Origin of the sequence: Sulfuricurvum sp. (assembly GCF_041651515.1) — a bacterium.
Taxonomy (GTDB): Bacteria; Campylobacterota; Campylobacteria; order Campylobacterales; family Sulfurimonadaceae; genus Sulfuricurvum.
In genome coordinates this window covers 1-55002 of record NZ_JBAZJF010000011.1, presented here as the reverse complement: position 1 = coordinate 55002, position 55002 = coordinate 1, and the positions used below count along the sequence as shown (strand labels likewise).

At 44.1% G+C, this 55002-nt stretch carries 54 protein-coding genes and 1 pseudogene; 46 read left to right on the top strand and 9 right to left on the bottom strand.

The genetic code is table 11. The features are described 5' to 3' along the window. Positions 1-25 precede the first annotated feature (25 nt). From WC407_RS13775 to WC407_RS13750, 6 genes are all read right to left on the bottom strand, one after another. Positions 26-3757: a hypothetical protein gene (locus WC407_RS13775; RefSeq protein ID WP_373023257.1), complete on the bottom strand. Its 3732-nt coding sequence runs from the start codon at positions 3755-3757 to the stop codon at positions 26-28. A 57-nt stretch (positions 3758-3814) separates the two neighbouring features. After that, positions 3815-4327 carry a hypothetical protein gene (locus WC407_RS13770; protein WP_373023256.1) on the bottom strand — a complete coding sequence of 171 codons (513 nt, stop codon included), beginning with the start codon at positions 4325-4327 and terminating at the stop codon, positions 3815-3817. 70 nt (positions 4328-4397) lie between these two features. Continuing rightward, a complete protein-coding gene (locus WC407_RS13765) occupies positions 4398-5270 on the bottom strand; it encodes a hypothetical protein (RefSeq protein WP_373023255.1) in 873 nt (290 codons plus the stop codon). Between the two features lie 26 nt (positions 5271-5296). Continuing rightward, positions 5297-5581, bottom strand: a complete 285-nt coding sequence (locus tag WC407_RS13760; RefSeq protein WP_373023254.1) for a hypothetical protein — start codon at positions 5579-5581, stop codon at positions 5297-5299. Then, positions 5574-7715 carry a hypothetical protein gene (locus tag WC407_RS13755; RefSeq protein ID WP_373023253.1) on the bottom strand — a complete coding sequence of 714 codons (2142 nt, stop codon included), beginning with the start codon at positions 7713-7715 and terminating at the stop codon, positions 5574-5576. The genes WC407_RS13760 and WC407_RS13755 overlap by 8 nt, the downstream gene beginning before the upstream one ends. Before the next feature lie 5 nt (positions 7716-7720). After that, a complete protein-coding gene (locus WC407_RS13750) occupies positions 7721-8065 on the bottom strand; it encodes a hypothetical protein (RefSeq protein WP_373023252.1) in 345 nt (114 codons plus the stop codon). 1002 nt (positions 8066-9067) lie between these two features. Here WC407_RS13750 and WC407_RS13745 point away from each other — a divergent pair. From WC407_RS13745 to WC407_RS13520, 46 genes and pseudogenes are all read left to right on the top strand, one after another. Next, complete coding sequence (locus tag WC407_RS13745) at positions 9068-9331, top strand: hypothetical protein (RefSeq protein WP_373023251.1); 264 nt, start codon at positions 9068-9070, stop codon at positions 9329-9331. Positions 9332-9627: 296 nt separating this feature from the next. Further along, entirely contained in the window at positions 9628-10071 is a 444-nt protein-coding gene (locus WC407_RS13740; protein WP_373023250.1) for a hypothetical protein, read from the top strand. Positions 10072-10073: 2 nt separating this feature from the next. Then, positions 10074-12230 (top strand): minichromosome maintenance protein MCM, encoded by a 2157-nt coding sequence (locus WC407_RS13735; protein WP_373023249.1) that lies wholly within the window; start codon positions 10074-10076, stop codon positions 12228-12230. After that, a complete protein-coding gene (locus tag WC407_RS13730) occupies positions 12227-12493 on the top strand; it encodes a hypothetical protein (protein ID WP_373023248.1) in 267 nt (88 codons plus the stop codon). Before WC407_RS13735 ends, WC407_RS13730 begins: the two co-directional genes overlap by 4 nt. Continuing rightward, positions 12486-13010, top strand: a complete 525-nt coding sequence (locus WC407_RS13725; RefSeq protein ID WP_373023247.1) for a hypothetical protein — start codon at positions 12486-12488, stop codon at positions 13008-13010. Before WC407_RS13730 ends, WC407_RS13725 begins: the two co-directional genes overlap by 8 nt. Positions 13011-13169: 159 nt before the next feature. After that, positions 13170-14246 (top strand): hypothetical protein, encoded by a 1077-nt coding sequence (locus tag WC407_RS13720; RefSeq protein ID WP_373023246.1) that lies wholly within the window; start codon positions 13170-13172, stop codon positions 14244-14246. 247 nt (positions 14247-14493) lie between these two features. Further along, complete coding sequence (locus tag WC407_RS13715) at positions 14494-15645, top strand: RNA-guided endonuclease InsQ/TnpB family protein (protein WP_373023245.1); 1152 nt, start codon at positions 14494-14496, stop codon at positions 15643-15645. A 370-nt stretch (positions 15646-16015) separates the two neighbouring features. Beyond that, positions 16016-16912, top strand: a complete 897-nt coding sequence (locus WC407_RS13710; RefSeq protein ID WP_373023244.1) for a glycosyltransferase family 2 protein — start codon at positions 16016-16018, stop codon at positions 16910-16912. 78 nt (positions 16913-16990) lie between these two features. After that, entirely contained in the window at positions 16991-18067 is a 1077-nt protein-coding gene (locus tag WC407_RS13705; RefSeq protein WP_373023243.1) for a hypothetical protein, read from the top strand. Positions 18068-18154: 87 nt separating this feature from the next. Beyond that, the gene (locus tag WC407_RS13700) at positions 18155-18844 is read left to right on the top strand and encodes a hypothetical protein (RefSeq protein ID WP_373023242.1); all 690 of its coding nucleotides are present in this window, start codon (positions 18155-18157) and stop codon (positions 18842-18844) included. Between the two features lie 114 nt (positions 18845-18958). Next, positions 18959-21157 (top strand): hypothetical protein, encoded by a 2199-nt coding sequence (locus WC407_RS13695; RefSeq protein WP_373023241.1) that lies wholly within the window; start codon positions 18959-18961, stop codon positions 21155-21157. A 4-nt stretch (positions 21158-21161) separates the two neighbouring features. Beyond that, positions 21162-21602: a hypothetical protein gene (locus WC407_RS13690; protein WP_373023240.1), complete on the top strand. Its 441-nt coding sequence runs from the start codon at positions 21162-21164 to the stop codon at positions 21600-21602. Positions 21603-21615: 13 nt separating this feature from the next. Then, positions 21616-21888, top strand: coding sequence for a hypothetical protein (locus WC407_RS13685; protein ID WP_373023239.1), 273 nt, complete (start codon positions 21616-21618; stop codon positions 21886-21888). Continuing rightward, positions 21889-22173 (top strand): hypothetical protein, encoded by a 285-nt coding sequence (locus WC407_RS13680; RefSeq protein ID WP_373023238.1) that lies wholly within the window; start codon positions 21889-21891, stop codon positions 22171-22173. Further along, on the top strand, positions 22173-22463 hold the full coding sequence (locus WC407_RS13675) for a hypothetical protein (protein WP_373023237.1): 291 nt from the start codon (positions 22173-22175) through the stop codon (positions 22461-22463). Before WC407_RS13680 ends, WC407_RS13675 begins: the two co-directional genes overlap by 1 nt. Positions 22464-22473: 10 nt before the next feature. Next, positions 22474-26592, top strand: coding sequence for a beta strand repeat-containing protein (locus WC407_RS13670; RefSeq protein ID WP_373023236.1), 4119 nt, complete (start codon positions 22474-22476; stop codon positions 26590-26592). Next, a complete protein-coding gene (locus tag WC407_RS13665; protein ID WP_373023235.1) occupies positions 26593-28578 on the top strand; it encodes a hypothetical protein in 1986 nt (661 codons plus the stop codon). A 39-nt stretch (positions 28579-28617) separates the two neighbouring features. Then, positions 28618-28914 (top strand): hypothetical protein, encoded by a 297-nt coding sequence (locus WC407_RS13660; RefSeq protein WP_373023234.1) that lies wholly within the window; start codon positions 28618-28620, stop codon positions 28912-28914. 12 nt (positions 28915-28926) lie between these two features. After that, complete coding sequence (locus WC407_RS13655; RefSeq protein ID WP_373023233.1) at positions 28927-29226, top strand: hypothetical protein; 300 nt, start codon at positions 28927-28929, stop codon at positions 29224-29226. 394 nt (positions 29227-29620) lie between these two features. Then, complete coding sequence (locus WC407_RS13650; protein WP_373023232.1) at positions 29621-29791, top strand: hypothetical protein; 171 nt, start codon at positions 29621-29623, stop codon at positions 29789-29791. Continuing rightward, positions 29791-31776, top strand: coding sequence for a glycosyltransferase (locus WC407_RS13645; RefSeq protein WP_373023231.1), 1986 nt, complete (start codon positions 29791-29793; stop codon positions 31774-31776). The genes WC407_RS13650 and WC407_RS13645 overlap by 1 nt, the downstream gene beginning before the upstream one ends. Then, a complete protein-coding gene (locus WC407_RS13640; protein WP_373023230.1) occupies positions 31763-33034 on the top strand; it encodes a radical SAM protein in 1272 nt (423 codons plus the stop codon). The genes WC407_RS13645 and WC407_RS13640 overlap by 14 nt, the downstream gene beginning before the upstream one ends. Further along, a complete protein-coding gene (locus WC407_RS13635; RefSeq protein WP_373023229.1) occupies positions 33031-33627 on the top strand; it encodes a class I SAM-dependent methyltransferase in 597 nt (198 codons plus the stop codon). The genes WC407_RS13640 and WC407_RS13635 overlap by 4 nt, the downstream gene beginning before the upstream one ends. Before the next feature lie 35 nt (positions 33628-33662). Further along, the gene (locus WC407_RS13630) at positions 33663-34271 is read left to right on the top strand and encodes a class I SAM-dependent methyltransferase (RefSeq protein ID WP_373023228.1); all 609 of its coding nucleotides are present in this window, start codon (positions 33663-33665) and stop codon (positions 34269-34271) included. 180 nt (positions 34272-34451) lie between these two features. Continuing rightward, a complete protein-coding gene (locus WC407_RS13625; RefSeq protein WP_373023227.1) occupies positions 34452-34919 on the top strand; it encodes an HNH endonuclease in 468 nt (155 codons plus the stop codon). Positions 34920-35096: 177 nt separating this feature from the next. Continuing rightward, positions 35097-35345 (top strand): hypothetical protein, encoded by a 249-nt coding sequence (locus WC407_RS13620; protein WP_373023226.1) that lies wholly within the window; start codon positions 35097-35099, stop codon positions 35343-35345. A gap of 2 nt (positions 35346-35347) precedes the next feature. Next, positions 35348-36055, top strand: coding sequence for a hypothetical protein (locus WC407_RS13615; RefSeq protein ID WP_373023225.1), 708 nt, complete (start codon positions 35348-35350; stop codon positions 36053-36055). 5 nt (positions 36056-36060) lie between these two features. Then, positions 36061-36873: a hypothetical protein gene (locus WC407_RS13610; RefSeq protein WP_373023224.1), complete on the top strand. Its 813-nt coding sequence runs from the start codon at positions 36061-36063 to the stop codon at positions 36871-36873. A gap of 3 nt (positions 36874-36876) precedes the next feature. After that, positions 36877-36999, top strand: a complete 123-nt coding sequence (locus tag WC407_RS13605) for a hypothetical protein (RefSeq protein ID WP_373023223.1) — start codon at positions 36877-36879, stop codon at positions 36997-36999. Between the two features lie 4 nt (positions 37000-37003). Next, entirely contained in the window at positions 37004-37315 is a 312-nt protein-coding gene (locus tag WC407_RS13600; protein WP_373023222.1) for a hypothetical protein, read from the top strand. Positions 37316-37468: 153 nt separating this feature from the next. Then, positions 37469-37936, top strand: a complete 468-nt coding sequence (locus WC407_RS13595) for a hypothetical protein (protein WP_373023221.1) — start codon at positions 37469-37471, stop codon at positions 37934-37936. A 5-nt stretch (positions 37937-37941) separates the two neighbouring features. Then, positions 37942-40113 carry a ParB/RepB/Spo0J family partition protein gene (locus WC407_RS13590; RefSeq protein ID WP_373023220.1) on the top strand — a complete coding sequence of 724 codons (2172 nt, stop codon included), beginning with the start codon at positions 37942-37944 and terminating at the stop codon, positions 40111-40113. Positions 40114-40119: 6 nt separating this feature from the next. Continuing rightward, positions 40120-40458, top strand: coding sequence for a hypothetical protein (locus tag WC407_RS13585; RefSeq protein ID WP_373023219.1), 339 nt, complete (start codon positions 40120-40122; stop codon positions 40456-40458). A 3-nt stretch (positions 40459-40461) separates the two neighbouring features. After that, entirely contained in the window at positions 40462-40695 is a 234-nt protein-coding gene (locus tag WC407_RS13580; protein ID WP_373023218.1) for a hypothetical protein, read from the top strand. After that, positions 40671-40901: pseudogene (locus WC407_RS13575) on the top strand (hypothetical protein); the annotation flags it as partial. The gene WC407_RS13580 and the pseudogene WC407_RS13575, both read left to right, overlap by 25 nt. Positions 40902-40905: 4 nt before the next feature. Then, on the top strand, positions 40906-41172 hold the full coding sequence (locus WC407_RS13570; RefSeq protein ID WP_373023217.1) for a DUF6527 family protein: 267 nt from the start codon (positions 40906-40908) through the stop codon (positions 41170-41172). A gap of 220 nt (positions 41173-41392) precedes the next feature. Further along, positions 41393-41845: a hypothetical protein gene (locus tag WC407_RS13565; protein ID WP_373023216.1), complete on the top strand. Its 453-nt coding sequence runs from the start codon at positions 41393-41395 to the stop codon at positions 41843-41845. A gap of 1085 nt (positions 41846-42930) precedes the next feature. Further along, the gene (locus tag WC407_RS13560) at positions 42931-43515 is read left to right on the top strand and encodes a tyrosine-type recombinase/integrase (RefSeq protein WP_373023215.1); all 585 of its coding nucleotides are present in this window, start codon (positions 42931-42933) and stop codon (positions 43513-43515) included. Continuing rightward, positions 43505-43675: a transposase gene (locus tag WC407_RS13555; protein ID WP_373023214.1), complete on the top strand. Its 171-nt coding sequence runs from the start codon at positions 43505-43507 to the stop codon at positions 43673-43675. The genes WC407_RS13560 and WC407_RS13555 overlap by 11 nt, the downstream gene beginning before the upstream one ends. Positions 43676-43808: 133 nt before the next feature. Next, positions 43809-44084, top strand: coding sequence for a hypothetical protein (locus WC407_RS13550; RefSeq protein WP_373023213.1), 276 nt, complete (start codon positions 43809-43811; stop codon positions 44082-44084). Positions 44085-44235: 151 nt separating this feature from the next. Then, positions 44236-44481, top strand: a complete 246-nt coding sequence (locus tag WC407_RS13545) for a hypothetical protein (protein WP_373023211.1) — start codon at positions 44236-44238, stop codon at positions 44479-44481. Further along, positions 44423-45481: a hypothetical protein gene (locus WC407_RS13540; protein ID WP_373023210.1), complete on the top strand. Its 1059-nt coding sequence runs from the start codon at positions 44423-44425 to the stop codon at positions 45479-45481. The genes WC407_RS13545 and WC407_RS13540 overlap by 59 nt, the downstream gene beginning before the upstream one ends. Continuing rightward, entirely contained in the window at positions 45478-45960 is a 483-nt protein-coding gene (locus tag WC407_RS13535) for a hypothetical protein (protein ID WP_373023209.1), read from the top strand. Before WC407_RS13540 ends, WC407_RS13535 begins: the two co-directional genes overlap by 4 nt. Positions 45961-46093: 133 nt before the next feature. Further along, positions 46094-46477, top strand: coding sequence for a hypothetical protein (locus WC407_RS13530; protein ID WP_373023208.1), 384 nt, complete (start codon positions 46094-46096; stop codon positions 46475-46477). A gap of 14 nt (positions 46478-46491) precedes the next feature. Beyond that, entirely contained in the window at positions 46492-47232 is a 741-nt protein-coding gene (locus WC407_RS13525) for an ATP-grasp domain-containing protein (protein WP_373023207.1), read from the top strand. Positions 47233-47823: 591 nt separating this feature from the next. Beyond that, a complete protein-coding gene (locus WC407_RS13520; protein ID WP_373023206.1) occupies positions 47824-48564 on the top strand; it encodes an HNH endonuclease in 741 nt (246 codons plus the stop codon). A 205-nt stretch (positions 48565-48769) separates the two neighbouring features. Here the strand turns inward: WC407_RS13520 and WC407_RS13515 are convergent, their stop codons facing one another. The 3 genes from WC407_RS13515 to WC407_RS13505 all read right to left on the bottom strand — a co-directional run. Further along, on the bottom strand, positions 48770-53320 hold the full coding sequence (locus WC407_RS13515) for a DUF2958 domain-containing protein (RefSeq protein WP_373023205.1): 4551 nt from the start codon (positions 53318-53320) through the stop codon (positions 48770-48772). Between the two features lie 30 nt (positions 53321-53350). Next, positions 53351-54805, bottom strand: coding sequence for a hypothetical protein (locus tag WC407_RS13510; RefSeq protein ID WP_373023204.1), 1455 nt, complete (start codon positions 54803-54805; stop codon positions 53351-53353). Between the two features lie 12 nt (positions 54806-54817). Then, on the bottom strand, positions 54818-55002 hold a 185-nt coding region (locus WC407_RS13505), incomplete at its 5' end, for a hypothetical protein (RefSeq protein ID WP_373023203.1).

Genomic DNA, 55002 nt, shown 5'->3' with positions numbered 1-55002 from the left:
ATAACTGGAAGAGTTTTCATATTTCTTACCTCCTACGCCTTGATGCTTGCCTTCTGGCTGGCCCTTTTCCAAAATCGAAATCATCTTCGAGGTCATATGGATAGTCTGCCTCTGTTGGCACAGTCTCTTCAGGTACTTGGGCTTGAGTCTGTCCCTGGCCTGTGATCTGATTGAATATGTTTGTGAATGATGCGGTAATTCCGCTTAAGAATCCACCAATATCAAATGGTGAGGAAATCTGCGGAATCATTGAGACTGGTTGGACTGAAGGTTGCTGAACCGTTGTCTCTGGCAGTGTAATAATCTGCTCGGGTTCTGGTTCTTGCTCGGTTTCTTCAGTTGGTTCCTGTTCTGTGGTTGTCCATGCTGGCATTTCCGGAAGTTCTGGAATTGCTGCGGGTTGATAGGGTTCGTATGTGGGTGTGGTTTCAGGTTGATAGGATGGTGTTTCAGGTTGCTGATACGTTGGGTATGTGGGATATGATGATTGGGCAGAGCTTGAGGGGGTCTCGTATGTCGGGATTAGAGATGTTGTTGGGGTCTGAGTAATCGTTGACATGTCTGGAAGTTGGAACATTTCCGGAATTGGAACGATTGGCTGTTCCTCTGGGGCTGCTTCTGGGACTGTAAGTGCAGGTTCTGTTGTTGGCGTTGTTGCCGGGACCACTGGAGACGGAGGCCTGAGTTGCTGAATACCCTGCTGTCGCTGTTCCGCTAGGAGTTTGGTTTGCCGGAGACGTTCTGCTTTGTCTGTGATCTGTTGCGCTGTGGCACCAGATTCAATGTATTTCAATTCCAGTGCGAGCCTTGCAGGATCGTTGGCATATTTGGTATTTGCAGAATCTATCAATTTAGTTTTTCGTTCCGCAACCATTGATAATCTCTTCTCTTCTGATTTCTTTTGGATCGCCTGCTTTAGCAGAGTAAAAGGACTAGCCTTATCTGAAGTGGAGGTTGTGCTACTTGGTTTGGCTATGATTCTTTCCTTGGCCTTTTTTCTGTCCTCTTCCATTTTCTTTTTTGCACTGGCTTTTTTCAATACGTCAAAAAAGTCAGTTTTCTTGTCTGTGGTGGTGGCTTTGGTCTTTTCTGTTTTCTTCTTTGAAGTGAGCTTAGGCAGTGATATTTTGGGAATAGATATTTTCGGAAGTGAAATTTTAGGGAATGTTGATTTCTTTTTCGCGGCTGGCTTCTTGGCTGGCTTTTGATTTACTTTGTCAATATCCGGCATTCCATGTGATCTGGTTCCGGGAGCCCATATCTTTCCGGCTTGCATGTAGGCATATGACGATTCCTGGACCGGCCTACTTGATGTCGATGTTGTAGTTGGCTTCTTTTTGAATAGTGTTGATAAAATGGATGGCTTTTTCGCTGTATCAGTGGCTACTCTTTGATTGAACGCCTGCTGTGCCTGCTGGCTAATTTGAGGTCTTACCTGTGCGCTTGATGCTGGCTTTTTCGCGGCTTGGGATGCCTTACGCCTTGCGATTTCAGCTTGGGCAGCTTGATACGCATTGACTGATTTCTTAGCTACTGGCTTTGGGGTGGTTTTCTTGGCTGCCGGTTTCGGTGCTGGCTTCTTTGCCGCAGGTTTTGAGGTTGATTTCTTGGCTGCCGGTTTTGGAGCTGGCTTTTTTGCAGCTTGGAATGCCTTCTTTTTGGCAATTGCTGCCTGGGCAGCTTGGTACGCGGTAATTCCCATCGGGCGATACCCATAATCTCCCTCCAGGTCAACCGGATAATCAGAACTGATCCTTACTCGATGAATTTGAGACTTTTTACCTCTCGGTGAGACACTTGGCCGTGACACCATTGGCTTTCTGTTCTTGCCAATGCCATAATCAAACCCTAATTCAAGGTCCATCGGATAATCTCCGCTAAACCCAGTGGTTTTTGTTCTGCGCTTGGACATATTGGAACGAGCATCTTGGATGCGTTTCTGCCTGGTTATTCTTGCCTGCCTCTTCGCTTCCCTGCGCTTCTTGATGTTCTCTGCCCTGACCTGTTTGGCTCTGCGAAATGCCTCTGGAGACGCGCCCATCGATGGGTAATCATCGCCAATCAATTCTCCAGTTCGAAAATCGGCTTTGTCCCTGTAGATCGGTTCATGCGGTCCCGAATCATCTTTGAATAGTGAGTCTCCAGTATTGTATGAGTCAGAATATAGGCCACCACTCATAGCGACAGTTCCTGTATTCCTTGGAACTGCTACTGTTCCTGAAGGGACCGAACGCCTCCCTGGTTGAGCAATGGGTGATCTCCTATTTGGCAAGACCCATACATCAACCATATTCTTTTGGCCTGGGATATTGAGTTGAATAACCTGCGCTCCAGCCTTGCGGTATTGCCGCACTTGGTTGATGACCTGGTTTTTTTGTCCCTGTCCTGCATGTTTCCATCCCTGGCGTTCCAATTGCTCTATTCTCTTGTTAAATCCAGTCATAGGATCCCTCTGAATGTTGGCATTCATATCCAGTGCGAAATTTACTTGTGGAATATATGTCCTCAGCGCACTGGGCAATGTTATCGCTGGCATGGTCATTTTTGGAATTGCAGGTATTTTTATGTTTGATGTCTGGATTGCGTTCGTGAATTGCTCGGGAAGCTTGAAAGATATGCTGTTGAGCATGGTCTTCGCCTGGTCATCAGATAGCCTGATACCTTGCTTGGCAAATATTTGTTTCATATGGTTCATGTGCTTTTTCATGTCCAGTACATCGGTTGCCCACAATGAACCTGCATCCCCACTCATGGATACTGGCAGTGCAATTGGTTTTCCATCAAGGCCAGTAATTTTCAGGTTTCCGAAACCCTTTTGCTTCAGGGTGTTGAATGTCTCATTGGCTACCAGTGTTGGAAGTGCCTTTATCATTTCTTTTTGCGTGGCCTTCATTTCCTCAATGAGGGTAGCTGTCTGAGATTTGGTTAAATCTAATTGTTGATTCATGATCTTGATGTTATCCTCTCTTGTGAAATTCTGGAGTTCAGGTGAGATTTTGCGAATTTCAGGTATGGCTACGTTGAATTGCTCTTGAACAAACTTGTTCACATCTACCGGAACCATGCTGATTTTGGAAGAAAGGCTATCGTTCAGGTATTTTGTGGCTTGCGTGGTGAGGTCCGACATCCCCGATCCTAGCGCGGTGATGCTCTTCTTGAATTCCTCATCTATTGTTTTCAAACCAGTATTGACGTTGAAATCAAGTCCCTTGATATTCTTCAGTTGATTAAGGTCCAGGGCTTTGAAGTTTCCACCAATGAAATCCCCGACCTGCTTTCCTTCTTTATCAATCTGTGCAATAATGTCATTGATGCCCTTCGGAATCGGTCCTAGTGCATCCTCTATCGCTTTTTCTATTTTCCCAGCTACTACGTTATCCCAAAATAAGGACATAATAGCTGACATTCCCTTCAATGGATTCAGAACGGTGGTCATTGTTAGCCACTTGGATGCATTTTTACGGTCTGAATCGGATTTGAATACTTTTGGAACAGTGATTTTGGGTACCGACATTTTTGGGAGGCTGCCGAGTTTTGGGAAGTCCTGAAATTTGGCAGTTGAAAATTCGAAAGGATTTGTAATTGCCGGGGTCGAGGTCGCGCCCATCCCTTCGAAGTCAGAATCATTTTCTGTATCCAGTTCAGAATCGATGATTGGTACTAGGCCCCATCTGTTATTATCTGTCGGTCTGGGCATTGTATCTAGTATGTTGTCTATATCGTCATCGTCACGCTTTCGCTGTTGTGAACTGGACATGTTCTCTATCTCCTTTCCTGCACGGATTTTTTAAGATGATTGTTTGAGACTCAGGTTCTATGTCCTGCGGATCCATTGACCGTTTTCACTGACCCAGTATTCGATGTCCTTGATCCTGCGATTCGGCATGGTTAGGAATTGTTCCTGGAAGATCTGCGATGCTGCCTGCATCGTCTTTGCTTCGTAAACATTCCCACTTACATCCCGGATGAGCAGTTTCGACTCGACTACCGGCTGCTTGACTTCGGGTTTTGCGATAGGCACTTGCTTCGCAACCTTCAGTTCGTTGACGAGCTGAATGTTTTTCTGCATCAGGACTTTTTCCCGATCTGCACTGGCCTTCATTTTGCTGTTCAGCTCTTCGGTCTTTCCGTCTAGAATAGATTGGAGTTCTGAGACCTTTTTATCCAGTTCCTGTGCTTTGTTGTCCTGGGCCTTGGTCGTAACGGCGGCTTTCTGTGCCTTTTTGGTCTGCAACTCTTTTACCTGGGCTTTCGTCTCTGCGAGTTCAGCCTGGGTTTCCTTGAGTGTCTCTTCAATCTCGGCTTTTGTAGGTACTTTCTTGGGCATTTTGTTGACCTCAGACCTTAAAATGTCTCAGGTCATATTTAATCCTTTTGCATATCGGGTTAAATATTACTTACTTTTTTGGGGGATTTGTTAGGCATGAATCCGGAATATCGGATAATTTCATTTCCTCTTCGTCAATGAATTTCTTCAATCTCTCCATTGCTTTGGGCATGACTCTAAAGAATTCTGCCATGTCTGCACTGGTTAAGCCAGATTCCTTGATTGAGTCTGATATTTTGGTGAGTTCCTCAATCGAATCAACCATGTCGGATAGGTCTATTTTGCTGATTTTCCTCTCCAATTTCTTTAGTTGATGCTTGTTCGCCTCAAACCAATCGTCAAATTGTTTGAATTTGGAATATATCATGCCAAGGGCTTCATCCAGGTTAGGTACATCGATGCCCTTTTCCTGGGCCTTTTTAATGGCTTCACGTTTGGATGTATCAACTAGGTAGTAAATGTACACTGAGTACCCCAGAGCCACTAAGTTACTGGTATTTGTCAATGCTGCAATTAACGCATATAGTGCTGGAGACGTTAAGCATATCCACCATGTTATAGGTGTAGTAATGGCGACATAAATGACAATAATAATAGCATGGACTTTCCAGCTACCATAGGAAAAGAGACCTGTTGATGCTGATGCTTTTTTAGGTTCTGGAGCTTCACATGCTGGGCATGTACCGTCTGGGAGATATGGCCCTCCACAGTAGTTACAGAATGTTCCATGTAGGTTAGGATCATACTCTGCATCTTCATCCATTGCTTCAGGTAGATCGGGGCGTATTTCCGATTCCCAGTTTGGACAGTAGCCTTCAGGGTCCAGTTCGTTCCCGCAGAAATTGCAGAATGTACCATCTATTTCTGCATCATAAGGTTCGTAGTCCTCATCTTCTTCATTCTCATCCTCTAGCAGGATTGGTTGAATCGGTTCTGGTGTCATATATCTCACTATTCCACTGGAATATCTTATTTCTTGATGGATTTGCATAGTTTGCATGTGCATCCAGGCGGATGCGGTTTCAGTTTGGGAGATTCCGGCAGTTTTCCCACCACATAACGTCCATCACTTCGCAAGAACAGACCCTTGCCCTCTTTCTTGAGGTTTTGTGCGGCATGTGGTATCAGGACATCTTCGACAGTAGTCATTAGATTGGCTACTACGATTTCGAGATTGGCTACTCTGCATTTTGTACATTTGCAGGTATCCTTATGCCCGAGGAATGGAACCTTTTTGCCAGCTCGTTTAGCCATCCGTGAACAACCTCAGTTCGTTGTCTATCCGAGCTATGTCCTCTTTTGTGAGCAATATTCCATCGTTTGAAGCCAGTTGGTATAGGGTATCCAGGGCTTTGTTGGACCAGTTAATTCCATTTTCACTGGTTAGAACCTTCACGACTTCTGGAGCTTCCTTTATCCGGGGATCGTGTGAATACATTTCTACATAATAGATTAGGTTTTGTATTCCACGTTTCCTGATGTACATCAGAGTCTTGATGAGATCGAGGTCTTTACCCTTTCTGTCTGCCAATCTGTACAGGCTAGATACCTTATCTACTGGGTCAATGCAATTCTTTTGATCTCCGTTCTGTCTAGCGTTTGCATCTATTTTAACCCACATGGCTACCCTATGCAGTTGGTTAAACATGTTGATTGCCTCCGGTGGAAGTTCTGGTAACGATTGTGCTGTTAATCCCATCCCTTCTGATTTGTGTATGATTTCTCCCGGTCCCTTTTCTTTTACTTGGTCTCCAACCGGAGGCGACGGTTGTGGTTGTATAAATCCCTGGTCAATTTGTTCTGGAACATCAATGTCTTCCTCAGTAGTACACCTTGGGCAGAACCCTTCATTATCAAGATGCCCCCCACAATATGAGCAGAATACGCCATGTACTTCAGGGTCATATGGCTCATCCTCTGTTTCTAAGTCCTCATACATGGGCTCTTCTGGGATCTCTTCCTCTTCGGGTTCTATTTGCTGTGCCGGTTGTGCAGGCGGTCGTGGTTGCTCTTGGTATGCAGGGTATTGTGGTCTTTGGGGTGCCTGTTGGATTCTTTGAGGCTGTTGTTGTGGCTGTGCTGGCTGCTGATTCATGTAATGCTGATCTGGAATGCCCATCTGGGCCTTGGCTTGTCTCCACATTTCAGGTGGGAATCTGTTTCCGCATTTTTGACATGCCGGAGAATCCAAGGGTACTGTGGCCTTGCAAGCATCGCACCTGAAGCCTATCTGCTGTTGCTGTTGCTGCTGTTGGTTGGGGTTCTGGTTCATAGGTTTATTGTCCCTCAATGACCCATGTCCAGCATATGACCCTATTGCATCTGTGATTTTGTCTACACTTTGGGGAATTACCTGGCCCATTGTGTACCACATCCAACTGTCCGGATCGTCTGGAGTTGGCATTCCATTGTTATTTCCACCCCGAATCTTATCTATCCGGTCCACAATGCTTAGGGCATCATCCAATGGGTCTTTCTTGCTTTTGGGATTTATCGCATTTGTTACAACGGTTTTGAATAAATCCTGCATAGTGTCCTCGTATGGATTCTTCTCTGGCTTTGCCACAACGGGTTCTGGATTGGTTTTTGCATTGTCCATTCTATCCAGTTCCTTCTTTATCGCAATAAGCATGAGCTGGGCGATGTGAACATCCCCTTCATCACGAGCGTCTTTGAATTCCGCAATATATTCATGGAGATTGGATTCTTTTTGAGATTTCTTGGTAAATCCATCCATTGCATTCTGAAACATGATGTCAATTGGATCTGTGAGTTGAGGAATAACTACTTTTGGTACACGTTTGGGTACTGGGGCCGGGGCTTCGGGTACATCTGCATTTGAGTTATCGACTGACTTTGAATTCCAAGATCTTTTGTGACTTGTAACCGCTTGTATTGTGAGTGGTTTTATGTCCCCATCTTTTACTCCTCTAAATGAGTATTCCGCCCATTCCTTGTGAATCTGCGGAAGAGATTGACCTTTATCTAATCCTTCATGCACTATTCGACGAAGGTCATCATTCTCCAAAAGGAAAGCTTCATCAATTTCATCATCCTCTGGATCATAGTTCTCTTGGTCCTCGTCACCCTGATCGTTTTCAGATTCATCATCTGCTGTCTCGTCATCGATTGGCTCTTTTTCTGGCATTTTTCGTTCCTCCTTCCTTTGGTCTTGCAATCTTTTATCTCGCACACCTATCAGATGCCTCGCCAACTCTGTATTGTCTGTAGGCATGGGCCGTGAAACTGTTGTTGGTGGATTTATTTTAGGGGGTTCCTGCGTTGGAACAGGTAATTGAACCTGTGGTAATTGTTGCTGCGTTTCCGGTGTTGTTTGAGAGGATGTTTCAGCCCCCTTTTTAGGTTTCTTTTTATCCCAAAATCCCATATTCTTTACCCCCTATCAGTTTGGTTCATTCCGAGGTTATTCGCTTCGGTGCATTCGTTTCCTGATTCGTTTCCATTTTTTCGCTTCACCAGTGGTTCCGTACTGTCTACGCTTCCGTTTCGCTTCGATTCGCCTCTAGTTGGGTTCTTACTGTGATGCGATTGCCTAGTTGCTGTATCCTGCAATCCTGCGATAAACTCTAGCGATGAATTGATTGCTACGTTTTTAGAAATATTCTTACCCGATTTAGTTTCAAAATACTCAATCGCTTTAGCAAGATTCTCTTGATCCTTTTTGGTTGTGCGGAAAGTGCATGTAGACCGTTTATCAAATATTTTTATGCGAGGCATCCCAATATCCCTCAAGCAACATGTAATAAATGAATGCTATTTAAATATTTGCGTTCATATTGTATTAGCATAATTATTTATTCTCTTTTATCTTATACTTTGAATGCACAATCATAGGAATGGGATGTTATTACGAATGCTGAACAATGTATTATCTGCGGAAAGCAATTGACATTAATGAAAGTAAACAATCCTGAGCATGGGGAATGTAGCAATTGCCGCACAACATACAGGATCGGTCGACAGATTATGGCACCCTGCAAGAAATTTATTATGCTTAAGGGAGAGCTGACCGAAGTTGATGGTTGGAAAGAAGTTGATTACAAACAATTCAAAAGACCATATCCAATAATTCCTAGACATTTGATTCCGGCATTGCGGAAGTTATTTAAAAATTCACAGTCGACAGAGATTTACATGCGAAGGTCTGAGCAATTATTGGATCTTGACAAGAATTCCGGAAGCAATAAGTCCCGAAAATGCATCGATATGCTAGTCATGCAAATCAGTTAATTATTAATTTTTGAAAACATTGAAAAGTACGCAAAGTTTATATATCAATTGCGGAAATTCACCAGGAGAGTCCTACTAAATCCGAATAGCACATTAATATGCTATTCATTATTATTAAGGTATTTATCTATCTATCTATCTATCATCGATTTTGCTATACATTTTCGCAATCCTGAAAAACGTGAATTTTAATCTATGATTAAAATTTTAGATATCATCTTTATAGGTGTTTTTTATTAATTTCGAATAGCACATCATCTTATTAAACCCAAAATTTACCTATCAAAAACGAATAGCACATTCCCTTATTAAAATATTTTAATAGCGCGAATAGCACATCAAATAGCACATCAATTAATAAAAAACGGGGATTTGAAACAATTAGAATTTGAACTACGTTCAAATTTTACCTGCAAAACTTTTATAAAAAACGAATAGCACATCATTTTATGAAAAGTATTTAATAATCCGTGCGATATATCCTCCGGTATGCAAGTAATAAAACAGACCAAAGATGTGTGGGATAAAATCGTCAATGCGGACAAAGGAGCACAGGTAGTATCTATCTCACTTACTGCTGAGCATGGAACGTTCATAGAGCATCTTCCGAAGAGTTTCCTGAAGGATGCGGTTCGGGACATGCTAACTAGAGAACTAGAGTCTCAACCAGGATACCTTGAGGCTCAGGAACGCAAGCTAGAACTAGAATTGAAGGCAGTGGAGAAGCAAAAGGCTAAACTCCATGAAAAATAATAAATAATCAACAGTCAATAGCCTTCGAATACCGGCACTTGCCGGGAGATACGTTACGATACGGGTGGAAGAATGGGAACCACAGACGACTCTACATCGCTAGTAGGCAAACAAGTTAAAATTGTATGCACTGAGAAGGACCATGCAGGTAATGAAAAGACGAAAGTCATTTATGGCCTTCTTACAGAAGAGGGAGAATTCACATTACATGTCCGGGATCAGTATGGACAAATTGTTGTTGTTGGGAAGCGTAATCTTGTAATCATGACGGAACGGACGGAACGGAGGGAATCTAGATGAGTCCTCCCGAGAATTTCCTTAGAGTTGAATTGACGGATGAAGAGCAGGAATACATTAACCTGTTACGAAAGAAGTTTGGCAAGGGCTATGTTTCTGGATGGGTACGCGGCCTCATTGATAAAGAAATGAGCGAGGACGAACAAACACTGACCATCAAGGAAAATCATTATCAGATGAAACTGGAAGAAATCAAGGCTAGGAAACAAAAACTGAGTGTTCAGAAGGAGAAGGTAGAGGAAATTGTGGCTGAGAAAGAAAACGATAAGCGCGAAATCGCTCTGAAACTTATTGACCAGGCAAAGGATGAGGTAGATCTGGAGAAAGCCAAGAGACTATGCATCCGTGCCTACCGTGCAGGAATCACATTGAAAGAAATGAAACAAATGATAAAGCCTGAACTTCATCAATTGGTACTGAAAACATTGACCAGGCAGGTGTGATGATGAAAAAACAAAATCAAAATGCAACACTTATTGCCCAAATTGTGAGTGTTATCGAGGACAATAAATATACTCCAGTTGCTCTGTCCATCGGTGACCAGTACCCAGAGAAGAAATCTATAAATGTTGAGTTCAAAGACCTTGAGAATGCTTCCAGTGACTTACCGGTAATATTAACTGAAGATCCTGAAGAATTTTTCAAAGGGGCGGAGGATGCAATAAAAGAGGTCATCGACAGTCACCGTTTTGGTATAGATGATGCGGTAATAACTGGTATGCGAGTCCATTTCAGGGTGACGAATGCCCCGATCACATGCAAAATCCGTGAAATAAGGTCGAATATGCTGAATACCTTGATTACAATCGAGGGAATAGCCAAACGTGTCACGGAAGTCCGGCCTACAATCTTGATAGGGTCATTCAAATGTATGCGCTGTGGACATATCACAGAAATCAACCAGGCCAAGCCAATACTGTATGGCCCATTAGAATGTTCAAAGGATGAACAGGGTGGTGGAGGTTGCGGCAGGTTTGAGAGTTCTACCCGGTTTGAGATCTATGAGAAAGGGACCGTCAGGATTGACAGTCAAAAAATTGAAGTCCAGGAATCTCCCGAAGGATTGAAAGGCGGGTCACAGCCTCAGACAATTGTATGCCAGATGGTTGATGATATCTGCGGGTACATCAATGCCGGAGACCGGGTTACTATCACTGGTACATTGAGGGCATTGCAGAAAATGCAGGGCAAACACAAGATGACTGCCGAGGATATTTATATTGAAGTTAATTACATTGATATAAAGAATATTGATACTGATGTAATCGAAATCTCGAAAGAAGAGCAGGAAATCATAGACGATTTGAGAAATTCGCCAGATGTCCGAGCGAAACTGGTTGAAAGCATTGCCCCGAGCATATACGGTTATGAGCATGTGAAACGTGCCATCATGCTATTACTGTTCGGTGGGGTGTCCAAGCTCCAGCCGGACGGGACTAGGATAAGGGGGGATTCTCACTGCCTGCTAATCGGTGATCCTGCAACAGCCAAAACTCAATTATTGAGATATGTAGCGACACTTGTTCCCAGAGGCGTGTATGCAAGTGGTAAATCATCATCAGGAGTGGGCCTAACTGCCTCAGCAACGAGAGATGATTTTGGGGAGGGCAGATGGACCCTGGAAGCCGGGGCATTGGTTCTAGCAGACAATGGCATGGCTTGTGTCGATGAACTGGATAAGATGAGTCCAGAGGACAGGTCCACGATGCACGAAGCCCTTGAAAGTCAGACTATTTCGGTAAACAAAGCCACCATTCACGCGACATTAAACTCTAGATGTTCGTTGCTGGCAGGTGCGAATCCCAAGCATGGCAGGTTTGATATTGACGAAGAATTGTACCCTCAAATTGAACTGGAACCGACTTTGATAAGCAGATTCGACCTAATCTTCCCAATTACTGATGTTCCTGAAAAGGTCAAAGACCAGAAAATAGCGCATCACATTCTCCAATCGCATCTGGCAGGCAGTGTCAAGAAGAGAATGGACAATGATATTGAAATTGCCATGGACCAGGGCATTCAGGACGCACTACTCGCAGTAAAACCAGTCATAAACGCCAGTGTAATGCGGAAATATGTGTTCCTTGCCAAGAAAATCATTCCGATAATGACCCAAGAAGCCATGGACCAACTGGAATTGTATTATGTTTCAGTCAGGAAAATGCGAGACAACCAAAGTAGAGCCTCTGTGCCGATAACAGCAAGGCAGCTTGAAGGGTTGATCAGGCTATCCGAATCCTCTGCAAGGGCGAGAATGTCCGATACCGTCACCATTGATGATGTAGACTACGCAATAGATGTCATGAAGGATTTCCTGGACAGGATGGCTCGTAACCATAACTCAGGGATCTACGATATAGATCGGTTTTCAGGGGCCGAATCCATGGACCAGAGAACAATCATGCACAACATGGTCAGCATAATTGAAGAATTGTCATTGCTTGGACCATTCACATATGACAAGTTCTTAGATGAAGCCAAGTCTGACGGAATGCCTGAAAAGAAGGTAGATGCCTATTGGGAGAACCTCCGCAGAGACGGCATTGTTTTCCAGACTGGCAGCGAAAACGGAAAAGCATTATGGAGGTCGATTAGGAAATGAGCGAAATCAAGCAGAAATCATTGTTTGAGGATGATAATCTGATTGTAACTGAGAAGGATCGGGAACCACAATCTTTAACAGAGCATCCGAAATTGGATTATTCTACTGGAATAACTCAAGAATCCTCAATCGTAACGGTAACAATCACGATACCAGTCAAGAACAAGCTTGACCTTGACGTATTGAAGGATGATATGAAGGTTGCAACAGGCCATGTCTGCATGTTGGTAAATATCAGGGACCGGGAGGCTTCCGATGGATAAAACACTTATTCCAGACAAGCTCATTCTCGATGCCTGCTGCGGAGGCAAGTTCTTCTGGCTTGACAAGCATCATCCGGACACGTTGTACATAGACATTCGGAAAGAAGATGCAGTATATGCCCCGGAACGCCCACATTTCAAGATCCAACCGGACATGCAACTGGATTACAGGGATCTACCATTTGCCGATAAGTCTTTCAAGTTGATAGTTTGGGATCCTCCGCACATGTTGAGGGAGAATGGTATGACTGGCCTTTCCGGGAACGTAATCCGGAAATACGGCGCGCTCCATGCTGATACCTGGAGAGATGACCTGAAGCGCGGATTCAACGAACTGTGGCGCGTTCTGGACGATAATGGCACGTTAATCTTTAAATTCTGCGACAGGGAAGCAAAATTTGAAGATGTTCTCAAGCTTTTCCATACCAAGCCTTTGTTTGGCACGGTCACCCACAAGGATCGGGGTGAAACTAAATGGTTCTGCTTCTTTAAATCTCCAGGAGGTAAGCCCAAGTAACCCTGGATAGCACAGCACGGTTAAGAGTCTGTCCTCCTTTCTTGCACGGAAACGGATTTTAATTACTCAGACTCTTTCCCCTGGTCAGCTATCCAGGTTTCTTTTATTTTTGAATGCACAAATATTTTATATTAGGATTTATATAATGTATAATTGAAAATGAACGAAAAACAAGAAGATTTCATGCTCAAGGCCGGAGCCTCATTTGGCGCAGGATTGATTATTGCAGAGGTTGGTAAAAACGTGGTATGGGGAAAAGGCGAGAATGGCAAGCTGAATGCCCAACTCACCAGACAGGATAAATATGTGCCTCACCATTACCAGGTAGGCATTCCATTGCTTGCAGGTGGCCTGATATTTGATGATAAAACTTGGTCTCCAATTGCGATAGGCTTAGGTGCAGGGATGATGATTCATGATGCTGCCGATCTAATAGATTTTCTGAGGGGAAGCCTTGGCGTAAATCGCCAAAATAAAAGCAATGTGAAGTATTTTCCGATTCAAGGAACATACAATCGAGACTGGCTGAATATCGCCAGGGTACATATTGCAGACAATTTACCAACTGAGAAGAAATATCAACAGATTGGCAGCCTACTTGTGGACCTGATAGCGAATGATACCTGGAACCAGAATAAGCAGGAATGGATCCCAGCAGGCCGGGAGCATCCCCTGGTCCTTGAGCAGACTCGAAAGATTATCCGAGCTGGCAACATTGACGGTCATGACCACATGGCAGTATTGAAAGGCATCCATGACTGGGCCAAGCAAGGTAAAGGGAACATGAATTATACTTATGACATCAGGAAATCCAACCACGATACCTTTGTTCACCCATACCGAATGCTAGAAATGGGATCGGGAGATTGCGATGATTCTCAAACGCTGATATCCTCAATGGGAGAATCTGTTGGAATTCCAATGGGCTACATAATGCTGGCACAAAAACCAATGTCACCAAATAATTATAATCACATCGTCGCAGTTGGCTTGCTGGATGAGAAATATAGGGACCAGTTACCAAAGAAGCTCAGGAACGATAAGCGATACTTTGATCCATTGACAAGGAAAGTTATAATCCCGATGGAAGTCACGCATGATGTACCGTTTTTGTATCATCCGCCATACATAAAGCGGAGGATCGTCCAGGTTCCTGTCCGAAATTCCACAAACAGATTATCGGACATGACACAGCCTAAGTTTATTGTCAGGGAACGGTACCCTGTTGAAGCATAGATAGATTTATACTCACTGAAACGAATATAGGTTTGCCTACAGAGTATTCTCCAATCACTAGGGCCGTTGTAGTTCTGTAGGTAGGTTGCGACACTCCCTTTCAACGCTACAACGGTCCGAATTCAACGTGCTATGTAGGAGCCGACATAGCACACTTCACTTCAATATTTATTAATAAATACTAACTTTAGTCGTGGGTCAAGCGAACATTTAAATAAGGTCGAGGACTAATAGCTGCTGTGCAGATATGGAACGAACATATAAGTTTCGGCTATACCCAAATAAGAAACAAGCAGAACTACTTGGCAACAACATAGACCTATGCCGATTGCTGTATAACAATGCTCTGGAACAACGAATAACTGCTCACAAAGAAGGAACGTCACTCAACAGTGCTGGACAGCAGAGGGATTTAGTCAAACTAAAGCAGAACAACCCAGAATATACAGTGATATACTCCCACGCATTGCAGGATGTAATCAAGCGACTGGACTTAACTTATTCTCACTTTTTCCGCAGGGTCAAGGATAAGGAGAAAGCGGGTTTTCCACGCTTTAAGAGTGCAGATAGGTATCGTAGCATCACATACGACAGGTATGGTTTTCGAGTGCGGGAAAGTGGGCGACTATATCTAACAAAAGTCGGAGAAGTCAGGATGTTCAAACACCGTGAGATAAAAGGCGATATGAAAACCTGCAATATCAAGATAGATAGGGTTGGCGATTGGTGGGCAACGATAATGGTTAGTATTCCAGATGCACTAATCAAGCAACCAAAGACAGAAATCGGTGTTGATGTCGGGTTGAAAACACTTGCCACAATATCCAACGGCGAAACCATAACAAGACACAGACATCTAAAAGCATCAGAAATAAAGTTGAAGATTATCCAGAGGGAAGTAGCGAGGAAACAGAAAGGTAGCAAAAATAGAAGAAAGTGCGTTAGGAAATTAGCGAAAGCACATCGTAAAGTAGAACGGCAAAGAGGCGACTATCTGCACAAGGCATCGAGGAAACTGGCAGATAGTGGGGATATTGTGGTGTTCGAGAATTTAGACATACGCAATATGCTCAAGAATCATCGCCTATCAAAGTCAATCAGCGATGCGAGTTGGGGTAAATTGATGCAATACACAGCCTACAAAGTGGAAGAAACTGGTGGGTCTGTGTATTATGCCAATCCCGATGGAACATCGCAGATATGCTCACGGTGTGGAACGGTGGTCAAGAAATCTCTATCGGATAGATTCCATGTCTGCACAAAGTGTGGTTTTTCAGCCGATAGGGACTTGAACGCATCGTTCAACATATTAAAGAGATTACCTACGGGCAGTGGGGAACTCTTTAAAACGCCTGTGGAGGCACTACCTCTACCATCTCTTTCGGGAGGTGGCAAGTAATGTCAATGAAGCAGGAAGCCAACGATATTCATTCGTTGGAGGATGTCACAACCGCTAGTCACACTCTGATGGCCCACAATATACTTCTGAACGAACATTATTTATATTTGAACGCACTTATCCTATCTTGAGGCAAGGGAAGGCATAAAACTACGCAAACTTCTGCCATAGATGTAAGGTGGAAATAACATCCATGCGCGGATCAAAGTTTGTTTCCGTCTGTCAATAACTTGCTTCATTCCATCTAAACTCTTCCCCACTCGAGGGGGGAATCTCTCTCCAACCTAGGCTTCGTGCCAAAACATCCCCCCTCCTTTTTTTCTATACATATATTATTATATCTTAATTATAATCTTGTGTCGGTAATATCATGTCACACCGCCGCCAATTTAAGGATTTCCTGAAGCAATCTCAAAAGACTTTGTTATTTTCTGCTCAGTATGAGGGCAACGCAGACATTCTTGACGATTGGGCAACCGGCATCAAGAAAATAAAAGGGCTATCCCCAAAAGATGTTTACATTGTTGTGAATAATTCCTCAGAAGAATTTTATCAGCGAGTCAAGGCCATTTTCCCCAAAGGCACAGTAATCAACGCCGGTCCGTTGAAGGACGATCAGAGTATGGCAATCGAAGGCCAGGGAAACCTCGCACTGACTACCAATCTATACTGGCTCATGTCTGTGTGTGGCAATATGGCGATTGACAAGGCCATGCATGACGGGTATGAGCAACTGCTGATACTCGGCGGAGACGATGTTCTAAGCCCAGATGGATTAATGAAAATGCGGAAAACACTGAACACGGATTTTATCAACACATCAAATCCCGATCCTGTTGGAGTAGTTGTGCCTGTAATCGTTGCCAGGGGAACAGAAAAAGATTTTGACGGAACGACAGCTCATGCGACACCGATAGAATTCCCCACTGAAGACCATGAAAAGCATTTTTTTGAAGTATATCGTAAAGCTGATGAAATCACCATGTACATTCCACATGCCAATAATCAGTATGGCAAGAAGATATTTTGGGCAATGGGTTCCAGTGGAATGCTAATCAGCCGAGACGTATTTTCAAAGGTGAGATTCGATCCTGAGAGATATAAATTTGAAAACCTATATGAAAAACGGATAGATTTAGATAATGAAAATAATATAGAAATCAACATGAAATACAAGGGCGAGGATTATGATTATTGTTATCGTGTTCAAGAAGCTGGCTATAAGATAATGATGCGGACATGCATATTCATTTTACCCCTCAGATAATAGTTTATTTTGAATGCAACAACTTTATATATTAAAATGTAAATTTAAGGACTCGTCAACACAAAGCTATCACGCATAGTGGCGACAACCGTGCAAGAAAAGAGGACAGATAACATGACCGACATAAGCATTGTAAACCCAAGAAAAAAGGCTTCGCGCAAGCGAAACCCCTCTTCCTACCAGAAAACTGTTGGGAAGTTCATGAAGCAGGGTAAAACGATGAAACAGGCACACGCGATGGCAAAGTCCATGATGAAAGCAAATCCTTCGAAGAAGCGAGGCCGGAAACCGAAGAGCAAGAAAAACCCGTTCTTCGGAAGGAAGAAAGCCAAAGCTCCGAAGAGGAAGAGCGCCAAAAAGAGGGCCGCGCCAAAAGCAAAGCCAAAGGCCAGAACTGTCACCACAAAGACCACAACAACAAGGACAACCAACCCGAAGAGAAGGGCATCAGCCAGGAGAAGCCCGAAGCGCAGGAACCCAAAGAGAAGGAGTTCCCCGCGCAGGCGGAACCCGGTTCAGATCTTCAAGTCCGGTTTACCGAACCTGAAGGCCAAACAGAAGCCCCTTCATGACATCGGCGGCGGACTCCTTGGGTTCTTTGGAGGCAGTGCTGTATCTGGAATCACCAAAGTCGTTACGGGCCAGGACTGGGCAGGAACAGTTCTACATGGAGTGTATTGGCTGGGAGGATCGTTCGCAATGAACAGATACTCAAAGTCCAAGCCGTACGCTCGTGGATTTTTCCTTGGAGCAGGAATATCGTTTGCCATCGATGTCGTGACATCGCTCATTCGCGTGAGTGGTGGCATGTCAGATGATGCCGTGAGACCCTTCGACCTGAAGGGCATCCCAACAATTGACTCGGTGAAAACCGTGATATTGAAGGGTATCGGCAATCCGCAGATGATGGTTCCGGCTCTGAAGGGACTCTCTGATGTGTGGGATCCGAGTTTGCTCAGTGGCAACCACCCTTACTCGGGATATGCCGAGGAGGACAGCCAGGAACTGGCAGAGTTACTCGCAGAAAACGCAAGTTTGAAGCGCGGACTCGGCTACGTTCCGGCAGACGATGTAGGTCTGATTCAGGATGACATGGGTGCGAACGATAACACCTATGCCGAATCGCCAATGGACATCAAAGGCCTGGTACAGTAGACTATTGTCACTCTTGCTTGTTGGAAAGTAAAGGTACACAACGGGGCAACCTGAAGTGTGCTAAACAAACGCATGAGAGGAATCTCAATGCCCACTGAGAAAGATAAGTCAAGGACCGCCTACCTAATTAGGCAGGCAAAAAGGAAGGGAAAAAACATGACAACACCCGCAACAGGACCGAGACAGTCCCGGATTGAGACAATCCGGGCAGAGAACGAGGCACTACGCGCCGAAATGATAGACCAGGCCAGGGCCAAGAAGCAGTTGATTGCCGACGAGAAAGGCAAACTTCTGTATACCGACCCGATAACCGGCATGGTCTACAAAGTGAGGCCCAGAGTGCTGACCAGTGGCAACGACTTCACTCTTACTGCCAACACTGCGAACGCGGAAACAGTAATTGCAGAAAGCAACGCCGTCCCAGATGGATTGGAGTACATGTTTGCACCTGTCCGAAGAGGATCAGATGCAGACAGGACCGCCCCGTACTTGTACGGGTCAATCCACAATGCAAGCAGCGCAGATGTGAATGGAACGCTCGTCATCAAGATAGTGTCCCCCTCCGGAGTGGAGTTGGACAGAATCCTGACGACAGATTCCTACATCCTGTCGAACTGCTCGGCAACAGACTGGAACAACAGGCTGTTCTTCAACTGCGAGGACACGAAGCGCGCGAAGAGTGGCAGCAAGATTCAGATAACCCTGAAGTCTGCCAGTACGATCAGCACAACCGTGACCAGCTTCACCCTGATCATCAACGAACTGGAAAAGCAGTAAGTTGTTGACATCGTGAGGACACGTTGTACCCGAACATGATCGGGGGATTTATTCCCCCCATCATTTTTAATTATGCGTGATAGAATCGTGTGGTCAGAATAGGAGATGAACAGAATGGCTGACAAATACGAGAGAGGCAGATTAACTGGTGAAAGGGCTAGAGACTTAATTGCAAATCGCTCACTGGTAGTATTGCGAAGGGTCTCCAAAACACAGGAGAATTTTGTCATTGACAATGAAATGCCAACGACAGATCGGAAGGGGGAATACGCAATTGCCTCAATGGAAGCCATCCAAAAGAAAGTTGGGTCATATGACCGCAACTTACTCATGGTCTATCCGGCATTGCCCGAAGATGAAAGCCTGAACGTGATGATCCAAAACCTCCATACCCACGTTAAGACCGGGATCGTTGAGGAAGAGGTAGTGGATTGTAATCCGACATCATCAGATAAGGTTATTCAGTCCATAGCCAACGGAAATGCAGATTATCACCAGACATTCAAAGTTGATACGAAGGTCAACATGACTCATTTTGACCTTGCGAAATTGAAAATGAGATTCAAGATTGATGGAACCGCGACAGGAAACATCGAGGTCAAGATCCATGAAGTCTCCGGTGGCACTGTCGGAACGTATACCGGCCTGAAGGCAGTATTCAATTCAATTGACATCAATGCAAATTCAGATTTATTGTCCACTACGCCAGATACGGATTTCGAATGGACAGAGGGGGATTTCGAGACAGACCTAGGCTATTCCCCGGAATTAACCGCAGGGTCCACGTATACCCTGGTCATCAATAACAATTCAGGCCAAGCCATATTGGTTTCACTGGATTCGACCAATGACTACTACTATGGCAGTGCCTACAATGTGGCTGCCATCATGGGCAGTGGTCTTTATGACTTTTCCATGAGGGTGTACTGGTCCCAGGGAGATCCGTTCATAGTCCGGACAGTCTCAGAATTCCCCTTTGAGGTGGAATTCGGTGGAGATGTCTCAGTTTCCAGCATGATAGACGGCAGGCAGCCATCCCAACGCTTGAGGACCACAGCCATAAGCTCGATTGGCACAAGCTTCGTTCCGGACCTATATCATGGCGCATTGCCACCCGCTAACGAAAGGGATGCCGATATTCAGGTAGCCCAAACGTCCCTGGCAACCAGGCACGATGAGCGCGCATCTTATTCTTTCCCAGTCACAAAATCCGCGACAGGATACGCAGGATGCTGGGAGCATGATGCTGGCGCGACAACGCTCATAGACATGTCCGATGATGATGTACTCGGATTCTGGATGTACATTCCCGATGAAGACGTATTTCCATCCCAGTATGATGCCAACACTCTCGGCAGAGCCATGATGCTCGAATTGTTCAGTGACAGCTCGCACTATTCGCAGTGGGATTTCTACATGGACAACCTTTCAGAAGGCTGGAATTTCATCACAGTGGGCCTCAACAACGCGCCAAACGCCATCGGAGCTAACGGTGTGGAGTTGAACAAGGTCCGGTACATATCTCTCAAAATATACGAGTCTAGCACCCTTGTAACCGCAACAGGTTACACAATGGCATACCTGGAGTCCATCCTGCTCATGCAAGTGGGAAACAGGGTGAACACTGAGATCCCGGAGATAAACGTCTCATCCACTGTCGGTGATGTCACTGTCGAGGGCATGGCATTTGTCGAGGAAGGCAAAGAATACATGAACGGCACAGGCGCGAAAACAGCCTTCTATCTCACAAATGTACCATCTCAACCTCTTCTCGAGGTAGCAATCTACCAGAATGGGGTTTGGAACATCATCGAAGAGGGTGTTGGCGTTTCGCAATATTCCGTTTCAGGCCGGGTCGTGACCTTCGGGGCATCAACCATTCCCCCGACAGGGACCGATAATGTCCGAGTCAAGTACATGATGAAGTTTGCGAGGCTTGCTGAAATCCAAAAGATAGAATCCTCCGATCTTGGCGCAATCGCAGCCGGTGCGGAGGTAGTCCTGGACCTCACAGGCTGGAAAGACCTGGGCATGATTACATCTGTCGCAGTGGTAATGGACGTTGAAACAAACGTCCGGGTCAAGTTCTATTCAAAGGACACCAAACAAGGAACTACGGTACCCACCAATAAATACATCTGCCATCAGGATTTGGAAGACCCAATCCTGGACAGTGGGGAATACTGCAATTCGTCAGAATGCAGGCTGCCCCTGGTAGATGATGATGGCACTCAGGAACTCCATCTGGTTATTGCCAATGTCGGGGTAGTGAACAACATTGCTTCAATCATACTGAAATTGACAGGAGAGTAATCCAATGGCGAAATTCGTTGAGACTCTAGTCAAGCAGGTATTGCGGCAAACACCAACCAAGAAGGGCGAAGCTACGTTTACCAAGTCCGGATTCGTTCAGAATACCTGGTATGATGTCAAAGCCCAGGGCGCAAAGCCATCTACATTCGGATCGGTGTGGGCCGATTCGAAAACCCCGTATGCTGATGTCCATGCAGTGTTTGACCTTTCAAACATGATTGCAGGCAAGGTCATGGAAATCGAGATACTCCGAGCCCCGGACGGCACGAACTATCGCAGGCATTCCTTGACAACCCTGACCGGGGCGCAGGACCAGGACGACATTGAATTGACCGTAACATGCACTGCAAGTATGCCCATTCACATCAGGTGGAGATTCACAGATGCCAATGCCAGCGTAGACATGAACGGGCGATACTGGGCAATAGGAGGCACTCAGAGCTAGACAGGTGGAACATATGGAGATCCCTGTATCTTGTCTGGAAGTGCGTGAAAACGGAACTGCTTGTGCTAAAATCAAGCAAAAGAATGGCTCAACTATCCCGATCACAGTTTCAATCGAGGACATTCACAAGCAATATCCGCATATGAAAAATATAAATAATTTGTCAGCTCTAATAGGTTTGCTCAAGAAGAAAGGCGGCACTTACAATTTACCGAATTTCAAATGCAAGGATAAGCGAAAGGAACGCTTGGAACGTAGAGCTGAAGAGGAACGCTGGAGTAAATAAATGTCAGATAACATGGTAGCCCCTGATAAGAAAAAGCACTTCATACTGATGTTCATTGGAACCCTAGTGACATCTATATTCAGTAAGAACGCTTGGATCGGTGGATTGATAGCTGTTTCTGTAGGAATTGCCAAAGAGTTATTCGATTATTACTTTGGAACCACCGGATTCAGCTTTGATGATATGGTAGCCAACATTCTCGGTATATTCTCAGCAATGTTAATATTCCTGGCAGTGGTTGAAATCAATGATTATTACATTAAGAAAAAGGAGGGAAATATCTAATGGCAATGATAAAATTAGAAATCAAATACGAGCGAAAACCGGAAAAGACTCTAAAAATGAGTCAATTGATGAAGGATCTATTGACCATTGAAGAGAAACCGGAACAAGGCAAAACCAAAGGAAAACCCTTGATTATGCAATTTGAAAGCATATCTCAAAAGGACTGCAAAATCGAATTCAATTGCTCGGAAGCCTGGGACATCAAGGATAATGTGATTTCCCTAATTGAAAGTGTTGAGGCTTTCGAATGGGTAGAAGAAGTCGTGGACTTCAAGAGATCCAAGAAATAGAGGAAACCGAATGGCTGATAGAGTATGGACCAACGGTAATGCGACCGGCATCTTGAACGATGCGCTAAACTGGGATACTGGATTGCCAGCAGCAGGTGACAAGCTGATATTCAATGGTGCAGTATCAAATGATGGCATCACAGTTGATGTTGTCGCTGGCATTTATGGAAATATCGAAGTCAAAGGAAACTACACTGGTACAATTACTCTCCAGGTAGCAATCGAGTTTGCAGCCGGAGACATCGGAAACGTATCTGCCAGTAATTGCACGTTCTCAGGGGCTTACGTAGTCACATTCGCTACACTAGATGTGGATACAGGTGATGCCCTGACCCTGGCGAGTGGGGCGTGTATAACTATCGAGGGGGCTTTAACTTGCGATGGCACAATTGCTCCCAGTACAGGGTCCATAATCTATGTGGATGATGGAACCGTAACAATCACAGGCGTTCTTGGTACCGCGACAACAGATTATGATTTGACCATTCGTGGAGATCTAGCAGTTTCATCCGGGCAATTAATTGCACCGGATTCATCAGGAACTTTTCTATTTTATGCTGGATATACATGGAATACACCTACAACGTTCACGCATTCCAGTGGGAAAACAACATTCTTGGGAAGCGACACTACAACTATCGGTAATAACTCTACTGGATTTTATAATGTTGACATAGCCAACTTCACAACCGTAGCATCCGGGAACTACAACATCACAATCGCCGGAAATCTGGATATTGGCGGCGGGGTTTCAGGGACATTCACAACAGGGACCGGGACGAAAAGAATAGATGGAACGCTGAATATCGGCACTGGTGCGTCTTTTGGCACTGCTGCCACTGCCTACACCTTAGACTTGAATGGTAATCTACTGACGAGTACAGGAACACTGATTGCGCCCAATGCTACTGGTAGTTTCACGTTTGCAGGGGCTTCATGGAAAACGCCTACGACATTTACAAATTCAAGCGGCACAGTGACTTTTGACCTGGCAGGCACTACAACGCTTGGTAACGACAGCACTGGCTTCTACGCGTTCACAATCAATACGGGAGCAACACTGGATACTTCGGCTGCCAGTTCATTTGCACTTACCGCGTCAAATGTCATTAGCCTGTCCGGAACCTTTACGACAAATGCCTCAGCATTATCGATAGCAACAGGAGTCACGACAGCTTATGGGTTGACAATTCTTGCAGGTGGCGTTTTCACAGGAGGTAACGGTACTCACACCATTGGGTCTATCAACTCCAACACGGCTACATCTACATGCACTATGACGAGTGGGATTTGCACGATTAACGGCTCTCATATTCTTGGGAACGGGAATGCTATTCTTCTAAGCACAACAAGCACATTCACCGCAAGTGGGGGAGGAATAATATTCACCAACACAGCAACGACTTACATCTTTGGTGGGGGAAAGTCACTCCATGATGGAACATTCAATGGATCAGGAAGTTACCTTATATTAACGAGCATTACTTTTGGCGGAGCATTAATAATCAACTTTTCAGTTACCTCCAAGGCCGTAGCTACATCTGGGGGTACAATAACCGTAACAGAATTAACTACTGTCACAGCAGGGGGCTTGACATCTCAGAATGTATCATTCAGTATTTTCCTAGACGGGGGCCTCACGATCAACGGGGGCTTTGTCTCTCATGCAGGAACCGGCTATTACCGTGTAGTTGGGGCATTCCTTTTGTCCAGTGGGACATACACTCATACTGTGAACACAATCAGCTCGTTCAGCGGGCCAACGTGGCAGGTCAACGCGGGAACGACCTTCACTGTGACCAGCGGAACCACTAAGTTTTACGGTGGGGGTGCAATCACAGTTACAATGTTGAATGTGGTAACTCCGAACTTCAATAATATCGTCACAGATACGGCAGGAACGTCGGTCACGCAGGGAAGCGCAATCACAGTAACGACCTTCTTCACAATGGCTACGACGATCCTAACGACCTGGGACACTTCGGCTGCAAACAGTTACGCCTTTACCGTTGGCTCTACATTTGGAGGTAATGGTGGAGTCTTCAATGCTAACAATTCCACTCTTACTTGTAATGGAGGTTCCAATATCTTTGGAAACAATATAACATTTAACGGTGGAACGGGAAGTCATTCATTCGTTAATGTGTCACTTGCTGCATGTACATTCCATGCTACAAGCGGTAACACAATACTCAGGTCATTTGCTGCCACTACATTTACGACCTTTAATGCAAATGGAGGAACACTCGTATTCTCCGGCACAGCAACGATTGACAACAACTCAGGCGAGAACTTCAATAATGTTTCGACTAATGATGGTGTTGCAACAACAACTACACTGGCACGGGCGCTCACCATAAGTGGGACGTTGGTAGTGAATACATCAGGAGTGTTCAACACATCTGTCACAAATTACACCCTAACTGTCAATGGCGCGACCTCTGTGACTGGGACATTAATCCCAAACCTAAGTATAATTACAATAAATGGCACAGTTGTCATAAATGCTGGCGGTATATTCGGAACGGATACAGCATATACTCTAGACATAAATGATAATTTATTGGCAAGCGCAGGAACATTAATCGCACCAAACTTATCAGGATTATTTACATACAGTGGTGCAACATGGAATACGCCAACAACATTCACACAATCAACTGATGGGTATCTCCAATTTGATAGGGCAGGAACGACTTCATTAGGTAACAATTCCACACAGTTTTGTAGTATATCTATATCCAATGATGCCACACTTGATACATTGACATACAATATTACTATGTCAGAATGGCTTTTTATCGGAGATGGAACATCAGGAACATTTACAGCGACTTCTGGGACGATATCAATAGGATCGTTACTCGATTTAATAGATGGGGCATCAATGAGTTGCGGAACATCAAACTTAATTGTAGCCAGTGTAACCACAATAATTGGTGCGACATTTGATGGGGGGACTGGGACCAACGACATGAATAGCATATCGATAGATGCGACATCAACCTGGACGGCTACATCTAGCGTTACCACTTGCTTCAGCACAATCACTATCGCAGGCGCGTTTATTCATAGCAATGGAGAAATCATATTTGACGATTCAGATAGTATGCCTGTGATGTGGGATATAACAACGAATGATCAGCATTTCTACGATTTTACTCTTTCAGGAACTGGTTCGACCAAGAGATACACCATTTATGGAACTCTTTACGTTGATGCAAACATGTCAATATCCACATCACAATCACAGCTAAACCTTGCCCCAAACGATAATAATGTCTATGTCTCAGGAAATGTAACTTTTGCTAGTGGCTGTGTCGTGTTCCATGCAGATACCGGGTGGTGGTACTTTGACGGGACCACGATATTCACTGATAGTAATTCCCCAGTCAAAGATATTGGAAATATATCCATAACTGGATTATTCACATTAGCATCAGGGATTCATGTGTATGCATTTGAACTAGGGGCAACAGGCATATTTACCGCAACCGGGGCTTACGACATCGAAATAGACGGAGCAACATGCTCAATCGTATCGGGAGGGCTATGGACAGCGGGTACAGGGACCGTATCGTTCACATTGACGACTACTTACACGGATAACAGCGTTGTGCCTCAAAATATAGGTTTAACAGCCGTCTCCGGCGATTTGACATTGGGAAGTGACATGAAAACGGATGGCATTACAATCACAGGCTCACTTACCGGAGTAACATTTACTCTCTTTTCAACAGGGGGTATTGACTTCACCGGAGGCCTCTATGACATTGACTCATCCACGTTATACCTCAACGGTACAGGTCAGCAGACAATTACAATGGCTGGTAATTACGTCTTTAATATAACAGTCAATAATACCCATGCTTCAGAACAGGTGATATTTGCGGATCACTTAGAATTTGCCACTGGCGGCACCCTTGAAGGCATTGATGGCCAGATTCTATTCCAATCTACAATCAATTTGATTAATGGGACACTCAAATTCACAGGCGCGGAAGATATGACGATTGATTCTTATGGATCGGCAGAACTGGTTGTCGGAACACTGCACAGGAATCATGCATCTACCATCGTCAGCTCAGTTCTGATTGTTCCGTTGAGCGTCATCGTGGAGGTGCCGTAGATGCAGGAAACCAGATGGACCGGGACCGGCGAGAATCAGAAGGCAAGCAATCCGGATAATTGGGACAATGGCATTCCAGACAAGGACAGGAAAATAACCTGGGATGGCATAACCTCTGATTCCATCGAGATAGAATGGGATCTCACTGATGAGTCTATCGAAGTCGAAGTGCCACCATCCAATGTCTCGATAATTGTGGACCAGATATGTATCGTGGACGGTGACATCCGGATTCCAAAAGCATTGAGAGATATCATCCTACTGAGTCAGATGCCTCCGGAATATTTCCTTGATCGAACATTCACAATCGAGGAATGGAATAATAAAGGTCCAGGCTGGGAACCGATAGACCGTGCCTGGTACTACAATGGTACCCCCATGCTACCCTTCTTTGGAGTTAACGCAGATGGCTCATTCTCTTTCAACACCACATATACATCCTCTGGCACTGGAGACTGGGACAATGTAGCCACATGGGGCGGCGGAGGATTTCCGGCAATAACGGACATTGCAATAATCTCGAATACCCATGTAGTGTCTGTCAAGGGAGGCGAAGCCTGCCTGTCATTCACCGTGAATCTTGGCGGAACCCTGCGATTGGATGGTCAGACCGATACAGCCAATGCATCTTTAACATGCTCAAATGGGTCCACATCTACCAATAATGGCACAATTGACCAGATAGGTACAGGAACTAAATACGCTCGAATCAATGGCGTAGCAGGCTATGGTGCTCACATCATAACCGGCAGCCAACCGACATTTGGTAGTGGGCATTGGTATTTCGGCTCTGGAACGCATTTTGATATGGCCATAACCACTGGCGCAGGCGGTTGCTATATTGCTGGACTCGTATCGAGCCATAATCTAACGATAGAATCTAGTGATTCTTTGGATTCAGCCTATGCTTATGGATTCATCACCTTAAATGATGGAAGCTTACCAATCGAAGGATTCCTAGTAATTTATTATTCCGATGGAATATTCACAGATAACCGGATTTCACAAGTACCCCAGGTATATGATTTTAGGATAAACCCTGGTGTTACTACAACACTCGGAAATCACGCGACTCTTCAACAGATAGATATTCAGGGGATATTTGATTTAAATAATTTTAATCTCGCCCTAACAAACTCAGCAACTATGTCAACTGGCGTTGGGATATTTCTATATTCCACAGGTGAATACATAAAAGGAACTGGATCACTAACTATAACATCACCCAATGGAGGTATGAATGATTTCCTATGGTCCAGTAAAACACCGACTGATGATTTTGGAGCTATCACGTATACCAGTGACCATGACTTTGAGATCCAAAGCGATATTACCATAACATCATTATCTCTCAATGGTGCAGGCACCTTTTTCAGCGGTGACGATGCTCTCACTATCCGTAGCAACGTGACAATAGCCAATGGATTTAGTTGGACTCATGGCACAGGAACCATCGAATTCAATGTTACAACTACATACACAGACAATAACGCGACAGCTCAGGACATCGGGGATATCTACATTTCCGGAACTCTCACCCTTGCGAATGCGAAACCGATCCATTTCAAAGAAATTGAAATAGATGGTACATTTACATCATCTGGCGCGAATGTAATAACGTGCGATGGTCAATGGACATGCACTGTTGGGACATTCGTGTACAGCCAATCCCATGTACATTTTACAGCCACCGCACTGATTACCGGTATGGTAGGCCTTACGAATGGGTTTTATGACCTAACAATAGACTTGGGGGCCATTGTCACCACAGATTCTTATGTCAGTGTCAGTGGAACCAAGACCGTGACTGGAACCGATAACAGGACCGGCACAACATCAAGCATCACCCACGTTTACAATGATTTAACAATCACCGGAACCATGAACAGTAAGCTCCTGAAGGCTAGTGAAATCAAATATACCGGGTCCAAGAAATCACCAGCTCAATCTCCCTACCAGAACATGATTCACAAGGGAGGCAGTTAAATTGAATTATTCCAATGGAATACAGTTGGAGGGGCATTAATGACTGATGAACCAGTTACAAACGAAGCACTCAAGCAGGCGTTTCAGGATCAGAAAGAATTCATTGAATACCGTTTCGATGAAATGAAAGGGCAGATAGGCAAAATCTGCAAGAACGATAAGGATCAGGACCGCAGGATACAATCCTTAGAGCATCGGTCCGATACTCAGGAAAAGAAATGTACTGAGCATCTCAAGCAGGAAGTCAAAGAATCCGATGATACTGCCAAATGGTTCATTGTCGGAATGGGTTGGGCATTGACAATCATTGCACTGGTACTTTCAGTGCTGACATAGGAGGAAAAGAGAATGGACATAGCAACAGTAATTGAAACAATATTGATAGGGATTGGAAGCGGATTCATTGCAGCCATCATAGGGTATATGAAAAGCATGACCACAGAACCGTTCGACTTGAGCAAGTTCGTGCCTGCTATCCTGCTCGGCGCAGTAATTGGAGGCATTATGGCATTTGCCAACGTGCCGTATGACCAGGCATATCAAATCGGTGTAAGTGCCGGATTGGTTGCGTTAATAGAGAATGCTGCCAAGGCCATAGTTAGGAACCTCAAAGAATGGCTAAAAAATAGAACCCATCCTATCGAATAAATACCTTACCAGGCATGTATCCACATATTAGGGTACATGTCTCTATTTATCTAAAAGGATATAATTAAATATCTAGGATATAATCATAGGTCGATGGATGCACTCTTAGCTCAATGCTCTAAAGAAGAGCAGAGCATTGCCAATTTATACGCATTATGCAAGTACCTGTCCAACTATACTTTGAAGCATCACGAAATCAAGTTTCTCTATGAAAATACTCATCTTTCCTGCAAAGGTTTCATCAGGAAAGTGGAAAAGATTAATCTCTCGAAGATCCCATTGGACTCAATCAGACAGAATCAAAAAGAAGCCCTGGAACATCGGAATAAATGGAAATTAAAAGCAGATGTATACCATAACGAGATATGGAAGAAGCTGAACGGAGGATAATCCAATGGCAAACGTAAGATGGTACATTGATGTCAAATATAAGGATGATACCGAAGAAACATTTGGCCCGTATGACACTGAAGATGAATGCAATGTCAAATGGAAAGAACTGGCGAAACAAACAGCCAAAATCAAAACCATCGAGAAAAGGCGCGAGATCAATGAGGAACCCTAATGAAGCGAGTAGTCCTGATAATTGACGTAGACCGGCCTAGAAGCCCACTACTGACCCAATTTCAGGATTATCTATGCAATAATGAATTCAAGGATTTCATATTTTACAAGGACAGCCATACAGACTTGCCTCTGGAAGATATCGTTGCCATGCGATTGAATGGAAATCCACCGGATATTTTATTCACTGGGTTCATTCCAGGATACTTTGTGAATCACAATGCGAAATATATCCAAAATAATAATATTCGATTAATCATTTGTAGCGCAGATAACTGGTTATTCGGACAGCAGGATAACGTCCGGGGTTGCAGTGAGGTAACAGTCGATGCAATCATCACGCGCACTTCTGACGGCTTGGATGTTGTCAAAGAATACAAAGAACAGCACTGGAATATGAAGGATGCCAAGATAATCCATGTTCCCTGGGGCATTGACGAAACGAAATACGAATCAAGCAATCTCAAATTCATCGATGTAAGCTTCATATCTTCAATTTCACCAGGCCATTTCATGCATGAGGACAAACAGAAAGCTTTCCAGATCGTGAAGAAACTGACTGATTGCTTCGTGCATACCGAGAATGTCTTCGGGGAAACGTATATCGATATCCTCAAGCAGACCAAGATATTCATTGTTGCTGGCAGTGCCTACAAGGGTACCTTAACTCAAAAATACCTGGAAGGCGCAGCTAGTGGATGCCTGTTGATTGGAGAGATACCATTCGGTTCCAAGAATATCTTTGCCAATGGTAAATCGATTGTAGAGGTAACTCCGGACTCCTACGATAAAATACCCGAGCTGGTGAACTACTACCTTTCCCATGAACCAGAACGGGAATATATCGCAGATCAAGGGAAACGGAATGTTATCAAGCATCTGGGCATCCAGAAGGTAGTATCAGACTTCGTATCTGATATGGCGCGTATCATGAAGCCAATCACTAAGGAACCCATCCCTGAAAGACCTCAACCTGTTCAACCGCCAACAGTTTCCAAGCCAGGTATGACCATTCTGATTCTCTGCAATGATAACACAGCCAACAACCTGTTCAATCTGACCTATACAATCCGGAACTACTTCCCACAGCATAAGGTCACGATGATCCAGTGCAAGGAGAATTACCTGAATTATCCAAAGGGCGATTACATGGCTCGTCAATTAACCCGAAAACAATTTCTGGACATGCTCCGCGAGGCAGATTATGTATTCCTGAACGAATGCCTAACAGATTTCAGGTATCCAACAGAGGGTTTATTCGCGGATGGGACCATGATAGACCTCAGATTGGAACTATCCTCCAGACAGAAGGTTATCAGGCACAGCAATGGCACCTATGCCCGGAAGTTCCACAAGTCCCTGAATCCGTCATGCAGAGAATATAACATACTCCAAACTGCCAGCACACCGGACTTGAACGAAATCTTATCCGGTAGCCTATGGCTGCCGCAACCAATACCACTTTACCGAGATTCGTATGATTTCAAGCCTCCAAAATACAAAAAGAACGGCCCGATCCTGATTTCTCATTCCCCAACGAATAGATTAATCAAGTCCACTGACCATTTCCTCCAGGTAGTCGATGAAGTCAAGGAAATATATCCGGAGATCGAGTTGGACCTGATTTCAAACACGACTCATGTTGATTGCATGGCCCGGAGAAGGAAATGTCACATTCATTTTGACCAATTGATGCTCGGGGCTTACGGTGTTGCATCCTTAGAAGCCCTTGCAATGGGGCAGATATGCATTGTAGGGCTTGAAAAGGTCGAGGGCTATATTCCAGGTCACTCGTTCATCAATACCCCCACAGAATCGAGTTTAAAGGCCGGTCTAATCGAGGCGATAGAACTTTTACAGAGCAACGAGTACAAAAAACATCTAAAAGCAGGTAGGGAATGGGTTGAAAACACTCATGATGCCCGAAAGATAGTGGAATACGTCCTGTTGCTATTCAGGAGGATGGGGTACTTTGGCAGCCGGTAAGCGAATTGCATTCGTGAATCCACCGAGAGTCAAAGAAGGTTTTATCGAAGCAGAGGATTGTTGCTGGGGGGCCAGTAGTAAGCTCGTTCTTCCGGCAATGCTGCTATCCTGCGCTTCTCAGATCAAGGATGCGATATTCATAGATTTAGCGATTGATAACCTTAATGACCTGAAAATACTGAGTCCAGATATCATTGTTATTCCCCTGGCATGGCAGTACCACAGGGAGACTTACAACACAATGGCCCAATTCTGTTCACAGAACGGAATCCAACTGGTCGTTATTGCGGTCCCTCCAGGCTATGTTCAGGATTATGCCATGCTCGAACCGAATCCGCATATGGTGGTATATTCCGAGCCTGAGACTGTCTTTAAGGACTGGGCAGACCATGAATTCAGCGATGAATGGAAATATGATCCTGCTAATTCAGGAATCGCCTATTATTCCAGTGGAATAGTTACGCTTCGGGGAATTCGAGATTGTGAGTTTGACAAAATCGGCAGAACCAATTACGCTTGGTTAGTGCATCCACATTATAGAGATAGATATAGGGTAGCGGTTGTTCAGGCTACCCGGGGATGCCCCTACCGTTGCCATTTCTGCGTTTGGGGCGGGTCAACTATCACGGATAAATCCTTCAAAATGCGGAATCCGAAGGTAGTGGCTGACGATTTAAAGGCAGTCTGGAAAATATTGAACCAAAAATTTATCTATCTGTTATCTGCCCAGCTCACCACGAACTTAGACTGGATAAAGGAATTCCATAAGAACATGGTCGGTTCAGGGGTCCAATTCCAAAGCAATGTCCGGATTAATGAAGTCACTGACGAGAAATTGAAATTATTATCGGAATCCGGCATGACCAATACCAGTGTCGGTGTTGAGGCACTAACTGATAAACTGCTATTGAGGCTCAAAAAGGGCTATGACATGGAAACTGTCAAGAAAGGATTGGTCATCATGGATAATAGCGGAATTCCATATCATGTCCATCTGAGGCTTGGGTATGGCGAGACTGTTGAGGAAATCGCAGAGGTTCACAAGTCACTAGACGAACTGGCAAAGCTCAATCTGAAAAATATGCGTGCTGATTTGGGGCCATTGATATTCTACAAGGGAACAGTATATGGTGATAACCATCCATGTGAATCAGTACCAAGCCCGAATTACACTGAGAATTGTCCGATGATGAAAGGCATCCCGAGAGAATGGAACGCTATCGGGCAGAGGCTAATTGAAATGGGGTGGATAGGATGAGCGAGACATATCAACAATATTGGAAAGACAGATCGTGGAGTTGTATCAGGGAAGGCATCAAGACAGTTGATAATTATGCCATGAAGTGTTTTTTAATGGAGACCAAGCCTAAGATGTTACTCGAGATAGGCTGTGGACTTGGCAGGTTCCTTCCATTGTACAAAGATGTGGACCAGGTATTCGCTACTGATTTAGTAGATGAACGGATTACCCATTGCAAAACCCTGGGATTCGACAATTACAAGTTCGAAGTCCTGGACATATCCAAGCAAACATTACCTTTCGCATTCGATACAATTGTCAGTACCCAAGTTTTATTGCATATTCCACCGAAGCATATCGCCAATGCAATCAAGAACATGGTTGACATGACCAATGATAATGGTCATTGGTGGCACTGCACTAACTATGCCCCTGTCAAGTTATCGGCCCCGGATGCGGATTACAGTCCGGAATTACCGACAGCCAATAGCTTTTCTCATCCATTACCAGAATTGTTTGAAAATGCAGGAATGAAAGTCATAAGCATGGAGAATATCCAGTTTTTCAATGGCGCGGTAAACACGATATTCGTGTGTAAAAAGGAGGTCTAGCCATCGAAGGTGACGAGCTGAAGGAATTTTACCAAATGCTCGCCTCAAGTTATCCGGAAGAAGCACTCAATATGTACACTACCCAGGGAAAGAAGTTGTATGAATTTGTCTGCTCGGAACTGGATAAGCTCAGTGGTTCACTGATTGAGCTTGGCTGTGGCAAAGGCAGGTTTGCATTGCATTATGCAGACCGTCATCCAACTGACAAGGTATATGGCATTGACCTTGCTGAGAATAACCTGAAGATCGCCAGGTTGAGGGCCAAATTGATGAATTATTCTCATGTCAGATTTATCCAGGGAGATGTTACCAAGCCCCTACCATATCGCCATTTCTCAAATATCATATGTATTGAAACAATTGAGCATCTCCCCGATCTCGGCACTTTCGTTCAAAACATTAAGACCATTCTGAATCGCGGAGGGACATTCATCTTGACAACACCCCATGAACTGCGTTGCACCAGGGATGGAGGTTATATCAAGCCGAATCACTATCTACAATCATTCGGAATCACGGATAAATACTTTCATTCAGGGTACACGTTACCGGAACTCAAGATACTGTTCCAGTCGAAGGATTTCGAGATTGTCAAGAGCATTGTCGCGTTAAGTAAATCCGTATTAATTCTCAAGCGTTTATAATGAACGCAAATATTATATACACCTTTAGGTATATACACCTTTAGGTATTATCATGGAATTACCAACTCTAAAATGTAAACGTTGTGACCATTCATGGCATCCTCGAACATCAGATGAACCCAAAGTATGTTCGAAATGTAAATCTCCCTATTGGAACAAAGATTATGTGAGGGAAAAATAATGAATGGAATTGCATGGAGTGTTGAAGAAATATATATTCTTCGCAAATTTGGGCCATTAGAATCCCCTAAAGAATTGACAAAGAGGTTACCCAAGAGGTCTATTTCTGCGATAGGAACTAAAAAATATATGCTCTTTATAAAAATGCAACCTGTACCAGAAAAAGATTGGAAAATAGGGCCATACCTTTATCGAAGAATAAATGGAAAACTTATTGCGGTTCATAGATTAGTAATGGAAAAATTTTTAGGAAGAAAATTAACTAAAGAAGAAAGAGTACATCATATTGATTGTAACCCACGTAATAATGAACTCAATAATTTATATCTATGTTCTAACCACTCACATCATCAAAGAATCCATACTAAAGTCACATCTTTTATAGAAGAATTATTTCACCGTGGAGCAATTTCTTTCGATAAGAATATTGGCACATATTATATAACGGAGGATGCAGAATATGACTAAGAAACTACATCAATGGAAAGAAGGAGAGCAGGGTACTTGTATGCACTGCGGTCAGATAATCATCTGTACTGGTCCCAGGGAAGAGAGCAACGATCCCGGATTCGTGCATAGCAATGGGATGCACCTTTGCGCTAAGTCAAAACCCAAGACTGGCGCATTCCCTGGGAGTGAGTGAACATGAAAAAAGATTTGTCTAGATCGGGATTAAAAAAGACTCGAAAAGAATACATCTTGAATTATCTAAAAAAAGCCCCCATCAAATGGGTTCCGCAATGTTGGATTGTTCGTTATTGCTTGGATAATGGGGGGATTTCTGCAAGGTCGGGATATAACTTAATTCAAGAAATGCTAAATGACGGTACATTGAAGAAAATGGGCGGGAAAACAACGGGCGGCATTCTTATATCTATTAATGAGGAGGAATAACCATGTCCTCCCGAGGTTGCGGCAGCCGGAAGCAAGGCGGATTGTACTTTGAAATAGCCACCAGTGAGCATGGACGGCCCATTGAGGATTTCCTGCTAGATCCCGTCATGAAGTGGGAAGGAGAGCCATCTCTGAGAGCGCCTATGCTCATCGAGAGTCCCGAGACAAAGGATCAGAATGGAAATCCGGTAAAGCACATAATTATGATGGTGGGCAAGGAATTCTATCCCACGATTCCGGATTTCATCGAAGAAGGCCGGATACTGGGCATTTCCAAGAGAATTCCGAGAAACTTCCCATTCGAGCAATTAACGCCAGGGCTTTCGCGGATTATCCTGATGCATCACCGGGCTATACCTAAATTTGGGTACCTGGTGGATATTTCATGTCCAAGGCTGAGAAATGATGTGCATGAATGTGTATATCGCCTTTGGGAATTGTCAGCTCTACACCCTAGCAGCGATAAGCATAGCGTAGAAATAGCCGGAAGCATCGCAACGGTCACGTTGCCATGCGGAGACTCATACCGAGTTAATATGCCTCTAGAACCGCGTTTAGAGGCCTATTCTGACGATTATCACATGGGACTGTTCATATCCCTGCCTCTCGGGAACTTGGCATTCATAAACAAGAATGCTAACGAAGCCCCCAAGGACATTGTGGAGCGCGCCGAGAAAAGCGGGTGGTCCCTGATGGTCAAGAAGGAGTGATTAACATGGTAGAAATAGAACTAGAAGGGTATATTAAGGACATGTTTCCAGATGTAACAATGGTGATTGAGAGATTCAAGGAACATGCGCTGAAGGTCATTGAGCCTTACACTGCACAATCTCTTTCGCGCTCTAATCCAAGGGGTGAGTGCCGGTGGGGAAAACCAAACTCTCGATTGTACGAGTCGTTCATTATATTCAGGGAGAATACCATAATCCTGTATGGCGATATTGGAACATGGGTACTCCGGCAGGATGGCATTGATTTGGCCTGGTTGCGCGGAGCTATCAAGGATCCGAATTACTTATTGTCCAAGCTCACGGGTGAGAGGCAAAAGAAGTATGACGGGGCTAAAACAATGAAATATGCCAATGAATGTATTGAAGAGATGGCTAAAGGAGACCTTCTTAAGAATGAAAAGCCGGTCATAGACAATCTACGGTCAGAATGTAAGATGGTAGATTGGGAAAATGAGCACGATGCTTATGATTTCTTTAGCGGAGTTCTTGAAGACTCCAATCCCGAGGAATCATTGAGATACACTTGGAACTCGGCAGGGGGAGTATGGCCCTGGGCGGTACTGTACACGTTCCTGATTGAGTTGGATCGGCGCATTACACCACCGGAAGCCCCGGAGAAGCCAGAGAAAGCCCCATACGCAATCCAACTTGAAAGAGACATGCAGCACATACATGGACAGAAGGAAGCCCCGCCAGCGCAGGACATGACATGCCCCGATTGCGCCGGGACTGGAACGTCTATCTCGATGACATGCTCGACATGCACTGGCAGCGGCAGAGTAACTAAGGGGGGATGAGCGATGATTAAACTAACTATGACCACCAAAAACAGGGAACTGGCGATTCGCATTATGAAAATGATAGAGAAAGATAAAGAGTATTCAGATGTGCATATGCTGAAACTCGATGCGCTGGGACGGTGAGCAGATGAAAACAGACAAGGCAGACGAGAGGATGGTCAAAAGCTTAGCAGCGCTCCAGGCCTTCGACTTGGCAATCAAGGATTTGATAGCCTTGGACCTCGACTCGAAAACCATCACGGCATTCGCCAAATCTTCGGCTGACATGCTCATCAGGACAATGAAGACCCCAATACCCTGTATGCATGGGAGATGTCAGCAAGAAGCGGAAGAGGAGATAGAGCATCAGTTTGGGCGACTTATGGCCCCGGTGAAGCTCCATTTCTGTGGACCACATGCTGAAATGTACCGAAAGAGCCTGAAGGAGAGTGAGCAATGATGCCCAGCGTAGCCCCCTGCCCGAAATGCAATATTCCAATGAAATTCACAGCAACCATGACTATGAACGTGCATGGCATGTGTGATTTCTGGACATGTCCAGAATGCAAATATATAGCAATTTACAATAAGGATGGCAAGAAGATAGAAAAGGATGGTTGAAAATATGTGCGATGTATGTGAAGAATTGAAAAAGAAGTTCCAGGAAGCTGAGACCATCACTGCAAGACAATCGCTCTGGAACATCTACGATAAGCAGCGGAATAAATGCACCAAAGAGCAAGGTATGCCAGTACCACTTCCAAAACCCGAGATTAAGAAGGAAAAGAAGGCCAAAAAATCAAAGTTGGCTGAAAAAGAACCGAATACTTCAATGGCAGGAGAAATTGGCTGTGAACATATCCATGAAGAACCCGTAGGCGAGAAAGTGGCAGCCAAACCAGAGCCTAAGAACAAACCCAAGCCAAAGGCAACGAAGGAGACTCCAAAAGACGATAAAAAGAAGAGTGGAACCTGCAAATATTACTATCGGGGTGGGCTATGTGCAAATGCCCAAATGGAAAAGCCATTTTGCCAACATGAAAAGGACATTAGCCAATGTCCAGTGAATAAGAAGGTGTGATTGAAATGAAATGTACAACATGCAAGCAGTTCTGCAAGACAGCCGAGGACGGTCTTTGCGAACGGTGCCGGAAACTAGCAGAACTCGAAGCCAGAATGCAGAACGAGACGAGCAAGATCATGGTGCAAATGAAGGATATTGATATTCCTGACCTGGTAATACCTAGCGCATTTCTGGATAGTATCCGGACTTACGGCATCAAGAACACACCGATCCTGAAGGAGAATCCTCCAGGAAGCCCGTTCAAATACAAAATCGTGGATGGCCGAAGGAGATTATCTTCATGGAAGCAACTTAAGCATGATTCAGTCGAGGTTTACGAGGAAACCACAACGAATGATACCAGAATGCTATCCCTGGGCCTGAACTTCTGGAGATCTCCCAATCCAGTGATGGATGCCCGAATTTTAAAGGAATTCATCGATGAGGGCATGAACCAGACAGCAATCACAAACACACTGGGCATATCTCAGGGCCAGATTTCAAAACGCCTGTCCCTGCTCAGTTTACTGCCGGGGCTGCTTCAGCAAGTCGAGAATGGCACTTTAGCCGCGAATGTCGGCTACATGCTGGCGAAACTATCTGAAAAGGAACAGCAAAAATATCTGGATTCCGGAGAGCACATCACAATCAAGGATCTGGAAGAGGTAAAACGCCAAGAAGTAGTTGCCAATTTAGACATGTTCGCCATCGAGAATACAAAGACAATGAATGGGAACGTATCTACTACTGGAACCATGACCGAGAATGAACCTTTTAAAACCTATCCACATAAGGATTACAGAGCCTGGGTTGAGAAGGATAAGAAGGAATTCATCATCAAGGACTCAGACGGGCGCATACGGTACCGGGGGCATAACAAGGAGATGGCAGAGGAAATGGCCGAAAATATGATGAAATTCTGGCCTCATTTCAGCCTGGGTGTTACCTGGGAAGAGGGAATTGAACCGAATATATTCCTTTACCAGCTCAACAGCAAGGTTCCAGCGAACAAGGATGTATTCAGGATAGCCTCCGGCCCGACTGTTCCGGAACTCATTCACCCGGGAGATATCATCAAGCTCCATAACGTTCATGAGCTTAGTAAGCAATACCGCGTGGAAACAATCACTGGACCATATGGAGAAGTATCTGAAAAATCAGAACTTCCCATATCTATCCCGCCTCACTACTCGATATCAATGTCAGATCCTGACGCGGAACGTAACAAGGATGGCAGCCTGCCCAAGAACTACGATTATGCATATATGAACTGTCTCGTAGCTCAGGATGGCAAGATTAACGCATTAGCAGAGGATTTTGGGCAGAAAAACATTATTGAAGTTATTGAGAGGATTTATGAGACCGGCAAGCCAGGTTGGGTATGCAAGCCCTGTAATCTGACAACATACGAGGACAAGTGTCCGGATTGCGGAGCTAGTAGGCCGGATAAGGCCATTGTGGACATTGAGATGAATAGGTACATTGGTGAGATTGATGCCAGTGAGTATCAGATACCATTGAGTCAGAAGGATATGGCAGAGCATAAGGGATTCATTGGCAAGATCGGGGAACTCAACAGAACCAGGAACCATTGCCCGGTATGCACCGGTGAAAACTGTGAAACTTGCCAGATTCAGCATCCATCCGGATTCTTCCCTCACCATGACGGACTCTCGAAATCGCATCTAGCGCGTATCAAATCCACGAAGAAGCTCATTCAAGAGGCTTGTATGTGCAAGCAGCTTCAGGAAACACCTACACCGGTCCCGGTACCTTCCCCGAAAGAAAACGGCAAGGCTAAGAAGCCTATCAAACACCTGCCAGCCAAAGAAGGATTTGAAATCAAGGCCCTCTGCCAGGTCAAAATGCAGGGAGAACCGGATTCACAGGCATGGGAAGAGGATATCCAAACCAAGGATGCCCAGACGATTCCTGATATCTATGTCGAATTCAACAACAATCTAAGAGGCCATGACCATCCCAGGGAGCTTGTCAAGATTCTTTCAGAGGATTATGTCAAGGTCCATCGATGGAGCGAGAAGCTCAATCTGGTTGGCCTGAAGGATAAGAAGGGCATCTATGACAAATACCAATGCCTGGATTGTGGGCTAGAGTACAGGCGCAGAACGCTCGATTGGAGGCCACCACTGGCCTGCTATGACCCTTGCAAGCCAAAGAAGGGGAAAGGAGCGTGAATCAGTATGTTTAGAATAAAACTGGATATAAAATTTGAATGGGAAAATAAACAGGCATGGTGCGAGTATGAATTAGATATGCCTTTCGTACCTTTTGAGGGTCTTGAACTGTGGGCACCATATGATAGCGTACACTTAATAACAATTTCCAAAGAGGCTACCTATATTTGGGATGAACATTGCAAGGAATTGACCATATCGCAGGATGCAGATATTGAAGAATCTAGAACTTTTGATTGCATAGAGGACTGGATAAGAGAATTCTATCTTGAATGTGGCTGGAAGCTTAGTGTTCACGCTAAATGTGATAAGGCAAAGCTTCAGGTAGAACCAAAGAAGAAGTGAACCATGCCAACACAAGCTGAAATCAACAAGGACCAATGGGGAACGCCTTTCGAGCTATTCAACAAGCTCGATGCGGAGTTCCATTTCACCCTGGACCCATGCGCAAGCCCGGAAAGGCCTCTCCGGAGCGATATTAAGCAGTTCACCCGGGGGACGGTCTTACGCAATCATGGGCTGGTCATCGAGTATTCTGCAATCCACCGTATTCTGGTCATCAAATCAGGGATTGGGTCATGAAAGCATACTCGGAACGGAATAACTGCGAAGTCATTGTGCTTCTCATTCCTGTGCGCACGGATCGGGCATATTTCCATGATTATATTCAGGGAATCGCTGAGATTCGATTCTTACGGGGTAGGCCGAAGTTCATACCTCTCATGGGGCAAAACAACGGAATGCCGTCATTCCCCAGCATGGTAGTCATTTATGACAATGGAGATTGATTGAATGAAACTGACTGAACTAGATCCGCATTGGATTGCTGAAGAAGGCAGGCAAGGCCAGGGTATTCACTTCGAATGCCCACACTGCAAGGAAACCCGGATTGGAGTGTATTTCAAGAACCCGATTGACGGTGGTACCCCTGTCGCGGATAGACTGTTATGGCAGAGAGCTGGAGATACCTTCGAGACTTTGACTCTGACTCCATCCATTGATGCCAGCAAATTTGGGCATTGGCATGGGCATGTAACAAACGGAGAGGTGGTAAATTAATGGATCGATTCTTACAGGGCCATGTAAAGACCTTTGATTGCGAGGAATGCCTGTGCAATAGTATTCGATGCCCTAAGTGCGGTGAGGTTGGCGATATTGAGGGAGAATTCAGAATATGCAGAGTGTGTGGGAATAGATTTCAAAAGCAGGATTATCATTGCATTCCTGATGAACGGTCCCTGTGCAATGCTCCAGGACACAATAAAATGGAGGGATAAATATGTTTAATGAGAAAATATTCATCAACAATCTGAATGAGATAAGATATGGCACAACAAAGATATCATCCATGAAGACAATGAGTGAGATCATGGAATTACTTGAGAAGCACAAATGCGAAGAAATATTGACCAGAAACTCAACACAGACTGGTACCAAACAGATTGCATTTGTATATCAGGGACTCCCATATATGATAACAATTCCAAAGGTCTATGTTGGAAAGAGCAAGGAATTCAATGAAGACATCGGCGCTAGGCTTGTCAAATACTATTTGGAGATAATTCTAGATTGGGCCAAGCTTCGAGTAGTGAATTTAGAGAATCTTCTTGTAGGCCAGAGAATCGTGCAGATTGATGGAAAGAATTACAGCATGTTGGATGTTGTGAACAAAATGCCTCCTGGAAAGATGCTAGGTGCATTCGCAGAAAAACCACCAGAACTCAATGGGTGATGAAAAATGAAAAACGAAAGATACGGAAGTGTACCAATCGTGAGAATATGCGACAAGGATGGAAATGTACTCGATGGGCATTTGCTCAGGCCCGGAGATCATTTGAACATAGCGATTCCAAAGGGAGCTGTCAAGCTCATTTGTGATGGTGTGCAGGTGAAATAACATGAAACTGAAAGAAAAAACGATATTGGCTTGTGGGATATGCGGTCTCGAGGCATTTTCCTGCCATGAATGCAATCAACGATTCAAGCCTGGTGACGATGTTCTATGCAAAGAAGCCATAGATGGACATGAACACTATCATCGAGCATGTATGGAGTGAGCTGACATGGATGATTTAAGTATTGCAATGCTATGCTTGTATTGTTTCATAATGGGAACTGCATTTGGATGGTTCACATTCTGGATGATATACAAACCTAGAAAGATAAGATTAAAAATGAAGTAATCAGGAAGGGAGAGTGCAGATAATATTCATAGAGCATCCCACGCTTCTTTTGAAACTCTGCATTCTTCCCTGCATAGACGGGTAGGATCCGGCGCGGTAGAGGACTAGGCCCCCGAATCGCGCCCCTGCCCGTCTATGAAACATTTTTTTTAATCTCACGTTCAGCAAATTCTCATAGAATAGCTATTTTCAACGATAACCCTTGATGTTTTGGTATCGCTTTTTCAAATTCTGTCTAAAAATATTATTTATACCATTTATAATATTCCTGTTATTTATAACATTTATAACATCGATGTTGCCGATCCTTGCATCCGGGGCGGTCTCGAGGCTGAGAGTCATGTCCGGTCCATGGAGATTTATTCCGGTCTCGAGCTAGGAAAAGTCCGCGAAGGCGCGGATTATCTCCCGAGAAAACGTTACCGACCCGGGCTGCCGGATTAAGTATTGATTGCATGGTTTTAACATATACGTTCCATATTTCGCCAATTCTTAATACATATTGAGCATGGTTACAAAAATATTAAGAGACTTGTTTGTTTATAGTTTTTTACAATATCGAATTATACGCTTTCATTATCAAAATATTTTTATAAGTGATTTACATTACTATTCGTTATGTTCGGTGGATTACATGACAATTAAAGATAAAGACAGGAAAAGCCAGAAATTGCCGGAATATCTTAAGGTCTCAGAAGTGAAGGCGCTGATCGAGTCACCTTACAAAACGAACCTATCTGACCGGCTGATGTTGAAGATCCTTGTGTTTGCAGGCCTTCGGGAGTCCGAACTACTATCGCTACGGGTGAGGCACATCAATTTTGAATCTGACGTTATTAAGGTGGAAGAGGGAAAGGGAAAGAAGGATCGGACTGTGCCGATGCAATATGTTATCAAGCAGGATATGGAGAAATACATCAAAACGTTTGGTCTCGAGGCAGAAGATAAGCTATTTGACATGTCACCCAATGGCCTGTACAAGATGGTTCAGAAATATGGCAAACGCGCTGGAATAGAGCAGAATGTGTATCCGCATCTTCTGAGGCACACCTATGCCGTGCTGTCCCTGAAGGCTGGCCAGAATCTCGTAACGGTTCAGAAGAACATGGGTCACAAATCGATATCCACGACTCAGATATATTTGGGTATCACTGTTCAGGATCAGAAAGAAGATGTGATGGCACATCCGATTAAGCTGGGCGGTGAAAATGATGGCTGACGAAATTGACATGCAGAATCAAATAGAAGAGAGAATTCATAAAAAGAAGAACGATGAGACTTTTATCCGTTGCCCAGAATGTAAATCCGATTCGGTTACACTGTTGACTGGAACGCCTAAAAGATATCAGTGCCGTGACTGTAAGCATGCCTGGGGATGAATAACATGGAAGTCATATGTATTTGTGTAGCTGGAATACTGACTATCATCATTATTGGCTTTGTCATTGTGCATTCCGTGAAACACTTCTTTAAAACATTTGTCATAGGGAAGCCTCCAGGAGGCCGGTAGCCATGTTTTCAACTACGCTCAAGAAGATACACTGGGATAAGAAAAAGAAATCGCTGGAAACTTACGGTCACTTCTATGAATACAAATCCATGACGGATCACTGGATTAAACGCCTGAAAAACATACAGTTGCCAGTTGATGCAGTATTTCTCGTAGGCCAGGTATCCCATCGATTGAAACTGGTGGAGATAACCACTGCAAAGACCCAGTTTATTCCTGACGATTGCCAGCAGGAAATAACGACTCCGCATTGTTATGTATTGAAGATAATGGTGTGAGAACATGCCTAGAGGTTGGAAGCCAGTATTGAAAAGACAAAAACCCGGAAGGACAAAGGGATGCTCGAACCCACCGAACAGTGGTAAACGGAAAGAATTGGACATGAATTGGAAGCCCAGTTACTATGGCGACAAGCTGGAGGACTGAATTATGCAAAAACCACCTAAAACTTACAGATATTGTGGTCAATGTAATTATATTACAGTGTTTGAATACAATCCTAAAGTAATGCACAGTGCATGTACTAACTGCGGTTGGAGACTGGTTCCGACAATTAAAACAGATTGGAAAACATTTAAGAAATTGCATGATGAAGCCTGGGAAAAGTTTGAATTGTATGAAAAAAGATTGTTCATGCAAGAAGGACAACAACTGGAGAAGCACAAGTATGAATAATGTTTGGAAATCCTTAGAGACTGGAAAACCCCAGAGAATTTCATTAATTCATAATGGCAAATACCCAAATAATGACATTCTAGCCTTGAGGAAGATTAAAGCTTGGTGTTTGAGCAAGGGCCATGTTTGTGATTTTAATTTAGGCTATCCAGATATTTCATGCATTTCAGTCATATTTCCCGATCCTAAGTTTGAACTCCAGCAGAGAACCATTGATAAATCAATCATCCTGAAGGGGGGGCCATCGTTTGATCCTAAGATATTGTTACCAAATGACATTGAGCATACCTGTCCGGATTACACTGATCTAGACCATAGTAGCGGAAGAACCAGTTGGGGATGCTATCGGCAATGCCCGTTTTGTATGACCTGGAGGATGGAAGGGACTGTTGTCCAGGAGCATTCACCATTTGAAGAATTTGTCAGACATGATAAAATTGTACTTTATGATGCTAATTTCCTTGCCAGTCCTAAATGTATTGAAAAATTGGAGACCATCATTGACAATAAATGGAGAGTTTCATTCAACCAGGGGCTTGATATTCGATTGATTAACCCAAAAATTGCCAAACTTTTACGGAGAGTTAAAACCCGAGATTTTGATTTCAATCATAATCGTATATATTTTGCTTGGGACTTAATGGATCGGGAAGACCAGGTTATTTATGGTATCAAGACATTGATAGATAATGGTGTTAAGCCATATCGCATGATGTTCTATATTCTTGTAGGATTTAACACTGATCTAAGCCAGGATATTTACCGGGTTAATAAATTGCTTAAATTCGGCATTGATCCTTATGTGATGGTATACAATAACCGGAGAGATATTCCGGAAATCAGACACCTGGCTAAATTTGTCAATCAGCGCATGTGTAAATCCAAGAGAGAGACAGCAATGGAGTACATTCAGCGAAAAATGGAAGATAGCCAGTATTCTAATGTCGGTAAAACTAGACAAGAGAAACCATTAACAGCATTTGGAGGAATATTTACATGACCAATGAAACAAATATGAAATCAGTGGATCGGAGAACTGCGGAAGCCCTTTGGGTTCTGCTGGACAACATAGATACCCTTGGAGATGCCCACAAGCCGGAAAAAAACCCGTTCTATGGTGATGTGATGTCTCAGGCAATGGAACGATTCAAATTCTTCCAGCCAGATCCGATAACTCAAAAGTTGGTTCCAAATGTGGACCTCACATGCGGATTATGTGAAGCATCAGGTCCAGAGCAATTGACATGCTTTGAACTGGGCATTGTCGAAAAATTGTCAGCACTGGAACATGAACAGTGGATGCACTGGGCAGGCGCAGTGTTGCTATCTGAAGATAAGCTCACTGATGACCGGAAGTTTAGCTGGGCAATGAACTCGATACCGTATGACCATTTATCTGAGGATACCAAAGAAAAGGATAGGGTGTGGGCGCGGAAGGCACTGGATATCATCAGAAGTGCTAAACTGGGGGAGAAATAATGGAATCTAAAGAGATGGATCTATATCTCTGCAAATGTGGAACAACAAGAGCCCTTAATGAGAAGGGACATAGAATATTGAAATTGAACGGAAGGCCCTGTAAACATTGCAGGGCTTGGAAGGAGGAATAAATATGCCAGGATGGTTAAAGAGAAGAAATACAAAAAGACAGGTAAAGAAAGGGCCTTCGGTGACCCATGTGCTGCCGAAGGGGACGATCGCCCGGATAGCGAAAGAGATAAGGGGATCTGAATGCGTGGTCCTGCTACTGACCGAGATTGGACAGTTCGACCATGACCCGGTACTCAGAAAGCAGATGGAACTCGGCATTGAGTACAAAAAGCCGGTTATTTTACTGGCTTTGAGCAATGATGGCACCGTAGCAGTTCCGGATGAGCTGGGGAAGTATACCCAATATCAAGGCCATGTCTTACACAATGGCTCCAAAGAGGATGTGAAAGAGAAATTCTATGGCATTATGCAGTCATGGAATGAAGGAAAACGCAATTTCCCCTGAAGGAGCTAGACTCCATGAGAGAAATCAGAGACAAGAGCAGTATGTTCTTGTGGTATCCACTTGTAAAAGACTTGCCAATACCACAGCCAAAGACAGAAATGTACAGATTCGATGAAATGGAGCTGGAATTGATTCAGGATGAAAGAATTCCCGATACTATCTTTGAACACATAAAACCTCTGGCAGATAAGATCGGGTTTCCTCTTTTCATGAGGACTGACTTTTCAAGTTGCAAGCATGGCTGGGAAAAGACATGTTATGTTGAAACCAGTCTCAATTTAAAGAGCCACATATTTGAATTGCTGACTGATAGCATGATGCAAGGCTGGATGACATACTCAGATCATGGAATAGTTTTGAGAGAGTTTGTTCCATTGGTTACTGGTTTTACAGCGTTTCATGGAAATCTCCCGATAAACAAGGAACGAAGATACTTTATCCGGGATGGGAAGGTTCAATGCCATCACCCATATTGGTACCCGGATGCAATCACTGGACATACCAAACAAGATAATTGGCGTTTCCTAGTAGGCAGATTGAATCAAGAGACGAAGCCAGAAATAGAGCTATTGACTAAATATGCTGAAATGGTTGGAACTGTCGTCGAAGGATATTGGTCTGTTGATTTCGCAATGGGAAAAGACGGCAAATGGTACCTATTTGATATGGCTGAAGGCGACAAGTCTTTTCACTGGCTAGAATGCGAGCATTGTCCGAAAGATATGTATGAGCAGTACAAACACCGATCACGGTAATTGTCGGTCATCCGTGCGCTTATCCAATACCGGGCATCTGAACCTAAGCTCATAATCTACGGTATCGTTGTGGTTTTTCAATACTTTATTGATGTGTTTGCATAAATCTCTCATGTCGCACTGGGAACACTGTATATTTTTGCTCCAGGGAAACCATGTCCGCGTTTTATTCGTTGACCTGGCAAATTTTCCGAGTTTGGGGAATTTCATGTTACGATCTCCATAAGTGAGTAGTGGGGCCATCATCGACTGTGAACCAGATGATTATGCAAAGGCGATTCACGGCCTTTGCGACCTTCCATCAACTCTCATGCAGGTATAAAGTGCATGGGAAGGGAGAACCCAAAGTCTCCGGCCCCGGTGGGATAAGGATGTGTATTATGAAAGCAATATAAATAATTCACCATATTCATTGACTTTGACAGCAGGCCGGTCTTTTGTGCGCGGAAATAGGTATTCCATTGGAATAATCACCGAATAATTATAGGTAGATTATGAGGTATATGAGTATCGGCCTGATTATCAGCATTGAAAATCGATGTTTAGTAATACTTAAATATTACGGGTGCAATTAACCATTGGGTAGACTACATGATAGAATCGATTGAGAAAGGCACTGGGGTAAGCTATCAGAGTAGTCTACCCACTAATTCTGACTTGCCCCAATGCCCTCAAAAACTATGTATTACTTGTAATAAAGAAATTATTGGCAAAGGTATTCTTTATTGCTCTGCAAAATGTAGGTACAAATATTATCGTGTCAAAAACAAAGAAATTATTAGACAGACACAGAGAAATTATCGTCTGACAGAGCATGGAAAAAAAACACGATGCAGAGCGCAACGAAAATATGCTAATTCGGATAAAGGCAGAAAAAATTACGAGGAATGGGTAAAAAGTCAAAATGGAAAAGAAAAGATTATAAATACACGGAAGAGAGCATATCAAAGACATAGGGATGTTATAATAAAGAAGGCACTGGACTATGCTAAAACTCCGAAAGGTAGAATTATAGCCAAAAAGACGAGCTTAAAATATAGTAAATCCTTGAAAGGGAAAGCTCGGAGGGCTCGTAGAGAAGCTAGACAAAGAGGTGCAATACATGATTTTAAAAATAGTGAGTGGGAATTAAAAGTATTAAAAACTCGTGGGATTTGCCCTTTTTGTAGCCGAAAATTCACAAAAGAAAACCCATTATCTATGGATCATATTATCCCAATTTCGAAACGTTCTGAGGGATTCGTATATACTATTGATGATGTCCAGCCATTATGTATGTCGTGCAACTCACGTAAAGGTAATAGAGTTACTTCAATTTGCACTCCTTCGTGAGCGGTATCAAGCATATCGATAGCGGTAGGGTCGTTGGTGAGTATATAAACCTACAAGATTTTACACTATTAATTTAAATAAAAGATGGTGACTTTGTGTACACGATAGAGTACACACTAAATTAAACGATTGAAAATAAAAGAATCCCCCGATCTCCTCGGCCTTGCCTAGGCCTACAAAAAAAAGGGGGGAGGTAATTTTGATGCTATTTCAATTTGTACTCTTTCTTGATTTTCTCGAATACAGATGGAGAGACATAAGCGATATACAGATGATTCCTGCGACCACAAAGTAAGGCATTCCGCATGGTGTAGATGTCACCGTCAAGTACAGCAATCTCCTTCAACACGCCCAGGAATGCGTAGTTTTTCGCGGTCTTTGGATAATCAATCTTGGAATCTGACCAATCAATCTTCTTATCCCAATCATCAATTCCTCTCGGTTCAATCTGGCATTTCCCGGATATGAAGTAATCCCCGTTCCCATCTCGGCATAGATCCATCCGTGATTTCTTCCAGGTATGGATATATTGCACATTTTCATTCTCGCGCTTTTCAAACTCTTTGCCAGCCCACTTGCTGCACCAATACACAATATGCTTAATCTGGCCTATGATAGTAACCGGAGATATCATATCGGCAATTTTACCACCCTGAACACTGTTCTTAGGGTCCATCTGTTGAAACGCCTTATATTGCTCAATAGCGACCTTGGGATTTGGAACGGGTGTACCCTTGCCCCTTGCTCTTTTGCCCTTCGTATGGCCTCGGGAACGGCCTCTGCGCTCAATTTCCTCATATATTGCGCTGAGGTTCCGGTAATATTCCTGACCGAGCTTCCTTTCCTCGATATATGGAGATCCTGATAATTGCGGTAGCATTCGCTCATAGAAGGACATGTAGCTGACTAGCCTTTCAGTTGGGAATTTCTTTTTGTTCGAGTAATCTGCCTTTGGGTTCTTCTCGGGATTGGATTTGATGACCTTGACCTTCTTGGCACTGACCCAACCACCAGGTTCTTCAGCGTATTCGTCAAAATATTCCCCAAAATCTCTTGGAGAAAGCATAAGGTAATAGCCTGGTCTCGCCCTTTGGCCTTTTACAAGCTGTTCAGGATGTGCGATATAGGTAACTGCATCGACATCATAATAGCCCTCTTCAAAGGTAACAAGGTCTCCAACCTTAACGTTAATCGGTTCTGGATTCTGACGTTTTTTGTTGTGTTTCTTTAACTGGTCCGTGATTATTGCACTGGCTATGACACCGGTTACACCGGAGACAACGCCAGTGAAGATAGGGAACAATATTCCCGGATTATTTACTCCCCATACCCAATTATCTCCAGATTTGTGAACGTATCCTTCTCTGACCAGTTTTTTCCAGGCTGTATTAACGTTTCCAGGGCCGTAATATCGCTGCCATCTGGCACTTGATAATATTGTTTTGATGTCAGTTCGTGGCACGGTCCCTGAATAGTGCCGATCCAAAAACATGTCCCTAATGCCATTCTCCGCTTTTTCGACTCTGGTAAGCGGATTTTTAATCTTTGCCTCTTCTTTGGCCCATTCTTCTGTTGCATGTCCGGATGTCACTTCACCCGTTTTATTTAATGCAGCTTCAAGAATTGGTCCAAATATATCCACATTGGGCCTTAAATTGACTCTGGCTTCGTGCTTTTCCTTGATATTGCTCAATGGAATAGGCTTCCAGTGAAAGTCAAGCTCAACCTTGTTCGTTTCCTTGATTTCCTCAATACTGATGTATCCAAGTTCAGGGAAGCCCATGCCTAAATCAGCATATCCGAAGGCCTGATGTTGTTCCTCTTCCATGTCCTTCTCAATAATGTACCAGTCTGCATTGCCATAGAAGTAATGGAGATAAGCGATTGGATCATCGGTCCCTTCGGTTTGTCCGGTGGACGGGCAATCCGTGATCTGCTTGAGTAAACGTTTTAGAACGTCCTGGAATTCCTCAATATTCTCCTGGACTATCCTTTGCTGGACTGGTGGCATGAATTTCTTGACCAATAGTGGGATTGACCTATATGCGAGACCATAGTCAAGTTTGAATTCCTGTCCTGATTGAGTAGTGATTATACTAGGTTTAGTGTCTTTTCTTTGCATTACGCCTGGTTCATATCTTTCTTTCGCTGGCAATTTTGGGGGATTTGAAAGCGGAAACTTTTTAGCCCTTTTTTTGAGTTCCCGTGTGGCCTTCTTAGCATGTGGCTTTGCTGCTTTTGCAACATACGGCGCGGCAATTGCAGCGCCATGGACCACCAATGGAGCAGGGTTCTTGTGTGACAAATTCCGGAAAGCGTATGCGTTCTTAACAGATACGCCATCTGCATTCTCGTCAATATCACTTTCATAGGCGTAGAATGTCCAACCTTCGTGATCATCTTTGACATTCATGCTTAACATTTGATTTTCGTCAAGAACTTCCATGCTGTCCAGTTCTTTCATGTCGAAATCCTCATAATTGCTGAATTCCCCCCATCGGTAGTAGGCAGCTCTGCCTTTACGAGCAGGATTCTTTTTTAATTCCTTTTCAACTCCCTTCATGCCCCTGTCTATGAGCTGGGAACCAATAGCACTTGCCCCACCCATTGCGATTCCGGTAACTATCCCGGCTGCCGTGAGACCGGCTAGAAGTTCCGATGCTGTCAGTGGATTCTCTTGAGGCGGCTCGATTATGAAGCCAATAGTGTTCGCTGGCAACAGGAAATCTGCAATTTCCCCACCACCTTTGGACAATAGTCCACCCACTATGGGAATCATATCCACCAGTGGAATTCCCTCTGTCCCTAACAAAGTGTCAATGCTGTGAATCTGTGCCTTCAGGGGCGATCCTGTAGTTTTGATTATCCGAGTAGTCCTGATTAAGTCGTTTGCATCGCCAATAAGCGGTATTCCGCCGTAGAGGTCCATAACTATGGCTTCAAGAATGCCTTGGGCTTCTTGGCCCTCTACGACCCTCTTCAGCGAGAAATTCTGCGGTCCCTTGCTCGTCAAGCGGTCCCTAACATCTTTCATTGAAGTTGGATCGGGTGCTCTCTGCTTTGGATTTATCAGGCGTTTCCCCATCTCTTTATCGACCCGGTATGGCCTTCTAGTAACCTCTTCAATGACAGCTCGATGTAGCATCAAGTCCTCGATGGTCCCTGGCTTGGTTGAGGCTATCCTATATCCTGGGTTTGATTGATTGATAGGTATTTTTGATTTCGCTGTTCTCCAGAATGATGCTAGATCCTTCTGGAATTCCTTGGCTTCATGTATTGTGTTAAATGTCCATGTCTTTTCCTGGCCCTCATCCGTCTCAGGGTCAAAGTATGTGATGGAATATTTCATTCCAGGGTTTGTTCTGGTAGATGTTGATAGAATGCCTCTCTTTTGTTCAGGTATATTGTCCCATTTGGTATTTGCCAAGTTAATCACCCCGTCTGGACCTAGATTCGGGAATTCTCTTCGGACTATGGTCACGCGCTCACTTACCGATAAATCGTTCCAGGTGTTTGGTGTTGTCTCTGGTTCTTGATAGCCTGCTTCTTTCTCCCGTTCAATGTGTTTGCATGTTCTAGGATCTTTCTTGTTAAATATGAATGAAGGGCATGTGCATGTCCAGTTATCTCCCCTTTTTCTTACCATGTATGTTCTATCGGAAGTGTCCGAATGCACTTCTTTATCGTAATCGTGTGGGAAATCAACATATCCTCCAGGTCCGGGCCTGTGTTTGGGCGGTAATTGGATTGGATTACGCCTTTCTCCATGTACCGCACAAAAAGACCTTAACGGATGCTCTGGATCATCACCACAACCACACTCTGCTTGGGTTACTTCATTATCCCAGGGAGAACCTCTAGTTTCAATTCTCTTTGACAGGCGTTCAGCTTCCGCAATAGCATCAGCCTTATTTGAATATGTGGTCCATTCCTCATAAATCTGTCTGCCTTCATCCAATTCAATGAATTTGACCATCACTGCGTATGGGTACTGAGTATCATCTTCGCCTTCGCCACTTTCCCTACCTGAACCATAGCGTTTAACATAGACCTGGTAGTGCTTTCCATCAGGTGCGGTAATTACAGGCCATTGCTTGATTGTTGGGTTTGATATTGGCTGAGATAGATTTGCATTATCCCACCCCTTAGCCCAGGCAGATAATAATTCAAGATTGTCGCTATCGCCAGGTTGATTTCGTAAATCAAGCATAAGCATCAAATCATTGTCATACAATGGCACTCTTCTTTTACCATCATGAAATGCTTTTGTTCCAAGCCTAGTAGCTTCATCTACCCTATTTGGATTAGATTTCAATGCCTTTTGTGTGGCTTTCTCATTAATACCGTCAAATTCTTGAAGCCTTGGATGCATTTCTTTCAATTCCGTCCATGCGCTTTCATCGGCTTCATCATCATCCAGTCCCTCTTCCAGATTGCTGATATATGCATTTTCCCAGTCTTTATCCTCTTCAGGAGTCAAAATCGCTAGTTTTTTTTTGGGATTTTCGCAATTGGTAAAATAATTGCTTGGACGTTGCTTGCGCATCTTTGCCAGAATCTCCTTGTATTCGGACTCCAGAGCATTTAATTCACTGTTAAGTGTGTTTGACATTGATTCATAACCCTGAAGGTCTTCTCTTCCATCCCAGCCATCTTGTTCATGTTGTCTCTCAAATGCCTCGATTTCTCTACGCTTTCGAGCGATTTTACCCTGAACTGCTCTCAGTTGGCCTGGAAGGTTCTTTTCGCTAATCATTGGTTCTCTCCCATTTTGATGTGGTATTGACTAGGGACATGGCATCCTCACCGAGTAATCGTGTGAGTTTTTGCTTTCTCTGGTTCCTTTGGGAATTATGCGATTCTTTACGTCCTGCTCTGTGAAATCAATATCATCCCATGCTCCACCTAGCTTGCCACCCGGGTATGATTCCCATGTTGCCGGATTAATTAGAGTAATTCCAAGTATCTCTCCAGCAATTCCTTCTCTGATTAATTGCTGTTTGACATCATATTCCGTTGATGATGGCCCCAGTTCTATCTCCTTGAGAATGTGTTTCGTAACCGGTGGGGGGCTGAGCATGGATACTCTCCATCTCTTGTTAGGCCTGCGCATCGTTGAGCATGGATTTGTCAATACTGTTGGCTTTCTACCCTTCAGGTCAAGTAGAGATAACGTTAATGCCCTGGCGATGTAGTTCATTATGCTTTCGCCCTGCTCGATGTGAGGCTTTTTGGATTTGACTATTCCCAATGTGAAACCGTGCGCCCACCAGTCTAAGAATCTCTGAGAATCTGGACCCTGCCATACTTTGCCATCGGTTTTGATTAAGCCTAATGACAGTCCCTGGGACCACCATTTCAGGAAATCTTCTTTTGTGGTAAGACCAACTCCCGATCCAGGGTTGCTCTTGACTATCTCTAATATTACATCATCAGGAGATATGCGATTTCCATTTGCTGTTAAATAATAGCCCTGCGCTTTGAATCGCTCCCTGAAAGACCGTATAAACCTTTCGGCTTCTTTTTTGGACTCAAATGTAAATGGACATGCGTAAATGCCATCAGTAGCATTGTACACTGAGTATTCTTCTGAATCTGGATTGAACATGTAGCTCTGAGCTTCCGTTCCTTTGTGGAGAGCTGACACAAGTCCCTGCCTTTTCTTGGGAATTTTGTGTTTCTGAATGACTTTTTGCATTGCATCCCACTGGCCCTCTGCCTGAACATCTTCTTGCTTGCCATCAAAATACACGGTGAAGGTTGTTGGATTGGCAGAATACCAGAGATTGTAATTGAATGGCTTGGTTGGATGCAGTTTATCCCAGTGCTTTGATATTAACTCTCTGGATACCGTGTCAGTTGCACCATATTTGGAATACAACCTTGCCAGTCTGACCACTGATTTCTGATCCCCTTTCTTGATGGCTTCAAGCAGTGTTTTTTCGACAGCCATCCAGCCTTTCTTGTCTGTGTAAAGGCCAAAGATGTTCGGATTATTGGATCTCTTCTGGCGTTTGGATTTGGTCTTCCCGGCAGATTTCGGTTTGTCCATGCAATCCGGATGGAATACCGATCCGCTACCCTTGTGTAATCCGTAAGGCTTGGTCTTATCCACCTTGTCACCACAAGCCATGCAGTGTGTTTTGGTACATTTCTGGTGAAATATCTTACCAGAGTCATCATCCCTGATATAGGGCCTGTTCAGGAAAATCCGGTCTCCACATATTCCGCAGTTTGGCATTTAGGTCACCTTTTACTGAATGAGACCTCCGGTGAGGCCTGTGTCCTGATTATCGTTCGTGAGTCCTGTTTCATCAATTCCAAATGGACCTTTCTTTCCTTCACCTTTTTGATTTCCTTGATAGACTTTGAGGATTGTAAATCGTTTTGCAACTGCATCTTTTGTTGCTTGTTTGAGATCTTTGAGAGGTATACCAA

Excerpts from the sequence above, each read along its gene's own strand:
- WC407_RS13590 (WP_373023220.1), top strand. The coding sequence starts at position 37,942 with ATGAAATGTACAACATGCAAGCAGTTCTGCAAGACAGCCGAGGACGGT.
- WC407_RS13765 (WP_373023255.1), bottom strand. The coding sequence starts at position 5,270 with ATGACACCAGAACCGATTCAACCAATCCTGCTAGAGGATGAGAATGAA.
- WC407_RS13545 (WP_373023211.1), top strand. The coding sequence starts at position 44,236 with ATGCAAAAACCACCTAAAACTTACAGATATTGTGGTCAATGTAATTAT.
- WC407_RS13750 (WP_373023252.1), bottom strand. The coding sequence starts at position 8,065 with ATGCCTCGCATAAAAATATTTGATAAACGGTCTACATGCACTTTCCGC.
- WC407_RS13600 (WP_373023222.1), top strand. The coding sequence starts at position 37,004 with ATGAAAACAGACAAGGCAGACGAGAGGATGGTCAAAAGCTTAGCAGCG.
- WC407_RS13715 (WP_373023245.1), top strand. The coding sequence starts at position 14,494 with ATGGAACGAACATATAAGTTTCGGCTATACCCAAATAAGAAACAAGCA.
- WC407_RS13660 (WP_373023234.1), top strand. The coding sequence starts at position 28,618 with ATGACTGATGAACCAGTTACAAACGAAGCACTCAAGCAGGCGTTTCAG.
- WC407_RS13635 (WP_373023229.1), top strand. The coding sequence starts at position 33,031 with ATGAGCGAGACATATCAACAATATTGGAAAGACAGATCGTGGAGTTGT.
- WC407_RS13585 (WP_373023219.1), top strand. The coding sequence starts at position 40,120 with ATGTTTAGAATAAAACTGGATATAAAATTTGAATGGGAAAATAAACAG.
- WC407_RS13650 (WP_373023232.1), top strand. The coding sequence starts at position 29,621 with ATGGCAAACGTAAGATGGTACATTGATGTCAAATATAAGGATGATACC.
- WC407_RS13770 (WP_373023256.1), bottom strand. The coding sequence starts at position 4,327 with ATGCCCAAGAAAGTACCTACAAAAGCCGAGATTGAAGAGACACTCAAG.
- WC407_RS13515 (WP_373023205.1), bottom strand. The coding sequence starts at position 53,320 with ATGATTAGCGAAAAGAACCTTCCAGGCCAACTGAGAGCAGTTCAGGGT.
- WC407_RS13540 (WP_373023210.1), top strand. The coding sequence starts at position 44,423 with ATGAAAAAAGATTGTTCATGCAAGAAGGACAACAACTGGAGAAGCACA.
- WC407_RS13625 (WP_373023227.1), top strand. The coding sequence starts at position 34,452 with ATGAATGGAATTGCATGGAGTGTTGAAGAAATATATATTCTTCGCAAA.
- WC407_RS13775 (WP_373023257.1), bottom strand. The coding sequence starts at position 3,757 with ATGTCCAGTTCACAACAGCGAAAGCGTGACGATGACGATATAGACAAC.
- WC407_RS13645 (WP_373023231.1), top strand. The coding sequence starts at position 29,791 with ATGAAGCGAGTAGTCCTGATAATTGACGTAGACCGGCCTAGAAGCCCA.
- WC407_RS13700 (WP_373023242.1), top strand. The coding sequence starts at position 18,155 with ATGCCCACTGAGAAAGATAAGTCAAGGACCGCCTACCTAATTAGGCAG.
- WC407_RS13630 (WP_373023228.1), top strand. The coding sequence starts at position 33,663 with ATGCTCGCCTCAAGTTATCCGGAAGAAGCACTCAATATGTACACTACC.
- WC407_RS13565 (WP_373023216.1), top strand. The coding sequence starts at position 41,393 with ATGTTTAATGAGAAAATATTCATCAACAATCTGAATGAGATAAGATAT.
- WC407_RS13530 (WP_373023208.1), top strand. The coding sequence starts at position 46,094 with ATGCCAGGATGGTTAAAGAGAAGAAATACAAAAAGACAGGTAAAGAAA.
- WC407_RS13745 (WP_373023251.1), top strand. The coding sequence starts at position 9,068 with ATGCAAGTAATAAAACAGACCAAAGATGTGTGGGATAAAATCGTCAAT.
- WC407_RS13735 (WP_373023249.1), top strand. The coding sequence starts at position 10,074 with ATGAAAAAACAAAATCAAAATGCAACACTTATTGCCCAAATTGTGAGT.
- WC407_RS13550 (WP_373023213.1), top strand. The coding sequence starts at position 43,809 with ATGTTTTCAACTACGCTCAAGAAGATACACTGGGATAAGAAAAAGAAA.
- WC407_RS13740 (WP_373023250.1), top strand. The coding sequence starts at position 9,628 with ATGAGTCCTCCCGAGAATTTCCTTAGAGTTGAATTGACGGATGAAGAG.
- WC407_RS13665 (WP_373023235.1), top strand. The coding sequence starts at position 26,593 with ATGCAGGAAACCAGATGGACCGGGACCGGCGAGAATCAGAAGGCAAGC.
- WC407_RS13695 (WP_373023241.1), top strand. The coding sequence starts at position 18,959 with ATGGCTGACAAATACGAGAGAGGCAGATTAACTGGTGAAAGGGCTAGA.
- WC407_RS13610 (WP_373023224.1), top strand. The coding sequence starts at position 36,061 with ATGGTAGAAATAGAACTAGAAGGGTATATTAAGGACATGTTTCCAGAT.
- WC407_RS13535 (WP_373023209.1), top strand. The coding sequence starts at position 45,478 with ATGACCAATGAAACAAATATGAAATCAGTGGATCGGAGAACTGCGGAA.
- WC407_RS13685 (WP_373023239.1), top strand. The coding sequence starts at position 21,616 with ATGGAGATCCCTGTATCTTGTCTGGAAGTGCGTGAAAACGGAACTGCT.
- WC407_RS13675 (WP_373023237.1), top strand. The coding sequence starts at position 22,173 with ATGGCAATGATAAAATTAGAAATCAAATACGAGCGAAAACCGGAAAAG.
- WC407_RS13615 (WP_373023225.1), top strand. The coding sequence starts at position 35,348 with ATGTCCTCCCGAGGTTGCGGCAGCCGGAAGCAAGGCGGATTGTACTTT.
- WC407_RS13595 (WP_373023221.1), top strand. The coding sequence starts at position 37,469 with ATGGTTGAAAATATGTGCGATGTATGTGAAGAATTGAAAAAGAAGTTC.
- WC407_RS13710 (WP_373023244.1), top strand. The coding sequence starts at position 16,016 with ATGTCACACCGCCGCCAATTTAAGGATTTCCTGAAGCAATCTCAAAAG.
- WC407_RS13520 (WP_373023206.1), top strand. The coding sequence starts at position 47,824 with ATGATAGAATCGATTGAGAAAGGCACTGGGGTAAGCTATCAGAGTAGT.
- WC407_RS13510 (WP_373023204.1), bottom strand. The coding sequence starts at position 54,805 with ATGCCAAACTGCGGAATATGTGGAGACCGGATTTTCCTGAACAGGCCC.
- WC407_RS13580 (WP_373023218.1), top strand. The coding sequence starts at position 40,462 with ATGCCAACACAAGCTGAAATCAACAAGGACCAATGGGGAACGCCTTTC.
- WC407_RS13690 (WP_373023240.1), top strand. The coding sequence starts at position 21,162 with ATGGCGAAATTCGTTGAGACTCTAGTCAAGCAGGTATTGCGGCAAACA.
- WC407_RS13680 (WP_373023238.1), top strand. The coding sequence starts at position 21,889 with ATGTCAGATAACATGGTAGCCCCTGATAAGAAAAAGCACTTCATACTG.
- WC407_RS13620 (WP_373023226.1), top strand. The coding sequence starts at position 35,097 with ATGAAAAAAGATTTGTCTAGATCGGGATTAAAAAAGACTCGAAAAGAA.
- WC407_RS13560 (WP_373023215.1), top strand. The coding sequence starts at position 42,931 with ATGACAATTAAAGATAAAGACAGGAAAAGCCAGAAATTGCCGGAATAT.
- WC407_RS13555 (WP_373023214.1), top strand. The coding sequence starts at position 43,505 with ATGATGGCTGACGAAATTGACATGCAGAATCAAATAGAAGAGAGAATT.
- WC407_RS13655 (WP_373023233.1), top strand. The coding sequence starts at position 28,927 with ATGGACATAGCAACAGTAATTGAAACAATATTGATAGGGATTGGAAGC.
- WC407_RS13525 (WP_373023207.1), top strand. The coding sequence starts at position 46,492 with ATGAGAGAAATCAGAGACAAGAGCAGTATGTTCTTGTGGTATCCACTT.
- WC407_RS13670 (WP_373023236.1), top strand. The coding sequence starts at position 22,474 with ATGGCTGATAGAGTATGGACCAACGGTAATGCGACCGGCATCTTGAAC.
- WC407_RS13725 (WP_373023247.1), top strand. The coding sequence starts at position 12,486 with ATGGATAAAACACTTATTCCAGACAAGCTCATTCTCGATGCCTGCTGC.
- WC407_RS13730 (WP_373023248.1), top strand. The coding sequence starts at position 12,227 with ATGAGCGAAATCAAGCAGAAATCATTGTTTGAGGATGATAATCTGATT.
- WC407_RS13720 (WP_373023246.1), top strand. The coding sequence starts at position 13,170 with ATGAACGAAAAACAAGAAGATTTCATGCTCAAGGCCGGAGCCTCATTT.
- WC407_RS13755 (WP_373023253.1), bottom strand. The coding sequence starts at position 7,715 with ATGGGATTTTGGGATAAAAAGAAACCTAAAAAGGGGGCTGAAACATCC.
- WC407_RS13570 (WP_373023217.1), top strand. The coding sequence starts at position 40,906 with ATGAAACTGACTGAACTAGATCCGCATTGGATTGCTGAAGAAGGCAGG.
- WC407_RS13605 (WP_373023223.1), top strand. The coding sequence starts at position 36,877 with ATGATTAAACTAACTATGACCACCAAAAACAGGGAACTGGCGATTCGC.
- WC407_RS13760 (WP_373023254.1), bottom strand. The coding sequence starts at position 5,581 with ATGGCTAAACGAGCTGGCAAAAAGGTTCCATTCCTCGGGCATAAGGAT.